Origin of the sequence: Microbacterium sp. (genome assembly GCF_041641055.1) — a bacterium.
GTDB lineage: Bacteria > Actinomycetota > Actinomycetes > Actinomycetales > Microbacteriaceae > Microbacterium.
The window spans coordinates 1-50,156 of the sequence record NZ_JBEPZB010000022.1; the positions used below are offsets into that span (position 1 = coordinate 1).

The 50,156-nt window shown below is 69.3% G+C and carries 45 protein-coding genes; 25 read left to right on the forward strand and 20 right to left on the reverse strand.

Annotation, left to right across the window (positions count from 1 at the left end; genetic code table 11):
- The 5 genes from ACESK8_RS13205 to ACESK8_RS13225 form a co-directional block, all read right to left on the reverse strand.
- Positions 1-1,467: sugar ABC transporter ATP-binding protein (locus ACESK8_RS13205; protein ID WP_372969027.1), on the reverse strand; the 1,467-nt coding region annotated here is incomplete at its 3' end.
- Between the two features lie 94 nt (positions 1,468-1,561).
- The gene (locus ACESK8_RS13210; RefSeq protein ID WP_372969028.1) at positions 1,562-2,563 is read right to left on the reverse strand and encodes a substrate-binding domain-containing protein; all 1,002 of its coding nucleotides are present in this window, start codon (positions 2,561-2,563) and stop codon (positions 1,562-1,564) included.
- Positions 2,564-2,742: 179 nt separating this feature from the next.
- The gene (locus ACESK8_RS13215) at positions 2,743-4,290 is read right to left on the reverse strand and encodes a sugar ABC transporter ATP-binding protein (RefSeq protein WP_372969029.1); all 1,548 of its coding nucleotides are present in this window, start codon (positions 4,288-4,290) and stop codon (positions 2,743-2,745) included.
- A complete protein-coding gene (locus ACESK8_RS13220) occupies positions 4,287-5,306 on the reverse strand; it encodes a LacI family DNA-binding transcriptional regulator (protein WP_372969030.1) in 1,020 nt (339 codons plus the stop codon). Before ACESK8_RS13220 ends, ACESK8_RS13215 begins: the two co-directional genes overlap by 4 nt.
- A 69-nt stretch (positions 5,307-5,375) precedes the next feature.
- Complete coding sequence (locus tag ACESK8_RS13225; protein ID WP_372969031.1) at positions 5,376-6,635, reverse strand: FAD-binding protein; 1,260 nt, start codon at positions 6,633-6,635, stop codon at positions 5,376-5,378.
- Positions 6,636-6,679: 44 nt separating this feature from the next.
- On the opposite strand from ACESK8_RS13225, the gene ACESK8_RS13230 reads away from it, so the two are divergent.
- The 5 genes from ACESK8_RS13230 (at position 6,680) to ACESK8_RS13250 (ending at position 12,646) form a co-directional block, all read left to right on the forward strand.
- Complete coding sequence (locus ACESK8_RS13230; protein ID WP_372969032.1) at positions 6,680-7,726, forward strand: LacI family DNA-binding transcriptional regulator; 1,047 nt, start codon at positions 6,680-6,682, stop codon at positions 7,724-7,726.
- A 137-nt stretch (positions 7,727-7,863) separates the two neighbouring features.
- Positions 7,864-9,201 (forward strand): extracellular solute-binding protein, encoded by a 1,338-nt coding sequence (locus tag ACESK8_RS13235; protein WP_372969033.1) that lies wholly within the window; start codon positions 7,864-7,866, stop codon positions 9,199-9,201.
- Positions 9,198-10,154 carry a carbohydrate ABC transporter permease gene (locus ACESK8_RS13240; protein WP_372969034.1) on the forward strand — a complete coding sequence of 319 codons (957 nt, stop codon included), beginning with the start codon at positions 9,198-9,200 and terminating at the stop codon, positions 10,152-10,154. The genes ACESK8_RS13235 and ACESK8_RS13240 overlap by 4 nt, the downstream gene beginning before the upstream one ends.
- A complete protein-coding gene (locus tag ACESK8_RS13245; RefSeq protein WP_372969035.1) occupies positions 10,154-11,065 on the forward strand; it encodes a carbohydrate ABC transporter permease in 912 nt (303 codons plus the stop codon). The genes ACESK8_RS13240 and ACESK8_RS13245 overlap by 1 nt, the downstream gene beginning before the upstream one ends.
- Positions 11,066-11,122: 57 nt before the next feature.
- Complete coding sequence (locus tag ACESK8_RS13250; RefSeq protein WP_372969036.1) at positions 11,123-12,646, forward strand: alpha-N-arabinofuranosidase; 1,524 nt, start codon at positions 11,123-11,125, stop codon at positions 12,644-12,646.
- 65 nt (positions 12,647-12,711) lie between these two features.
- Here the strand turns inward: ACESK8_RS13250 and ACESK8_RS13255 are convergent, their stop codons facing one another.
- From ACESK8_RS13255 to ACESK8_RS13280, 6 genes are all read right to left on the reverse strand, one after another.
- On the reverse strand, positions 12,712-14,199 hold the full coding sequence (locus tag ACESK8_RS13255; RefSeq protein WP_372969037.1) for an MFS transporter: 1,488 nt from the start codon (positions 14,197-14,199) through the stop codon (positions 12,712-12,714).
- Positions 14,200-14,332: 133 nt separating this feature from the next.
- A complete protein-coding gene (locus ACESK8_RS13260) occupies positions 14,333-15,466 on the reverse strand; it encodes a bifunctional 2-methylcitrate synthase/citrate synthase (RefSeq protein ID WP_372969038.1) in 1,134 nt (377 codons plus the stop codon).
- A gap of 2 nt (positions 15,467-15,468) precedes the next feature.
- On the reverse strand, positions 15,469-16,371 hold the full coding sequence (prpB, locus tag ACESK8_RS13265; protein WP_372969039.1) for a methylisocitrate lyase: 903 nt from the start codon (positions 16,369-16,371) through the stop codon (positions 15,469-15,471).
- A gap of 115 nt (positions 16,372-16,486) precedes the next feature.
- Positions 16,487-18,013, reverse strand: a complete 1,527-nt coding sequence (locus tag ACESK8_RS13270) for an MmgE/PrpD family protein (protein WP_372969040.1) — start codon at positions 18,011-18,013, stop codon at positions 16,487-16,489.
- Positions 18,010-18,678: a GntR family transcriptional regulator gene (locus ACESK8_RS13275; RefSeq protein ID WP_372969041.1), complete on the reverse strand. Its 669-nt coding sequence runs from the start codon at positions 18,676-18,678 to the stop codon at positions 18,010-18,012. The genes ACESK8_RS13270 and ACESK8_RS13275 overlap by 4 nt, the downstream gene beginning before the upstream one ends.
- Before the next feature lie 349 nt (positions 18,679-19,027).
- The gene (locus ACESK8_RS13280; protein WP_372969042.1) at positions 19,028-20,008 is read right to left on the reverse strand and encodes a DMT family transporter; all 981 of its coding nucleotides are present in this window, start codon (positions 20,006-20,008) and stop codon (positions 19,028-19,030) included.
- Between the two features lie 39 nt (positions 20,009-20,047).
- On the opposite strand from ACESK8_RS13280, the gene ACESK8_RS13285 reads away from it, so the two are divergent.
- The 8 genes from ACESK8_RS13285 to ACESK8_RS13320 all read left to right on the forward strand — a co-directional run bounded on the left by ACESK8_RS13285 (position 20,048) and on the right by ACESK8_RS13320 (position 27,803).
- Positions 20,048-20,584: a CGNR zinc finger domain-containing protein gene (locus ACESK8_RS13285; protein WP_372969043.1), complete on the forward strand. Its 537-nt coding sequence runs from the start codon at positions 20,048-20,050 to the stop codon at positions 20,582-20,584.
- A 422-nt stretch (positions 20,585-21,006) separates the two neighbouring features.
- Positions 21,007-21,990 carry an acetylxylan esterase gene (locus tag ACESK8_RS13290; RefSeq protein WP_372969044.1) on the forward strand — a complete coding sequence of 328 codons (984 nt, stop codon included), beginning with the start codon at positions 21,007-21,009 and terminating at the stop codon, positions 21,988-21,990.
- Between the two features lie 233 nt (positions 21,991-22,223).
- On the forward strand, positions 22,224-22,814 hold the full coding sequence (locus ACESK8_RS13295) for a glucose-6-phosphate isomerase family protein (protein WP_372969045.1): 591 nt from the start codon (positions 22,224-22,226) through the stop codon (positions 22,812-22,814).
- An 8-nt stretch (positions 22,815-22,822) separates the two neighbouring features.
- Positions 22,823-24,385 carry a xylulokinase gene (gene xylB, locus ACESK8_RS13300; protein WP_372969046.1) on the forward strand — a complete coding sequence of 521 codons (1,563 nt, stop codon included), beginning with the start codon at positions 22,823-22,825 and terminating at the stop codon, positions 24,383-24,385.
- Positions 24,385-25,431 carry an NAD(P)-dependent oxidoreductase gene (locus tag ACESK8_RS13305; RefSeq protein ID WP_372969047.1) on the forward strand — a complete coding sequence of 349 codons (1,047 nt, stop codon included), beginning with the start codon at positions 24,385-24,387 and terminating at the stop codon, positions 25,429-25,431. Before xylB ends, ACESK8_RS13305 begins: the two co-directional genes overlap by 1 nt.
- A 10-nt stretch (positions 25,432-25,441) precedes the next feature.
- On the forward strand, positions 25,442-26,404 hold the full coding sequence (locus ACESK8_RS13310; RefSeq protein WP_372969048.1) for a shikimate dehydrogenase: 963 nt from the start codon (positions 25,442-25,444) through the stop codon (positions 26,402-26,404).
- The gene (locus tag ACESK8_RS13315) at positions 26,404-27,372 is read left to right on the forward strand and encodes a phosphotriesterase (RefSeq protein WP_372969049.1); all 969 of its coding nucleotides are present in this window, start codon (positions 26,404-26,406) and stop codon (positions 27,370-27,372) included. The genes ACESK8_RS13310 and ACESK8_RS13315 overlap by 1 nt, the downstream gene beginning before the upstream one ends.
- A 134-nt stretch (positions 27,373-27,506) precedes the next feature.
- Entirely contained in the window at positions 27,507-27,803 is a 297-nt protein-coding gene (locus ACESK8_RS13320) for a putative quinol monooxygenase (protein ID WP_372969050.1), read from the forward strand.
- Between the two features lie 306 nt (positions 27,804-28,109).
- Here the strand turns inward: ACESK8_RS13320 and ACESK8_RS13325 are convergent, their stop codons facing one another.
- The 4 genes from ACESK8_RS13325 to ACESK8_RS13340 form a co-directional block, all read right to left on the reverse strand.
- The gene (locus ACESK8_RS13325) at positions 28,110-29,108 is read right to left on the reverse strand and encodes an ABC transporter substrate-binding protein (RefSeq protein WP_060926300.1); all 999 of its coding nucleotides are present in this window, start codon (positions 29,106-29,108) and stop codon (positions 28,110-28,112) included.
- A gap of 46 nt (positions 29,109-29,154) precedes the next feature.
- Positions 29,155-30,189, reverse strand: coding sequence for an ABC transporter permease (locus tag ACESK8_RS13330; protein WP_372969051.1), 1,035 nt, complete (start codon positions 30,187-30,189; stop codon positions 29,155-29,157).
- Positions 30,189-31,691: a sugar ABC transporter ATP-binding protein gene (locus ACESK8_RS13335; RefSeq protein WP_060926345.1), complete on the reverse strand. Its 1,503-nt coding sequence runs from the start codon at positions 31,689-31,691 to the stop codon at positions 30,189-30,191. Before ACESK8_RS13335 ends, ACESK8_RS13330 begins: the two co-directional genes overlap by 1 nt.
- 176 nt (positions 31,692-31,867) lie before the next feature.
- Positions 31,868-32,737: a sugar phosphate isomerase/epimerase family protein gene (locus ACESK8_RS13340; RefSeq protein WP_372969052.1), complete on the reverse strand. Its 870-nt coding sequence runs from the start codon at positions 32,735-32,737 to the stop codon at positions 31,868-31,870.
- A 180-nt stretch (positions 32,738-32,917) separates the two neighbouring features.
- Here ACESK8_RS13340 and ACESK8_RS13345 point away from each other — a divergent pair, with 180 nt between their 5' ends.
- A complete protein-coding gene (locus tag ACESK8_RS13345; protein WP_372969053.1) occupies positions 32,918-33,919 on the forward strand; it encodes a LacI family DNA-binding transcriptional regulator in 1,002 nt (333 codons plus the stop codon).
- Between the two features lie 420 nt (positions 33,920-34,339).
- On the opposite strand, the gene ACESK8_RS13350 is transcribed toward ACESK8_RS13345, so the two are convergent.
- Both ACESK8_RS13350 and ACESK8_RS13355 read right to left on the reverse strand, forming a co-directional pair.
- Entirely contained in the window at positions 34,340-35,305 is a 966-nt protein-coding gene (locus ACESK8_RS13350; protein ID WP_372969054.1) for an aldo/keto reductase, read from the reverse strand.
- Positions 35,292-36,587, reverse strand: coding sequence for an L-fuconate dehydratase (locus ACESK8_RS13355; protein WP_372969055.1), 1,296 nt, complete (start codon positions 36,585-36,587; stop codon positions 35,292-35,294). The genes ACESK8_RS13350 and ACESK8_RS13355 overlap by 14 nt, the downstream gene beginning before the upstream one ends.
- A gap of 134 nt (positions 36,588-36,721) precedes the next feature.
- On the opposite strand from ACESK8_RS13355, the gene ACESK8_RS13360 reads away from it, so the two are divergent.
- The gene (locus ACESK8_RS13360; protein ID WP_372969056.1) at positions 36,722-37,582 is read left to right on the forward strand and encodes a fumarylacetoacetate hydrolase family protein; all 861 of its coding nucleotides are present in this window, start codon (positions 36,722-36,724) and stop codon (positions 37,580-37,582) included.
- Entirely contained in the window at positions 37,564-38,337 is a 774-nt protein-coding gene (locus tag ACESK8_RS13365) for an SDR family NAD(P)-dependent oxidoreductase (RefSeq protein WP_372969057.1), read from the forward strand. Before ACESK8_RS13360 ends, ACESK8_RS13365 begins: the two co-directional genes overlap by 19 nt.
- Before the next feature lie 496 nt (positions 38,338-38,833).
- Here ACESK8_RS13365 and ACESK8_RS13370 read toward each other — a convergent pair whose 3' ends face one another.
- The gene (locus ACESK8_RS13370; RefSeq protein ID WP_372969058.1) at positions 38,834-39,814 is read right to left on the reverse strand and encodes an amidohydrolase; all 981 of its coding nucleotides are present in this window, start codon (positions 39,812-39,814) and stop codon (positions 38,834-38,836) included.
- Between the two features lie 47 nt (positions 39,815-39,861).
- Here ACESK8_RS13370 and ACESK8_RS13375 point away from each other — a divergent pair, with 47 nt between their 5' ends.
- Positions 39,862-40,539 carry a FadR/GntR family transcriptional regulator gene (locus tag ACESK8_RS13375; RefSeq protein WP_060926306.1) on the forward strand — a complete coding sequence of 226 codons (678 nt, stop codon included), beginning with the start codon at positions 39,862-39,864 and terminating at the stop codon, positions 40,537-40,539.
- Between the two features lie 116 nt (positions 40,540-40,655).
- Here ACESK8_RS13375 and ACESK8_RS13380 read toward each other — a convergent pair whose 3' ends face one another.
- Complete coding sequence (locus tag ACESK8_RS13380) at positions 40,656-41,318, reverse strand: transaldolase family protein (protein WP_372969059.1); 663 nt, start codon at positions 41,316-41,318, stop codon at positions 40,656-40,658.
- A gap of 107 nt (positions 41,319-41,425) precedes the next feature.
- On the opposite strand from ACESK8_RS13380, the gene ACESK8_RS13385 reads away from it, so the two are divergent.
- The 6 genes from ACESK8_RS13385 to ACESK8_RS13410 all read left to right on the forward strand — a co-directional run bounded on the left by ACESK8_RS13385 (position 41,426) and on the right by ACESK8_RS13410 (position 46,354).
- A complete protein-coding gene (locus ACESK8_RS13385) occupies positions 41,426-42,376 on the forward strand; it encodes a ribokinase (protein WP_372969060.1) in 951 nt (316 codons plus the stop codon).
- A gap of 17 nt (positions 42,377-42,393) precedes the next feature.
- A complete protein-coding gene (rbsD, locus tag ACESK8_RS13390; RefSeq protein ID WP_372969061.1) occupies positions 42,394-42,798 on the forward strand; it encodes a D-ribose pyranase in 405 nt (134 codons plus the stop codon).
- A 1-nt stretch (position 42,799) separates the two neighbouring features.
- Positions 42,800-43,603 carry a GntR family transcriptional regulator gene (locus tag ACESK8_RS13395; RefSeq protein ID WP_372969062.1) on the forward strand — a complete coding sequence of 268 codons (804 nt, stop codon included), beginning with the start codon at positions 42,800-42,802 and terminating at the stop codon, positions 43,601-43,603.
- A 42-nt stretch (positions 43,604-43,645) separates the two neighbouring features.
- Positions 43,646-44,626, forward strand: coding sequence for a hypothetical protein (locus tag ACESK8_RS13400; protein WP_372969063.1), 981 nt, complete (start codon positions 43,646-43,648; stop codon positions 44,624-44,626).
- 22 nt (positions 44,627-44,648) lie between these two features.
- The gene (locus ACESK8_RS13405) at positions 44,649-45,707 is read left to right on the forward strand and encodes a PLP-dependent cysteine synthase family protein (protein WP_372969064.1); all 1,059 of its coding nucleotides are present in this window, start codon (positions 44,649-44,651) and stop codon (positions 45,705-45,707) included.
- A gap of 134 nt (positions 45,708-45,841) precedes the next feature.
- Positions 45,842-46,354 carry a glycine cleavage system protein R gene (locus tag ACESK8_RS13410; RefSeq protein ID WP_372969065.1) on the forward strand — a complete coding sequence of 171 codons (513 nt, stop codon included), beginning with the start codon at positions 45,842-45,844 and terminating at the stop codon, positions 46,352-46,354.
- Positions 46,355-46,531: 177 nt separating this feature from the next.
- Here ACESK8_RS13410 and ACESK8_RS13415 read toward each other — a convergent pair whose 3' ends face one another.
- Positions 46,532-47,251 (reverse strand): FadR/GntR family transcriptional regulator, encoded by a 720-nt coding sequence (locus tag ACESK8_RS13415; RefSeq protein WP_372969066.1) that lies wholly within the window; start codon positions 47,249-47,251, stop codon positions 46,532-46,534.
- A gap of 164 nt (positions 47,252-47,415) precedes the next feature.
- Here ACESK8_RS13415 and ACESK8_RS13420 point away from each other — a divergent pair, with 164 nt between their 5' ends.
- Positions 47,416-48,651: an aminotransferase class V-fold PLP-dependent enzyme gene (locus ACESK8_RS13420; protein WP_372969067.1), complete on the forward strand. Its 1,236-nt coding sequence runs from the start codon at positions 47,416-47,418 to the stop codon at positions 48,649-48,651.
- Positions 48,652-48,731: 80 nt separating this feature from the next.
- The gene (locus tag ACESK8_RS13425) at positions 48,732-50,045 is read left to right on the forward strand and encodes a sugar ABC transporter substrate-binding protein (RefSeq protein WP_372969068.1); all 1,314 of its coding nucleotides are present in this window, start codon (positions 48,732-48,734) and stop codon (positions 50,043-50,045) included.
- Positions 50,046-50,156 lie beyond the last annotated feature (111 nt).

Consider the following 50,156-nt stretch of genomic DNA (forward strand, 5'->3'; position numbering starts at 1 on the left):
GTTCTGGATCTCGCCGATCTTCCGGTGGTCCTTCAGCACGACGATCCGCTCGGAGAGGCGCACGACCTCTTCGAGCTCGGAAGAGATGAACACCACGGCGACGCCGTCTTCGGCGAGCTCGGCCACGGCCTCCTGGATCTCGGCCTTCGCTCCCACGTCGATGCCGCGGGTCGGCTCGTCGAGGATCAGCAGCTCGGGCTGCGTGGCGAGCCAGCGGCCGAGCAGCACCTTCTGCTGGTTGCCGCCGGAGAGGTTCTTGATCATCCGGTCGGGGTCGGCGGGGCGGACGGCGAACTGCTCGATGTAGCGGTCGACGATCGCATCCTGCTCCTTGCGGCTCATCGGCCGCGCCCAGCCCCGCTCGGCCTGGACGGCGAGGATGATGTTCTCGCGCACGGTGAGGTCGCCGATGATCCCCTCCTCGCGTCGGTTCTCGGTGGAGAACGCGAGTCGGCGCGGGAGCGCGTCGGCGGGAGAGCGCAGGTCGATCCGCTCGCCGTGCAGCTCGATGCTGCCCTCGTCGGCGCGGTCGGCGCCGTACAGCAGGCGGGCGAGCTCTGTGCGCCCCGAGCCGAGCAGACCGGCGAAGCCGACCACCTCGCCGGGACGGATGTCGAGGTCGGTCGCCTCGACGGCGCCGCGCCGGGCGATCCCGGTGGCGGAGAGCAGCGGCTGCTCGTCCGCGTCCCGCGGGTCCCGCCGGCGGTTGCCGCCCAGGGACTTCAGGGTGTCGAGGTCCTTGCCGATCATGGTCGAGATGAGCGCGTGCCTGTCGAGGTCGCGCGTGAGGTACTCGCCCTCGTACCGGCCGTTGCGCAGCACCGTGAGCCGGTCGCTGATCGCGTAGACCTGGTCGAGGAAGTGCGAGACGAACAGGATCGCGACGCCCTGGTCGCGCAGCGAGCGGATGACGGCGAAGAGTCCCTCCACCTCCGCGGCATCCAGACTCGAGGTCGGCTCGTCGAGGATCAGCACGGTGGCCTTGATCGCCATGGCGCGGCTGATGGCGACCAGCTGCTGCAGGGCGATCGAGAGCGTCGAGAGGGGCTTGCGGGTGTCGAGGTGGCCGAGGCCGAGGCGGTGCAGGGCGTCTGTGGCGGCGCGGTGCGTCGCGGTCCAGTTGATGCCGAACACGCCTCGCACCTCGTGCCCGAGCATGACGTTCTCGCCGATCGACAGGTTGGGCGCCAGGTTGACCTCCTGGTAGACCGTCGAGATCCCGGCCTCCTGGGCATCGCCCGCTCCTCCGAAGTGGCGTTCGCTGCCGGCGACGACGATCGAGCCGGAGTCGATCTGATAGACACCCGTCAGCGCCTTGATGAGCGTCGACTTGCCGGCGCCGTTCTCGCCCATGAGGGCGTGCACCTCACCGGGGAAGAGGCGGAAGTCGACGGCGTCGAGGGCCTTCACGCCGGGGAACTCGATCGAGATCCCGCGCATCTCGACGAGGGGCAGTTCTTCGTTCATGGGTGTCTCTCCGTCCGGGAGGACCCGGGTGGCGCAGCGAGTGCACCACCCGGGTCCCCTGCCGGATCGCTCCGGCGTCTGCTTCGGTGCGCGGTCAGTACTTGCGGTCGGCGAGCACGGCCTTGGCCGCCTCTGCGGAGTCGAACGCCTCGCTCGGCACGACGATGTACGAGTCGACATCGTCACCGGCGAGCGCCTTCTCGACGACCTCGAGGGCCGTCTCACCGAACAGCGGGTTGTACTCGTGCACGTAGCTGAGCTGACCGTCGGCAAGCGCCTGCATGGCGTTCTTCGTGCCGTCGATCGTGGCGATCTTGACGTCCTCGCCCACGACGAGTCCAGCTTCCTCGGCCGCCTGCGCCGCGCCCAGACCCATCTCGTCGTTCTGCGCGAACACGAGCTGGATGTCGTTGTTCGAGGCCTTGAGCATGGTCTCGAACACGCTCTTGCCCTCTTCAGCCGACCAGTTCGCGGTCTGCGCGTCCAGCTTCTCGAGCGCCGAATCGCCGAGTCCCTCGTCGAACCCGGTGTTGCGCTCGTTGACGACGCCGACACCGGCCGGGCCCTCGAGCACGACGTAGTTGCCGCCGTCGGGGAAGGTGGCTGCCGCCCACGTGCCGACCTCCTTCGCGACCTCGACGTTGTCGGGAGCGATGCGGGTCACGTACAGGCTGTCGTCGTCGGGCTCGATGCCGCGGTCGAGCAGGATGACGGGGATCTCCGCCTCCTGTGCGCGCTTGAGCGAGTCCTCCCAGCCGGAGGCCTCGGTGGCCGACAGCAGGATGACGTCGACGCCCTCGTCGACGAACGACGTGAACGCGTCGATCTGCGACTTCTGGTCGAGGTTGGTGGCGGGGGCGTACTTGAGCTCGTATCCGGCATCCTCCGTGAAGGTGTCCTGGATGTTCTGCTCGTTGGCCTCGCGCCACGCGCCCTCGGGACCGACAGCGACGAATCCGACGGTGGTGAGCTCGTCCGAGCCTCCTCCGTCGCCGCCGTCGCCGGAGTCGCCGGTCGAGCAGGCCGCAAGGCCGATGGTGAGTGCGCCGACTGCTGCCAGGCCGAACGCGATGCGGATGCGCTTCTTCGCGGACATTTCTTCTCCTCTTCGAGAGCCGGTGATCGCTCCGGCAACGATGGACCGCCGTGGTCCGTGTCGTGATTGCAGGGCACCAGCATCGCGTGCCCTGCGGTGATGTTACCGGGAACAATTTCTGTAACACAAGACTTCGCGGCAAATTCGGTCGATTCAGCCGGTGGCCGTCTTGTTACCGATCACAGTTCCGCACTGTGACCGAGTTCCGCGGCGATCATCTCGACCACGGTGTCGACCGTGACGCCCGGTCCGTTGCTGAGCTCGCCGATCTTCTCGCGATCCTTCAGCACGACGATGCGATCGCTCAGCCGCACCACCTCCTCCAGCTCCGAGGAGATGAACACGACGGCGACCCCGTCGCCGGCCAACTGGCTGATGCGTCTCTGGACGTCGACCTTCGCGGCGATGTCGATGCCGCGGGTGGGCTCGTCGAGGATCAGCACGTGCGGGCGGACGGCCAGCGCCCGTGCGAGCAGCACCTTCTGCTGCGTGCCGCCGGAGAGCATCCCGACGGGACGGTCGAGGTCGGCGGGATCCAGATGGAGCGCCTCGACATAGGTCTCCACGAGCGCCTTCGCCTCCGCGTGCGAGAGCGGGCGCGACCACCCGCGCAGCGCCTGCAGCGACAGGATCATGTTCTCCCGCGCGGTGAGCTCGGCGATGATGCCCTGCGTCCCGCGATTCTCCGCCGACAGTGCGATCCGGTGCCGCAGCGCCACCGAGGGGTTGCGCAGCTGCACACGCTCGCCGTCGACCCAGAGCACCCCGCTGTCCGCCCGGACCGTGCCGCTCAGCAGGGAGGCGACCTCGGTGCGCCCCGACCCGCGCAGTCCCGCCAGGCCGACGATCTCGCCGCGCTGGATCTCGATGTCCATCTGCTCGAGCTCGCCCCGGCGCCCGAGGTCGGAGGCCTGCAGCGCGGGCTCGCCCTCCGACGAGTAGTGGTGCGCCTTGCGCTCGGATCCGAGCGCCCTGAGGCTGTCGATGTCCTTGCCCAGCATCTGCGAGATCAGGTCGGCCCGCTCCAGATCGCGGGTCGCGAACTCTCCCACCCGCCGGCCACCGCGCAGCACCGTCATCCGGTCGCTGATCGCGAACGCCTGCTCGAGGAAGTGCGAGATGAACAGGATCGCGACCCCGCGCTGCCGGAGGCCCCGGATCACGCGCATGAGAGTGGCGACCTCCGCGACGTCGAGACTCGAGGTGGGCTCGTCGAGCACGAGCACCCGCGGCTCGTCGACGACCGCCCTCGCGAGCGCGACGAGCTGCTTCTGGGCGGGCGTGAGCATCGACAGCGGCGTCTTCGGATCGAGGTCGTCGAGCCCCAGGCGCGCGAGGGCCTCGCCGGCATCCGCCCTCGTCCGCCTCCAGTCGATGCCGAAGCGTCCGCGGCGCTCTCGGCCGAGCATGACGTTCTCGGCGACGCTGAGGTTCGGGCTCAGCTGCGCCTCCTGGAACACGGTCGCGATCCCGGCCGCCCGGCTGTCTGCGACGCCCGAGAAGCGACGCGGCTCCCCGTCGACGAACACGGTGCCTACCTCGGGGGCATGCGTGCCGGTGATGACGCCGACAAGCGTCGACTTGCCCGCCGCGTTCTCGCCCATCACGGCATGCACCTCGCCGGCGAACAGGCGGAAGTCGACGTCGTCGAGCGCGCGCACGCCGGGGAACTCCACCGTGATGCCCGCGAGCCGGACGACCGGCTCGGGAGCACGGTCGGGGGTCATCGCACCTCCCGCGGTGCCGCGGACGACGCCCGCGCCACCAGCTCGGTCGGGATGCGGGTGAGCGCCGGGATGTCTCGTCCTTCGATCGCCGCGCGCAGCATCTCGACCACCGAGACGCCCAGAGCACCGAAGTCCTGGCGGACCGTCGTGAGCGGCGGGAGAAAGTGGCGGGCGAGCGGGATGTCGTCGAAGCCGACGACGCTCAGGTCGGTGGGCACCTCGAAGCCGCGGTCGTGCAGACCATGGATCAGCCCGATCGCCATGTCGTCGTTCGCCGCGAAGATCGCGGTGTACTCGGGCAGGCGGGTGAGGCCCTTCGCGAAGTCGTAGGCGAAGTCGGCCGACCAGTCGCCGACCACGATCGGCCGCTCCCGGATGCCCCATGACTTGGCCCTGGTGTGGAAGGCACGCTCGCGCGCTCTCGCGTCGAGCCAGTCCAGGGGCCCGGACAGATGCAGGATGTCGCGGTGGCCGAGTGCCACGAGGTGGTCGACCACGAGGGTCGTGCCGGCGTGCTGATCGATCGACACCGTCAGGAACGTCGGGTCGGCATCAGCCTTGACGACCAGCATCGGCACCGTGATGGCGATGCGGCGGAGCGCCGCCACGGACGACGACCGCGGGGCGATCACGCAGAGCGCGTCCACTCCCTGCGTCACGAGATTGTCGACCGCCTCCTGGGGAGACAGGGCGTCCCCTTCATGGAGGGCGATGGGGGTCACCGAGTATCCGGCCGCACGCGCGGACAGCTCGACGGCACGGAGGATGCTCGTCGGCCCATGCGCCACCGCGCTCTCGACGATCACGCCGATGCGGCGGGTGCGCTGGGTGGCGAGCGCACGAGCGACGAGGTTCGGCCGGTAGTCCAGCTCCTCGATCGCCTCGAGAACCCGTCGCCGGGTGTCCGGCTTGATGTTGGGGTGGTCGTTGAGCACCCGGGACACGGTCATGTGCGACACACCCGCGATGGTCGCGACCTGGCGGATGTTGGGCTTGTCGGAGCCGACGTTCACCATGCGCACCTCCGTCGGCCGGGCCTCGGTGAATGTTACCGAGAACAACGACGCTGGTGCAATGAACCCGGCCTACAGCCCGAGGCGCTCCAGGTGGGCGTTGACCAGTCGGCGCTCGGGGTCGAATCGGGCGGCGAGCGCGGCGAAGTCGTCCCAGTGCGAGTAGCGCGAGCGCACCTCGGCGGGGTCCAGCGTCGACACCTTCCCCCAGTGCGGGCGGGCGCTCGACGGGAGCGCCGCCTCGAGCGTCGGGAGGAAGTCACGCACCGCCGCCTCGTCCGGCTTCCACGTGAAGTGGATGCCGACGGCATCCGTGCCCTGCGACGAGCTGAGCCACAGCTCGTCGGCGGCGACCGTGCGGATCTCGTTCACCAGCAGCAGCGGTGCGATCTGCCCGGCGAGCGTGCGGACGGCCTGGATCGCCGCGACCGCGTCGGCCCGCGGCACGAGGTACTCGCTCTGGATCTCGGCGCCGGCCGAGGGGGTGAACTCGAGCTTGAAGTGCGCGAGCCGCTCGAACCACGGCCCCGGCTCGCCGAGCTGCTCGGTGCAGGCGACCGGGTCGACGCCGAGGATCGGATGCCGCTTGCTCTCGGCGGGCTCCGCACCGAGCCGGGCGAAGAGGTCGGCGCGGGTGTTCTCGCGCGCCTCGGGCTGTCGCTGCTTGACCCAGATCTGGTCGGCGATGTCGGTGCGCTCCCACCGCGAGAAGATGCTGACGCTGGTGCCGATGCTCGTGACCTCGTCGAAGTCCGCGAGGATCGCATCCCAGGACGGATGCTCGAACACGTGCTGGGCGACGTCGTAGGTCGGCTCGACGTCGAGGGTGAGGTCGACGACCGCGCCGAGCGCGCCGAGGCTGACCACCGCACCGTCGAAGTCCGCGTCACCGCGGGCGAGTGTGCGGGTCTCACCGGCGGGGGTGATGATGGTCAGCGCGCGCACCGCGGAGGCGAGCGAGCCGATGCCGTCGCCCGAGCCGTGCGTGCCCGTCGCGACGGCGCCGGCCACGGAGATGTGCGGCAGGGAAGCGAGGTTCGCGAGAGCCAGCCCCTCCTCCGCGAGGAGAGGCGCGATGTCTCCGTAGCGGAGACCGCCCGAGACGCGGACGGCATCCCTGGCAGCATTCACCTCGAACACCCGCGGCATCCGGTCGAGGGCGATGAGCACCCCGTCGGTGTCGGCGATGTCGCTGAAGCAGTGCCGCGAGCCGAGCAGCCGCACGGCCCCGCCCCGGGCGAGCAGTCCCTGCAGCTCGTCCGTCGAGGCGGGGTGCTCGATCGAGGATGCGCGGTAGGTGACGTTGCCTGCCCAGTTGCGTTCGGTGGTCATCGGGCCATAGTAGCTAGCGGGTGCGCCATCGATAGGCTGACCGGATGACTGCGATGCCGCCGCCCCGCGCGACCATGAAGGACGTGGCGGCGCTCGCGGGCGTCTCGCCCAAGACCGTCTCGAACGTCGTCACCGGCACGACCGCGGTGAGCGAGGACACGCGCCGCAAGGTCGAGGCGGCCATGGCGGAGCTCGACTTCGTGCCCAACCTCAACGCCAGAGGGCTGCGCAAGGGACGGTCGGGCATCATCGCGGTCGCCCTCCCGGATCTCGCGACCGCGTTCTCGGCCGAGCTCATGCACCGCATCGTCGATGCCGCACACGAGCGAGGGCTCGCCGTGCAGATCGAGGAGACCGCGACAGACCCCGAGCGTGAGCGCGAGCTCGTGTCGCGTGCGCGCGCGCACCTCGTCGACGGGCTGATCCTGAACCCGATCCGCCTCGAGGACAGCGTGCTGAAGTACGCCGACAGACTGCCGCCGCTCGTGGTCCTCGGCGAGGTGGAGCAGAACCGCGCGGACCACGTGCGGATCGACAGCCGGCTGGCCGCGGCCGACGTCACCCGCCATGTGATCGCTCAGGGCGCGACCAGGATCGCCGTGATCGGCGCCGACGACGACCCCTCCGTCGCGACGGCCACCAGCAGGCTCCGGCTCGCCGGCGTGCACGATGCGCTGCGCGACGCCGGCATCCCCCGCGACGCGGCCCTCGAGATCAACCCGATGCCCTGGTCGATGACCGGCGGCGCGCGAGGGGTGCAGACGCTGCTGCGACGGGGTGTGCCCTTCGACGCGATCATCGCGTTCACCGACACGCTGGCGCTCGGCGCCCTGCATGCACTGCACGATCACGGCGTGAGCGTGCCGGACGACGTGATCGTGACGGGCTTCGACGATGTCGAGTTCTCGCGCTACACCGCGCCCTCCCTCACGACCATCGCGTTCGATCGCCGTGCCTTCGCGGACGCCGCGCTGAGCCTGCTCGAGTCGCGGATGGACGACCGCGCCACCGCGCCTCGGTCGCTGACCCTCTCGCACCACCTCCTCGAGCGCGACAGCACGCGAGGCCGCCCGCGCGGCTACCGCCCCTGACCGGCATCCGCCCGCCGCTCCCCTGCCTCAGCGGGCGCCGATCGCGCCTCCGAGCGCGGTCGCCAGTTCCTCTTGCGCGGACGATTACATCGATGTAATGATGGGGCGACCCCGCCCGCTGTCACGAAGGAGTGACGATGACGCCCCCGCTCGATATGTCCAGACGGCAGTTCCTCACAGCCGCCTCCGTGACCGCCGCAGCAGCTCTGCTCGCCGGCTGCGCTCCCGGCACCGTCCCCGGCTCGAACACCACCACCCTGCAGTTCTGGCATCTGCTGTCCGGCGGCGACGGCGTGACCATGTCACAGCTGCTCGACACCGCGAACTCCGCGCAGAGCGCGTACCGCATCCGCCCCACCGTCCTCGCCTGGGGCACCCCGTACTACACCAAGCTCGCGATGGCCGGTGCCGGCGGCCGCGCCCCCGACGTCGCGATCATGCACGCCACCCGCACCGTCGGCTGGGCGCCCGGCGGCCTGCTCGACCGGTGGGACACCGACCGTCTCGCCGAGCTCGGCATCGACAGCTCGACGTTCCCGAAGCCCATCTGGGAGAAGGGCTTCGTCGGCAAGGACATGTACAGCATCGCGCTGGACGCGCATCCGTTCGTCGCGATGTTCAACACCGACATCTGCGACGCGGCCGGCGTGCTCGACAGCGACGGGCGCCTGACCGAGACCTCCTCCCCCGAGGAGTTCCTCGACCAGCTGCGCACGATCGGCGGCCAGGCCGAAGGACACGCCCTCTCGTACGGCTACCTGGGCGACGGCGCGCAGATGTGGCGCCTCTTCTACACCTTCTATTCGCAGCACGGCGGCGCGATGGAGCTGCCGGAGGGCGGCACGGCCGTGATCGACAAGGATGCGGCGGTCGAGTCACTCACCCTCATGCGCACGCTGCTCGACGGCGAGATCGCTCTCGCGCAGGCCGACTACGGCAGCGCGGTCGCCGAGTTCGCGACCGGCAAGAGCGGGATGCTCTTCACCGGCGTGTGGGAGCTGCGCACCATGCAGAACGCGAAGATCCCCTTCGACGCCACCATGATCCCCACGCTGTACGGCACCCCGGCCGTGTACGCCGACTCGCACTCGTTCGTGCTGCCCCACCAGACGAACGCCGACGAGAAGAAGCGCGACCTGACCTATCGGTTCGTCGCCGACATGCTCAAGGGCTCGTTCGGATGGGCGGAGGCCGGTCACATCCCCGCGTTCCTCCCGGTGACCGAATCCCCCGAGTACGCGGACCTGGTCCCGCAGGCGAACTACGCCGAGGCCGCCCAGCACGTCGTCTACGACCCGACCGCGTGGTTCACCGGCTCAGGGTCGAACTTCCAGAGCGAGTTCGGCGCCGCCGTGCAGGGAGTCCTGCTCTCCGGCGACGACCCCGCCGCCGCGATCGACCGCTTCGAGGCCAGGGTCAACACGCTGCTGCGTCAGCCCAACCCGGCCGATCCCGAGGGGACGTTCGCATCATGAGCACGACCACCGCCACCGACTCCACCCGCACCATCGTCACCGGCTCGAAGTCGGGCGCTCCGATCCGTCGCGCCGGCTCCCGCAACCGGGAGCAGCTGATCAGCTGGGCGTTCCTCGCGCCGTTCCTGATCGCCTTCGCCCTGTTCCTCGTCTGGCCGATCGTCCACGGCATCATCCTCAGCTTCACCGACCAGTCGCTCACCGGCGCCGGCGGGGCCTTCGTCGGCTTCGCGAACTACGCCGAAGCGCTCACCGACCCCAAGATGTGGCAGTCGATGGGCAACACCGTCTGGTTCACGCTGCTCTCGACCGTCCCGCTCGTCGTGATCGCACTGCTCATGGCGGCCCTCGTCGACCGCGGTCTTCCCGGGCAGTGGCTCTGGCGCCTGTCGTTCTTCATGCCGTACCTGCTCGCCTCGACCGTGATCTCGCAGATCTGGGTCTGGATCTTCAACCCGCAGATCGGTGCGGCCAACAACATCCTCGAGTTCTTCGGCCTCGAGCCGCTGGCCTGGCTGCAGAACCCCGACACCAACATGCTGTCGATCGTGATCGCCACCGTCTGGTGGACGGTCGGATTCAACTTCCTGCTCTACCTCGCCGCGATGCAGAACATCCCGCCGCAGCAGTACGAGGCCGCCTCCCTCGACGGGGCCGGACCGTGGCGGCAGTTCTGGTCGATCACGCTCCCGCAGCTGGGACCGGCGACCGTGCTGATCCTGATCCTGCAGATCCTCGCCTCGCTGAAGCTGTTCGACCAGGCGTACCAGATGCTCGGCGGTGTCGCGAGCGACACCACGCGCTCGATCGTCCAGTACATCTACGAGGCCGGCTTCGTCAGCTACCGATTCGGCTACTCGGCCGCGATCTCCTATGTGTTCTTCGCTCTCATCGTCATCATCGGCGTCGCGCAGGCTCTGATCATGCGCCGCCGGAAGGAGCCGCAGCTGTGATGTCCACCGCCACCCTCACCCGCACCGAAGCCGTCACGACCACGAAGGCCCGCGGCCCGAGGCGCTCGCGCCTCCCCGGCCAGAAGCCGTTCGGCCTCCTCCGCATCAGCGCGCTCGTGGTGCTGATCCTGCTCGCGCTCGGCTGGCTGCTCCCGTTCCTCTGGGCGGTCGCGACCGCCTTCAAGACCGAGACGGATGCCGCCTCCGGCGACCCCTCGTGGATCGGCGCCTCCGGGCCGACGGTCGAGGCGTTCACCGCCATCCTGTCGCAGGGCAACGTCTACACCTGGGCGTTCAACAGCCTGTGGACCTCGATCGCGGTCACGCTCATCACCCTGACGATCTCAGCGCTGGCCGCCTACGCGTTCTCCCGACTCGACTTCACCGGCCGCAAGTGGCTGTTCGTCGCGATCATCGCCTCGATCGTGGTGCCTCCGCAGGTGCTCATCATCCCGCTCTTCTACGAGATGCTCGCGTTCAACATGATCGACACCTACTGGGGCCTCATCCTCCCCCAGGTCGTGGCGCCGGCGATGGTCTTCATCCTGAAGCGCTTCTTCGACGCGATCCCGATCGAGCTCGAAGACGCCGCGAGGGTGGACGGCGCCGGTCGACTGCGCATCTTCTGGTCGATCGTGCTGCCGCTCTCCCGACCGATCCTGGCCTCCGTCGCGATCTTCGTCTTCATCGGAGCGTGGAACAACTTCCTCTGGCCGTTCCTCGTCATCAACGACACCACGCTGATGACGCTGCCGGTCGGACTCCAGACGGTGATCAGCGCCTACGGCGTGCAGTACGCGCAGGTCATGGCTCAGGCCGTGCTCGCCGCGCTCCCCCTGATCGTCGTGTTCATCATCTTCCAGAAGCAGATCGTCAAGGGCGTCGCGACCAGCGGCTTCGGCGGTCAGTAGTCCCCCACCCGGCCGCAGCGCCGGATCCCGGCTCGAGAGCCAGAACCAAGGAGAGCAATGTCTCAGGCCCGCATCACCATCGACCGCGACTTCACCATCGCCGACGTCCCCCGGAGGCTCTTCGGGTCATTCGTCGAGCACATGGGACGCTGCGTGTACACCGGCATCTACGAGCCGGGGCACCCGCAGGCAGACGAGCGCGGCTTCCGTCAGGACGTGCTCGCCCTCGTGAAGGAGATGGGTCCGACCGTCATCCGGTACCCCGGCGGCAACTTCGTCTCGGGATACCGCTGGGAGGACGGCGTGGGTCCGGTCGAGGATCGGCCGGTGCGCATCGACGGTGCGTGGCACACGATCGAGACGAACGCCTTCGGTCTGCACGAGTTCATGGACTGGGCGAAGGAGGCCGACGTCGAGGTCATGGAGGCCATCAACCTCGGCACCCGCGGCGTCGAGGAGGCGCGCGCACTGGTGGAGTACGCGAACCACCCGAGCGGCACCTACTGGTCGGACCTGCGGCGCAGCAACGGCGCCGAGCAGCCCTTCGACATCAAGCTGTGGTGCCTGGGCAACGAGCTCGACGGCCCCTGGCAGATCGGCGGCAAGACCGCGACCGAGTACGGACGCCTCGCTCAGGAGTCCGCCAAGGCCATGAAGCTCGTCGACCCGTCGATCGAACTCGTCGCGGTCGGGTCGTCCGGGCGCTCGATGCCGACGTTCGGCGCCTGGGAGCACACCGTGCTCACGCACGCGTACGACGAGGTCGACTTCGTCTCGATGCACGCGTACTACCAGGAGCACGACGGCGACGCCGAGTCGTTCCTCGCGGAGTCGGTCGACATGGATGCGTTCATCGACGGCGTCATCGCGACGATCGACGCGGTGAAGGCCGCGGGCAAGCACACCAAGCAGGTCGACATCTCGTTCGACGAGTGGAACGTGTGGGACCAGGTCAAGTACAACGACGTCGAGGCGGGCGAGATCGCCAAGGCGGGGTGGCGGGAGCATCCGCGTCTGATCGAGGACACCTACAACGTCACGGATGCCGTGGTCGTGGGCACGCTGCTCAACAGCCTGCTGCGTCACGGCGACCGCGTGAAGATCGCCAACCAGGCGCAGCTGGTCAACGTGATCGCGCCGATCCGCTCCGAGGAGGGCGGACCGGCCTGGCGGCAGACGAGCTTCTGGCCGTTCGAGCGCATGGCCCGCCTCGCGAAGGGCCGCATCCTGCGCCTCGCGGTGTCGGCGCCGCAGATCGAGACGAAGCGCTACGGCGGGGTCGACGCGGTGGATGCCGCGGCCACCTGGGACGAGGAGACCGGACGGGTCGTGGTCTTCGTCGCGAACCGCTCGCTGGATGAGGAGAGCGATCTGACGGTGGAGCTGCGCGGCCTGACCGGCCTGCGCGTCGTGAACGCCGAGACGCTCACGATCCCCGAGGGCGGCGACCGCCACACCTCGAACCTCGAGACCACCCCCGACACCGTGCACATGGTTCCGCTGGGTGCGGCCGAGGTCGTCGACGGCGCCGTGCGGGCCACGCTCCCGCCGCTGTCGTGGTCGGTGATCGAGCTGGCGTAGTCCCCGACAGGCAGATGCCCGGGTCCTCCGCGGACCCGGGCATCGCTGTGCGTGGCGCTCGACGGCTAGGTCCGCCGCGCGTTGTCCGGCGTGACGGGCTTCTCTCCCGGCTCCACCAACGAGAGAGGCTCCGCGATGTCCTCCAGCGACTTGCCCGCCGCGCTGACCCCGAAGATGCCGCAGACGACACCTCCGAACATCATGATGGCGGCCCCCAGGACATAGCCCCAGAAGAGCGGACCCCGGTCGCCGGTCTCCGCGCTCTGGCCGATGAGCGATCCGTACAGCACCGGCGCGATGGCGCCGACGAGCTGGCCGATGGAGAAGACGTAGGAGATCACCTGACTGCGCAGCTCGAGCGGGAAGATCTCGCTCACGGTGAGGTAGGCCGCCGAGGCGCCGGCCGAGGCGAAGAAGAACGACGCGCACCAGAACGCCGTGTGGCTGCCGGCGTTGAGTACGCCCGCGTTGAACAGGAACGCGCTGACCAGCAGGATGCCGCCGGCGAGCACGTACGTTGCGAACAGCATCCGCCGCCGTCCCCAGGTGTCGAAGAAGTGGCCGAGCACCAGCGCGCCCGCGAGGTTGCCCACCGCGAAGACGATGAAGTACTGCGAGGCGGAGGCAGGGGGCGTGTCGTAGAAGTTCTCCAGCACCAGGGCATAGGTGAAGAAAATCGCGTTGTAGAGGAAGGACTGCGTCACCATCATGGTGATGCCGACCAGCGTGCGGCGAGGGTACTTCCGGAACAGCACCTTCGCGATGACGAGGAACGGCACGCGTCCGTACTCCTTCACCGTGATCGCCTTGCTCTCGTCGACCGGCGGGATCGTCTTGCCCTCGGCACGGATGCGCTCCTCGATCGCGTCGACGTTGCGCTCGGCTTCGTCCTCGCGTCCGTGGGTCATCTGCCAGCGCGGGCTCTCGGGGATGTGGCGGCGCAGCCAGATGATGAGCAGGCCGAGCACGGGTCCGAGGAAGAAGCTGAGGCGCCACCCGATGTCGGCGGGCAGGATGTCGGTGTTCAGGAAGAACAGGTTCGCCACGGCGCCGAGGGCCGCACCGCCCCAGTAGGTCCCGTTGATGGCGATGTCCACGCGACCGCGGTACTTCGCGGGGATGATCTCGTCGATCGCGGAGTTGATCGCGGCGTACTCACCGCCGATGCCCGCGCCCGCGACGAAGCGCCAGATGTAGAAGAACCACGGCGCGAAAGCGAGACCCGCGACCGCCGACCCGACCAGGTACACCGCGAGGGACACGAGGAACAGGTTCTTGCGCCCGAGCCGATCGGTGAGGCGGCCGAACACCAGTGCACCGAACACCTGTCCGAGCAGATAGCAGGTGCCGGCGAGACCGACCTCGGCCGGACCCATCCCGAGCGTCGCGGCATAGCCGTTCGCCGCGACGATCTGCACCTCGAGCCCGTCGAGGATCCACGAGAACCCGAGTCCGACGACGATCAGCCAATGGAATCGCGACCACGGCAACCGGTCCATCCGCGCGGGGACGAGTGACCGGACCTCCTTGGCGGGGACATCGGTTGCGGACATGGAGCCTCCTTCTCGAACGGCGCACGAGGGCACGCTCGATCAGTGGTACTCCGACTGATCCGCTCGCGCACGGCCTTGACCCCGGTGGGATCGCCGCGCTAAGGGCGCTCCAAGCCCCTGCGATGTGGCGCCGTCAGCCCTCGATGTGACGCTCGTCGACCCCGTCGTAGTGCGACAGCGGACGGATCAGGGCGTTCGCCCCGGCCTGCTCGATCACGTGGGCGGTCCAGCCGGTGACCCGCGCCGCGACGAACAGCGGCGTGAAGGTCACCGTGTCGAACCCGATGAGGTTGTACGCGGGGCCAGAGGGGTAGTCGAGGTTCGGGTAGATGCCCTTGCGCGCGACGAACTCCGACTCGAGGGCGTCGTACAGCTCGGCCACCTCGCGGCGGTCGTAGTGCTCCACGAGGGTGTCGAGGGCGGCCTTCATGGTGGGCACGCGCGAGTCGCCGCTCTTGTAGACGCGGTGCCCGAAACCCATGATCTTGCGCTTCTCTGCCAGAGCCTTGTCGAGCCACGGCACCACGTTCGAGGCCTCGCCGATCTCGTCGAAGATGTGCAGCACGGCCTCGTTGGCGCCGCCGTGCAGCGGGCCCTTGAGCGCGCCGATCGCCCCGACCACTGCCGAGTACAGGTCGCTGAGGGTCGACGTGATCACACGGGCCGTGAACGTCGACGCGTTGAACGAGTGCTCGGCATACAGGATCATCGAGCGGTTGAACGCGTCGACGACGACCGGATCGGGCTCTTCACCGAACGTCATCCAGAGGAAGTTCGCCGAGTAGTCGAGGTCGTCACGCGGTGCGATCGGCTCCTCGCCTCGGCGGCGTCGCTGGCCGTAGGCGACGATCGCGGGAAGAGCGGCGAACAGACGGATGCTGCGCTCGAGGTTCTCCTCGGGGCTGCCGCCGGCATCGAGCACCGAGCCGCCGGCGTTCGTGTCGGAGGCGCCGATCAGGCTGACCGCCGTGCGGACCTCGTCCATCGGGTGCGCCTCGAGCGGGACCAGGTCGATGGCCGTCTTGACGGTGTCGGTCAGCGCGCGGTGCTCGCGCTCGGTCGCGCGGAGGGCCGCCAGCTGTGCGGCATCCGGCAGCTCGCCGTGCCACAGCAGATACGCCACCGCTTCGAAGGACTGGGTCGCCGCCAGCTCCTGCACGGGATAGCCGCGGTACAGCAGGCTGTTCGTCTCGGGGTTGACCTTCGAGATCGCGGTCGTGTCGACGACGACCCCGGCGAGGCCCTTCTTGATGTCCGGCTCGGTCATGCTCACTCCTTCGTGACGGTGAAGCCTGCGACGCCCGAGTCGAACTGCGTGTAGGACTCGTAGTCGATCAGGTCGTAGAGATCTGCACGGTGCTGCATCTCACCGAGCTTCGAGGTGAGGTGCCCCTCCTCGTTCAGCGTATCGAGCGCACGGCCCGCCGCGCCCATCGCGATGCGCAGCAGCGACACCGGCCAGATGACCATGTTCACCCCGGCATCCCGCAGCTGGTCGACGGAGAAGAGGTCGCTCTTGCCGAACTCCGTCATGTTGGCCAGGATCGGCACGTCCAGCGCCTCCGCCATCGTCTCGAACTCGGCGAGCGTGCGCATCGCCTCGGGGAACACGGCATCCGCTCCCGCATCCACGAGTGCCTTCGCTCGATCGACGGCGGCATCGAGCCCGTCGACGGCACGGATGTCGGTGCGGGCCATGATGAGGAAGTTCGGGTCGCGGCGGGCATCGGCGGCCGCGCGGATGCGGCGGATCGCGGTGCGCTCGTCGACGACGCTCTTGCCGTCGAGGTGGCCACAGCGCTTGGGGTTGATCTGGTCCTCGATGTGGGTGCCGGCGAGGCCGGCATCCTCGAGCTCCTGGATGGTGCGGGCGACGTTCATCGGCTCGCCGAAGCCCGTGTCGGCGTCGACGATGGCGGGGATGTCGGTCATCCGGGCGATCTGCTTCGCGCGGCCGGCGACCTCGGTCAGCGTGGTGAGGCCGATGTCGGGCACCCCGAGGTCGGCGGACAGCACCGCGCCCGAGATGTAGACCCCGTCGAACCCCTTCTGCTCGATGAGCCGGGCGCTCAGGGGGTTGAACGCGCCGGGGAACCGCAGCAGCTCGCCGCTCGCGAGCCGCTCACGGAACAGGCGGCGCTTCTCGGCCGGGGTGACGTGGGAGTACAGCATCAGAACCTGTCTTTCTCGGTGCTCGGCTCCATAACTCCGGAGACGCGCGCGGAGTCACGCTCGATCCGGGCCTGCCGGGGCGACAGCCCCCAGATCGCCGGAGTTATGGCGGACATCAGAACAGACCCTTCGGGGCGTCCGCGCCCTCGAGCAGGCCGGGCTTCGCGATGATCGACAGCTCGCCGACCTCCGCGGCCGTCAGCTCGGGCAGGCGCTGCACGAGCTCGAGGAAGCGCTCGATCTCGGCGGGCTCCAGCACGGGCTCGGCCAGCAGGCGGAACTTCGCGATGTAGTCCGCGCGGGCGAACGGGCGGGCGCCGAGCGGATGCGCATCGGCGACGGCGATCTCGTCGACGACGGTCGTGCCGTCGGTCAGGCGGAACTCCACGCGACCGCCGAACGCCTTCACATCGGGGTCTTCGGAGTGGTAGCGGCGCGTCCACTCGGCATCCTCGGCCGTGGTGATCCTGTGCCACAGGGCGACCGTGTCCGCGCGACCGGCACGCTCGGGGGTGTACGAGTCGACGTGGTGCCAGCCGCCGTCCTGCAGCGCGACCGCGAAGATGTACGGGATCGAGTGGTCGAGCGTCTCGCGCGATGCGGTCGGGTCGTACTTCTGAGGATCGTTCGCCCCCGAGCCGATCACGTAGTGGGTGTGGTGGCTGGTGTGCAGCACGATGGACTCGATGTTGGCGGGGTCGCGCAGCGCCGGGTTCTCGGTGCCGAGCTTGCGGGCGAGATCGATCCACGCCTGCGCCTGATACTCGGCCGAATGCTCCTTCGTGTACGAGTCGAGGATCGCGCGCTTCGCCTCGCCTGCGGCTGGCAGCGGCACCTCGTAGGAGGCCTCCTTGCCGTCGAGCATCCAGGCGATCACGCCGTCCTCGCCCTCGTAGATCGGCGCGGGACTCGTCTGACCGCGCATCGCACGGTCGACCGCCTCGACGGCCATCTTGCCCGCGAAGGCGGGGGCGTGCGCCTTCCAGGTGGAGATCTCGCCCTTGCGGCTCTGACGCGTGGCGGTGGTGGTGTGCAGCGCCTGGCCGACCGCCTGGTAGATCGTCTCGACGTCGAGGCCGAGCAGGGTGCCGATGCCGGCGGCCGCCGACGGCCCGAGGTGGGCGACGTGATCGATCTTGTGCTTGTGCAGGCAGATCGCGCGCACGAGGTCCATCTGGATCTCGTAGCCGGTGGCGATACCGCGCAGCAGCGCGCGGCCGTCGGCCTGCACGTGCTGGGCGACCGCGAGGATCGGCGGGATGTTGTCGCCCGGGTGCGAGTACTCCGCCGCGAGGAAGGTGTCGTGGTAATCGAGCTCGCGCACGGCCACGCCGTTCGCCCATGCCGCCCACTCGGGGCTCGTGCGGTGGTCGAGCGCCGCGCCGAACACCGTGGCGCCGATGCCGCCGGTCGAGACGGGGTGGCTGAATGCCTGGGCACGAGCCGCGTTGATGGGCCCGCGCGTGAGGGATGCCGCGGCCACTGACGCGTTGTCGATGAGGCGGTTGATGATCATGTCTGTGACGTCCTGGTCGACCTCGACCCGGTCGGCGGCGACCTCGGCGATCTTCCAGGCGAGCTGGTCGGCGCGCTCGAGGTTCTCGTCGCTGCGGTGGACGCGGACGTGGTGGGTGACGGTCATTTCACACCTTCGGGGTTGGCTGTCAGGGAGTCGAGGATGCCGGTGAGCGCATTGTGCAGGTGCACGTGCGTGGCGTGGGCGGCGAGGTCGCCGTCGCGGGCGGCGAGCGCTTCCGCGATCGTGCGGTGCTCGGCGGCTGAGGCAGCGAGGCGGGTCGGCTTGTCGCGGGCCATGCGCCGCACCCGGACGAGGTGGGTGCGCACCGTGCGCAGCGCCGAGGCGATGTAGTCGTTGTCGACCGCGGCGTCGAGGGCGGCGTCGAAGCGGGCGATGAGGGCGTAGTAGGCGTCGCGACCCTCGACGGCTGTGAGGTCGACGTGCGCGAACTCGTCGGCGAGGGCGGCGAAGCGGGCGGCGTCGCCGCGGTGCGCGGCGAGGCGGGCCGACGTCTCCTCGAGCGCGCGGCGGATCTCGAACAGCGCGCGGATGTCGTCGGCATCCAGGTCCGCCACCACCGTGACACGGGGCGACTGCTGCACGACCAGACCGTCGGCAGCGAGGCGGCGCAGCGCTTCGCGCATCGGAGTGCGACTGATGCCCAGACGGGCGGCCTGCTCGACCTCGGCGAGGACGGACCCCGCCGGAAGGGTGCCGGACTGGATCTCCTCCAGCAGCGTCGCATGCGCGCGCTCACTGGCGGTGCTGCGCTCGGCGACGGAACTCATGTGCTCAGTGTATACATAAGCGGCAATCTATGGGGCTCGTTGCCGTCTTCCTGCGCCGCTCGTATACATAAACGACCGCACGACTCGCCTGGCCTGCCACGCATCCCGCTCGCCCTCTCGCCCTGTCGCCGCGTCGCCACGTCGCCGCCAGGCGGGGTCAAGACAGCATCCCCCGTCCAGGCGGGGCCAAAACAGCATCCCCGTCCAGGCGGGGTCAAGACAGCATCCGAAACGACGCCCAGGGATGCGAAAGTGACCCCGCACCGGCACGGGATGCGAAAGTGACCCCGCACCGGCACGGCATGCGAAAGTGACCCCGCACGTGCGCGGGAGCGGATGCGGGATTGCGCTAGCGCTGCGGCTGCACCACCGCATCCGGCACCGGCTCGACGAACTCCTCCGGACGCGGCTCGCCGAGCTTCACGACCACCACGCCGACGAGCACCAGCGCTCCGCCGAGCGCCTGCAGCAGATCCGGCAGCTGCCCGAGCAGCAGCCAGCCGAACAGCAGAGCCGCAACGACCTCGGCCAGCGCGACGAACGAGGCCAGGCGCGAGCCCAGCATCCGCGTCGAGGCGATCCCGAGCACGTACGCGAGGGCCGTCGCGATCAGGCCGATCGCGAGCACGGGCACGAACCACGGCACGGTGCCGAAGCGATAGGTGATGTCGTCGGTCGTCCACGCGATCGGAAGGATGCCGACGAATCCGGCGATCGTGAGCGCGATGGCGCCGAGCAAGAGTCCGCCTCCCGCGAGCGCGATCGGCGGCAACCCCGTGTCCGCTTTGGCCGACAGCAGGAAGTATGTCGCGGCGCCGACCATCGCGGCGAGCGCCCAGAGGATGCCGGCGACGTTCACCTCCGCGCCGGTGACGATGTCGAGCATCAGCACGAGCCCGACGAAGGCGATGGCCGCGCCGATCACGCTGCGCCGACTCGGGCGCTCACCCCGACGGAGCCACAGCCAGAGGATGACGGCGATCGGCGCGGTGTACTCGATGAGCAGTGCGAGGCCGACATCCATCACGGCGACGGCCTGGAAGTAGCAGAGCTGCGTGGCGGTGACGGCGAGCAGGCCATAGGCGGCGACCATTCCGGCGTTCTTCCGGAGTGCGCCCCACCGCCCGCGCAGCGAGATGACGGTCGGTACGAGCAGTACGAGCGCAGCGACCCAGACCCGCGCGGTCACGGCGGCACCCGGCGTCCAGCCCGCGTCGATGAGCCCGCGGGCCCAGGCTCCCGACATCCCGAACGCGAAGGCCGCGCCGATCGCCAGGGGCAGACCGAACCGCACGCCGTGCGTCGAGATGTCATTCGCAACCTTGCTCATGACAGGTGACGCTACTCGTGCAGGATGTAAGGTGTCAACATGAACTTCACCGATGACACCGAAGAGGCCCTCCGCTCGGCCGTGTGGTTGGTGAACTCGGCGGAGGATCCCGAGACGCTGGCGACCCTCGACGACTACGCGGTGTTCCTGGCCGACTTCCCGTACTCCGGGCGACTCGACCGCGACGAGGCAGAGCTCGCCTCGCTGCGCGGGATCCGACCGCGGCTGCGCAGCATGCTCATCGCGCCCCGCGACGAGATGGCCGAGCACGTCAACGCCGCGCTGGCGGAAGCACACCTCGCTCCTCGGCTCGTGCGTCACGACGGGGTCGACTGGCACCTGCACACCGTCGCCGACGAACGGCCGCTCGCCGAGCGCGTGCTCATCGAGACCGCCATGGCGCTGATCGACGTCATCCGCTCGGACGAGGGCTCCCGCATTTCGATCTGCGCCGACGACACCTGCGAGGCACTCGCTCTCGACCTCTCCCGCAACCGGTCGAAGCGCTACTGCTCGACCGCCTGCACCAACCGCAACGCGGTGGCGGCGTATCGCGCCCGGCGCGCGAAAGTGTGAGCCTGCCCGCCTCGAACAGGACGGCCGCGCCCTTCCGCCCGCCCCGAAACAGGACGACCGCGCCCTTCCGCCCGCCCCGAAACAGGTCGACCGCGCCCTTCTACCCGCCCCGAAACAGGTCGACCGCTCGACATCAGGAAGATCTCGAACAGATGCTCCTGATCTCGGCCCATCGTCCTGTTCTCGACGAGGCGCACACGGGACGGGCCACACACGGGACGGAACACGGATACAGCGCACCCCGAAACAGGACGACCGCTCGACATCAGGAGGATCTCGCACGGATGCTCCTGACCTCGGCCCATCGTCCTGTTCTCGGGCGGGGCACACGCGGAACGCGACCCGGATACCGCGCACCCCGGCGTAGCAGGACCGCGGCAACACGGCCGGCCCGGAGTCGCGGCGCGGTAGCCTCATGGCCGATGGCATCCTTCCGCTCTCCCTACGACACCTGGTTCCCCGACGCCGAGTTCGACGCCGCCTACGGACACACGCTCGCCACGCTCCGCGAGATCGCACCGGTCCCGCCGCCGGACGGCTTCAGCGCGCGATGGCAGGCGTGGCGCGCACAGGCGAAGACGGTGGATGCCGCACCCTCCGCGCTGTCCACCGAGAGCATCCACGGACGGCGGGTGTCGATCATCGAGCACGCCGGGGCCGACGGCATCCGACTGCGCGCCTGGCTCGTCGAGCCCGTCTCGTCGTCCGCGCGGGTGGGCGTCGTGCACAGCCACGGATACGGCGGGCGGGATGCGGTCGACCTGGCTCGGGTTCCCGACGACGCGGCGGCGATCTTCCCCGTCGCCCGCGGACTGCCCACGCTGAACACGGGCATCGGCGCTCCCGCGATCCAGGCTGAGCATGTGCTGGCCGGGATCGAGAACCCAGACGATTACATACTGGGACTCTGCGCCCGCGACCTCTGGCTCGCGGCGGATGCCCTGACTGCGCTCGTCGGGCGCCTGCCCCTCTACTACGTCGGCGAGAGCTTCGGCGGCGGCATCGGCACGCTCGCCCTGCCGTGGGACGACCGGTATATCGGGGCGACGCTCATCGTCCCGAGCTTCGGGCAGTACGACCAGCGCCTGGCCGTCCACTGCCTCGGCAGCGGCGAGACCGTGCGCGATCACGTCGCCGCACATCCGGACGCGCGCGAGGTGCTGCGCTGGTTCGACGCCTCGACAGCCCTCGGCTTCGCCCGCGTTCCGGTGCGTGTGGAGGCGGCGCTGTGGGATCCGTATGTGCCGCCGCCCGGACAGTTCGGCGTCGCGAATGCGGCCAGGATGCTCGAGCTCGCCGTGCTGCCGGCAGGCCATGCCGACTATCCAGGGGCTGGAGAGGTGCAGGCCGAGGCGATCAGCGACGGCCGGGCTCACCTCGCGCGGGCGCTGCGCGAAGCATCCTGAGATCAGGAGAATGCGTCGAGATCAGGATGATTCCCGCCTTTCTCTCCTGATTCGGGTCGATCCTCCTGAATTCGCGTCCCATCGGCAGCGGCCCGCAACCCCACGCCCACATCCCCGCGCACCCGCGCCCAGTCCCCCGCGCACGCGAGCACTGGACGCCACCTGTCATCACAGGTACACTCAACTTGTCATTACAGGTTGCGCAGCGCCGCAGCATCCGATGAGGAGCACCGATGCCCCCGTTCCACACGCCCCCGATCTCGCCGATGGCGATCGCCTTCGACGCCGAGAACCTGACGCTCTCCCCCGCGGGTCCCACGCTGACGCGGCGGATGTCCGACCTCGAGGGCCTGTTCCTCGACACGGATGCCTGGTCAGCCGCGGCGCACGGCGACGATCCGGTCGTCTACACGGTGACGAGCTCTCCCGTGCCCGAGATCGACCGCGAGCTGCCGCAGTCGATCACCACGATCATGCCGGGCGACACCGGGGGTGAGCTCTGGATGACGAAAGGCCATCAGCATCCGGACCACCAGGGCGAGATCTATCTGGCGTTGAAGGGCCGCGGCGGGCTGCTCATGTTCGACGGCGAGCGCACCGAGTGGCTCGACATGCTGCCCGGCACGATCGGCTACATCCCGCCGGGCTGGGCGCACCGCTCCGTCAACACGGGCGACGAGCCGTACGCGTTCCTCGCGGTGTACCCGGGCGGTGCCGGCCACGACTACGGCTGGGTGCTCGAACACGGGATGGGTTCGCGTGCGTACCGCGCCACCGAGGGCGTGGATCTGCGCCCCTACTCCCCGACCTCGTCCGCGGACTAGGCCCCGCCATGCTCATCGCGCACGACCTGGGGACCACCGGCGACAAGGCGTCCCTGCACCATGACGACGGCCGCCTCGTCACCTCGGTCACCGTGCCCTACCCCGCGCGGTTCGCGGCCGGCGGCATCGCCGAGCAGGACCCCGCGCACTGGTGGGATGCCGTCGTCTCGGCGACCAGAGAGCTGATCGACCGCGCGGCGGTCGACCCGACGACCGTCGCCGGCCTCGTCGTGAGCGGTCAGATGATGGGCACCGTGCTGCTCGACGCGCACGGCGAGCCCGTGCGTCCCGCGATCATCTGGGCGGACACGCGCTCGGGAGCGGAGACCCGCGCCCTCGAGAAGCACCTCGGCGCCGACCACGCCTACCGCCTGCTCGGCCACCGCCTCAATCCCACGTACTCGGTCGAGAAGATCATGTGGGTGCGTGACCACGAGCCGGACGTCTGGGCGCGGGTGCGCCACTTCTGCGTCGCCAAGGACTTCATCGTCCACCGCCTCACCGGACGCCTCGCCACCGACCGCTCCGACGCCTCGGGCACCAACGCCTACGACCAGCTGAGCGGCACCTGGTCGGCCGAGGTGCTGGCGGCCGCCGGCCTCGAGGCAGCGCTCTTCCCTGAGATCCTCGATTCGACGACGGTCGCCGGCACGCTCACGGCCGATGCGGCGGATGCGCTGGGGCTCCCGGCATCCGTCCGTGTCGTCATGGGCGGCGGAGACGGCCCGCTCGCCGCGGTCGGCTCGGGCATCGTCGCCCCCGAGGATGGCGCGTACGTGTGCCTGGGCACCTCGTCGTGGATCTCGTTCGCGAGCCTCGCACCACTGCACGACCCGCAGATGCGCACGATGACGTTCGACAACGTCGTGCCCGGATCCTTCGTCCCGACCGCGACGATGCAGGCGGGCGGCGCATCGGTGCAGTGGATCGCGGAGGCGCTCTCCCCAGACCCCACCCACCCCGACACCGCCCGGCTCACAGCCGAGGCGGCCGGCGACCTCGACACCGAGGACCTCTACTTCCTCCCCTACCTCCTCGGCGAGCGCTCCCCGCTGTGGGATCCGGATGCGCGCGGCGCCTTCGTCGGCCTCGGGCGTCACCACACGAGGGCGCACCTGACCCGAGCGGTGCTCGAGGGCGTCGCCTACAACCTCCTCACCTGCATCCAGGCGTTCCGCGAGTCCGGCGCGACGATCGACCGCATCGACGCAGTCGGCGGCGGCGCGCAGAGCGACGCCTGGCTCGGCATCCTCGCCGATGTCTGGGGCGTGCCGATCCGCCGTCGCACGATCGTCGAGGAGGCCAACAGCCTCGGAGCGGCGGTCACCGGTGCCGTCGGCCTCGGCCTCGCCGACTTCTCGGCGGCGCGGGCGCTCAGCGAGGTCACGGCGGAGTTCGCACCGGATGCCGGTCGCCACGCCGTGCACGCGCAACGGCATTCGCGCTTCGTCGATGCGTACGCGGCCCTGGCGCCGTGGTTCGCCGCCGCACCGACCTCCTCCGCACCGACATCCGCACCGAAATCCCCCGCACCGAAATCCCCCGCACCGACGGCGACCGAGGGCCGCTGATGGGCGTCATCCTCGCCACCAGCCGCTCGTTCTCGGACGGCGATCTCGACCTCGTCGGGCGCGCACGTGCCGCAGGTCACGAGATCATCCGCGGACCCGCGCACCACGGACTCACCGAACTCGCGCCGCTGCTCGCCGCGGCAGAAGGGTGGATCGCGGGCACGGGACCGGTGACCGACGCGCACCTCGCGGCGGCCCCGAACCTTCGGATCGTCGCCCGCTACGGCGTCGGCACCGAGGCGGTCGATCTCCCCGCGGCGGAGCGACGCGGCATCCCCGTCACGAACACGCCGGGTGCGAACGCGGATGCCGTCGCCGACCACACCGTGGGGCTCATGCTCGCGGCTCTGCGATCCATCTCCGACGGAGACCGCCGGGTGCGCGCGGGCGACTGGGCCGTGCGCCGCGGACGCGAACTCGGCGCGGCGACCGTGGGCATCGTCGGCTTCGGCCGCATCGGCCAGGGCGTGGCCCGGCGGCTCAGCGGCTTCGGCTCGCGGATCCTCGCCACCGACCCGTACCTGCCGCGAGGCGTCATCGCCGAGCGCGGCGCAGAGCCGGTCGCTCTCGACGCGCTGTTCCACGCCGCCGACGTCATCACCCTGCACGCCCCCGGCGGTCAGACGCTCGTCGATGCCGCCCGGCTCGACGGCATCCGACCCGGAACGATCCTGGTGAACACCGCTCGACCCGACCTCGTCGACGAGGCCGCCCTCGCCACCGCCCTGCGCGAGGGACGACTCGGCGCGTATGCGGCCGACACCCTCGACGGCGACACCGCAGGGAGCGCGAGCGCGCTGCTCGCGCCCGACCTCTCGCCCCGCGTGACCGTCACTCCGCACCTCGGCGCCCAGACGACGCAGGCCGTCGACAACATGGGCTCGATGTCGCTCGACGACGTGCTCGCGGTGCTCGACGGCCACGCTCCCGCCCACCCCGTGTTCTCCAGTCCCGACTCCTCCCGCATCGCCGGGCCCTCCGACTCCTCCCGCATCGCCGGGCCCTCCGTCGCCCGCTCTGCCGGGCCCTCCGTCGCCCGTTCCTGAAGGACACCGCATGACCAGCACCGAGAACCCGACTCCGACCCCCGCGAGCGTCGCCCCGACCGCCGGCTACATGGGCTTCATCGGCGTCAGCACGGGCTCCTCGTCGATCATGAGCGTCTTCCCGAAATGGGCGGAACTGCTGGAGCTGCCGACCGGGAACCTCATCGGACACGACCTGCCGATGGATGCGACCCCGGCGCAGTACCGCGCGATGGTCGAGCAGATCCGCGACGACCTGAACCACCGTGGCGCCCTCGTCACGACCCACAAGATGAACGTGTTCGCCGCGGCATCCGACCTGTTCGACGAGCTCGATCCGTTCGCCGTCTCGTGCTCCGAGATCTCGAGCATCTCGAAGCGGGGTGACCGCCTGATCGGGCGCGCGAAAGACCCCCTCACGGTCGACCTCGCCCTGAACGACTTCCTCCCCGGCGACCACTTCGCCCGCACCGGGGCCGAGGTCGTGATCCTCGGCGCCGGCGGCTCGGGCACGGCCCTCAGCTGGGCGCTGGCGGAGAGAGCGGATGCTCCGTCGAAGATCACCGTCACGGCCCTCGACGACGCGCAGCTCGACCACCTGCGCGAGGTGCACCGCCAGCACGGCACCCCGGACGGGCTGATCACGTACGTGCGCACCGACACGGTGCAGGATGCCGCGGCCCTCGTCGCGGCATCCCCCGCGGGCTCGCTCATCGTGAACGCGACCGGGCTCGGCAAGGACCGCCCGGGCTCGCCGCTGCCCGACGACGTCGTCTTCCCGGCGGACGCATGGGTGTGGGAGTTCAACTACCGCGGCTCGCTCGAGTTCCTGCACCAGGCACGAGCGCAGGAGGCCGCGCGCGGTCTGCACGTCGTCGACGGCTGGCGGTACTTCATCCACGGCTGGTCACAGGTCGTCGCCGACGTCTTCGAGATCGATCTCACGCCCGCGATCGTCGAACGGCTCGCCGAGGCCGCCGAGTCGGTGCGCTGATGCCTGTCGTGCGGACGGTCCTCGGCGACATCGACCCTGCGCTGCTCGGCGCGACGGACTATCACGAGCACCTGTTCCAGGTCTCGCCGCTACTCGTGGGCGATGAGCTCGACGACGAGGACCTCTCGGGCCAGGAAGCCGCGTTGCTGAAGGCCAGCGGCCTCGCGACGATGGTGGATGCCACGCCCTTCGGCCTCGGCCGCGACCCCGAAGCGGTGGCGCGGATCAGTGCGGGCACGGGCCTGCAGGTCGTCGCGGCGACCGGCCGCCATCGCGAGGCGCACTACGGCGACGACCATCCGCTGCGGGTGTGGGATGACGAGCGCCTGGCGGAGCTGTTCATCGCCGAGGTGGTGCGCGGGATGCCGGTCGACGACGCGCTGGTGTTCGAGGCCCCCGACGTCCCTCGAGCGGCTGCGCCCGATGGATCGGCCGTGCGCGCGGGGATGTTGAAAGCCGGCGTGGGCTACTGGAGCATCAGTGACTTCGAGCACACGACGCTGCTCGCGGTCGCCGCAGCGCACCGCCGGACCGGGGCGGCCGTGATGGTGCACCTGGAATTCTGCACCGCCGCGCACGAGGTGCTCGATCTGCTCGACGGCGAAGGCGTGGCATCCGATCGGGTCGTGCTCGCGCATGCGGACCGCGATCCGGACGCGGGCCTGCACGCCTCACTCGCCGAGCGCGGCGCCTATCTGGGATACGACGGTGTCGCGCGTCCGCGCACACGGTCGGATGCCGAGCTGCTCGCCCTGACCGAGAAGGCCGTCGCCCTCGGATGCGGAGACCGCATCCTGCTCGGCGGCGATGTCGCCCGCCGCACCCGCTACCTCGCGTATGGCGGCATGCCGGGCCTCGCCTATCTCGGCGAGCGCTACCTGCCGCGATTGCGCTCCGCCGTCGGCGATGACGTGGTCGAACGGATGCTCGTCGCGAATCCCGCCCGCCTGCTCACCCTGTCGACCTGACCGGTCGTCGCCCCGCCTGCCGCCTGCCGCCCCACCGCCGACGCCCGACACCCGACGCCCCGTGCCCGCCACCCGACACCGCCGTTCTGACCCCGGCACCTGATACCCGCTGTCCCACATCCCGAGGAGCCCCCGTGACCGAGCCGACCATCCTGCATGCCGTGTTCACCGCACTTCCCGAGAAGGGTGAAGAGGTCGCTGCGCTGCTGCGTGACTTCGCCGAGGTGGTGCGCGCCGAAGAGGGCAACGTCCTGTTCGACGCGACGCGCCTCGTCGACGACCCCGACCGCTTCTTCGCCTACGAGGTCTATCGCGACGACGCGGCCTTCCAGGCGCACATCTCGGCCCCGGCCGGCATCCCGTTCAATGAGGCCCTGCAGCAGTTGATCGTCGAACCGGCATCCGTCCTGACCTTCCTCCGCCGCATCTGACGGGGCCTCGGCCTCTCCCCTGCCTGCCACCTGCATGCCGAGAACACACCTGCATGCCGATCCTGCCCCTCTGAGCATGCATCCGTGATCTGAGCATGGATCCGTGATCTGAGCCGTCCCCCTGCCTCACCCCGCCCCCTGCCTGTTACCTGCATGCCGAGAACACACCTGCATGCCGATCCCGCCCCTCTGAGCATGCATCCGTGATCTGAGCATGCATCCGTAATCGCCCCCCGCACACGAATGACGCCCGGACACGAAGGAGCCCCCCGCCCGAAGGCGAGGGGCTCCCGTGAACTCCGCAGGTCACTCGTAGAGGACTGCGGCGATCTTCTCGTCCTCGAGGTTCGTGCTGTCGTACCAGTACGAACCGGTGTCGTAGAACTCCTCGACGTCCTTGCCGTTGGCGGCGTCGTATGCCGCCTGGACGACCTGGGCGCCGATGCCGATCGGGTCCTGCGTGATGGCGCCGGCCATCGTGCCGTCCTTGATCGCGTTGATCTGCGCGGCTCCCGAGTCGAAGCCGACGATCGTGATCTTGCCCTTCTCCAGGCCGAGCTCGTTCACGGCGTTCACGACGCCGATGGCCGAACCCTCGTTGGTGCCGTAGATGCCCTTGAGGTCGGGGTGGGCGGCGATCAGCGTCTTGGCGATGTCGGCCGACTTCAGGTGGTCGCCGTCGCCGTACTGGATGTCGACGATCTCGATGTCGGGGAAGTCGGCTTCGATCTTCTCGACGAATCCGTCACGACGCTCGACACCGGTGGAGTTGATGTTCGAGTGACCGACGATGGCGACCTCGCCCTCGCCTCCGATCAGCTCGGCCATGTGCTCCGCGGCGAGCGCACCGGCGACCTTGCTGTCGGTCGCCGAGAGGCTCAGGCCGACCTCGCCGTTGCAGGGGGCGTCGAAGTAGACGACCGGGATGTCCTTCGACTTGGCCTGCTCGAGCGGGGCCACGCAGGCCTCGGGGTCGAGTGCGGCGTACGCGATGGCATCCGGGTTCTTGTCGATCGCGGTCGTCAGCATCTCGAGCTGCTGGGCGATCTCGGTCTCGGCGGCCGGGCCCTCGAACGTGATCTTCACGCCGAGCTCGTCCGCCTTCTCCTGGGCGCCCTGCTTGACGGCCTGCCAGAACTGGTGCTGGAAGCCCTTCGAGACGAGCGCGATGTACATCTCTCCGTCGCCGCCTGCGTCGCCGCCGCCTTCTTCGATGACGTCACCGCCGCCGCCGGCACAGCCGGCGAACACGAGGGCGGATGCGGCCACGAGCGCCGCGAATGCGGTCTTCTTGCCGAATTTCATGGAAACTCCATTGTTCTCTGTGGTGGGTGGTGGGGGGTGAGGTGTGTCAGGTGCGCTCGCGGTTGCGCAGCGAGTCGAGGAAGACGGCGAGCAGCACGACGACGCCGACGACGATGTTCTGCCATTCGGGCTGGATGGACATGATGCGGAGTCCGTTGACGAGCACGCTCATGATGAGCGCGCCGATCACGGTGCCGAGGATGGATCCGCGACCGCCGAGCAGCGAGGTGCCGCCGATGATCACCGCGGCGATGGCCTGCAGCTCGTATCCGGTGCCGATCTGCGGCTGCGCGGAGTCGAGGCGGGCGGCGATCACGATGCCCGCGATTCCGGTGAACGCTCCGGCGAACATGTAGATGAGGATCGTCCAGCGGCGGGTGTTCACACCCGACAGGCGCGTGGCCTCCTCGTTCGAGCCGATCGCGAACGTGTATCGCCCGAGCAGCGTCTTCGACAGCACCAGGAAGGCGACGATCGCGAGAGCCGCCGTGATGAGCACGGCGTTCGGGATGCCGGGGATGATCACGCCGAGGGCGATCTTCTTGAAGTCGGGGGCCGAGGTCGAGAAGTAGATCGGAGCGACGTTCGAGATCACGAGGGCGAGGCCACCCGCGATCATCATCATGGCGAGCGTCGCGATGAAGGGGGGCAGGCGGAGGAACGTGATGTTCACACCGTTCACCAGCCCCATCAGCACGCCGGTCAGGATGCCGCCGATCACGCCGACCCACACCGGCAGACCCATGTTGGTGACGATCACGCCGGTCATCACGGCGCACAGCGCCATGCCGGTCCCGATCGACAGGTCGATTCCGCCGGTGATGATGACGAAGGTCGTGCCGAGGGCGAGGATGCCGATGACCGCCGTCGACAGCAGCACGGTCGCGATGTTGCTGAAGGTGAAGAAGTTCGGGCTGGCGATCGAGAAGAACAGCACCAGCACGATCAACGTGCCGAACGCGAGCGACTGCTGAAGCTGTCGCTTCAGGAAGGCGCCGACGTCGCGCTTGTCGGTGTTCTCATCGAGCGCGGTCTGGATGATCGTCGTCGTCGACGATCCGGGCTGCTGCGGAGCGCTCATCAGTCTTCCTCTCCGTGGGCTGCGAGTTGCATGATCTTCTCCTGGCTGGCGTCCTCGTTGCGGAGGGTGCCGGTGACGCGTCCGTTCGCGAAGACCGCGATGCGGTTCGCGACGCGGAGGATCTCCGGCAGTTCCGACGAGATGACGATGATGGACTTGCCCTGGTCGGCGAGCTGCTGCATGAGGCGGTAGATCTCCTCCTTGGCACCGACGTCGATGCCACGTGTCGGCTCGTCGAAGATGAGGATGTCGCAGTCGCGCATCAGCCACCGGGCGATGACGACCTTCTGCTGGTTGCCTCCGGAGAGCAGCTTCACGACCTGGTTCACCGAGGGGGTCTTGACCCTCAGCTGCTCGACGTACTCCTTGGTGCGGTTCTTCGCCTTGCTGTCGCCCATCCAGCCGATGCCGTTGGCATACGAGCCGAGGGAGGCGAGCACGGTGTTGAAGGTCACGTCCTGCTCGAGCATCAGCCCCAGGAGTTTGCGGTCCTCGGAGAGGTAGCCGACGCCGTGCTTCACGGCATCCGCCGGCTGCGCGATGCGCACCGGACGCCCGCCGATCGAGATCGTCCCCTCTTCGCGGTGGTCGGCGCCGATGATGGCGCGGGCGGTCTCGGTACGACCGGCGCCCATGAGCCCCGCGAAGCCGAGGATCTCGCCCTTGTGCAGCTGGAACGACACGTCTTTGAGGAGGCTCTTGGTCGAGAGACCCTGCACGTCGAGGACGATCGGGTCGTTGACGTGCTCGCGGGCCTGCGGGCGGGTCCCCTCGTCGATCACCCGGCCGACCATCATCTCGATGATCTTCGGGATGCTGACCTCGGACTTCTCCAGTGATCCGATGTATGTGCCGTCTCGGAGCACGGTCACCCGGTCGGCGAGCCGTCGCAGCTCGTCCATGCGGTGCGAGATGTAGACGATGCCGGTGCCGGACGCGCGCAGCTGCTCGATGAGCACGAACAGGGTCTCGGTCTCGGAGTCGGTGAGCGCAGAGGTGGGCTCGTCCATGATGAGCACCTTGGCGTTGAACGAGAGCGCCTTGGCGATCTCGACCATCTGCTGCTCGGCCACCGTGAGCTCGCCCACGAGCTGCCGCGGATTCATCCTGATGCCCAGCCGCTGCAGCAGTTCGGCGGTCTGCGCGTTGAGCTTGCGCTCCGAGAGGAACGGCCCTGTGGTGGGCTCACGACCGACGAAGATGTTCTGCGCGACGGTGAGATCCGGCATCAGGTTCAGCTCCTGATGGATGATCGTGATGCCGAGCTGCTGCGCCTGGAGGGGGCTCGTGAGCTCGACCTCCTGCCCCTCGAACGTGATCGTCCCCTCGTCCTTGGTGTAGATGCCGGAGAGGATCTTCATGAGCGTCGACTTGCCTGCGCCGTTCTCGCCGACGAGCACGAGCACTTCCCCTGCACGCACCTCGAGGTGCACATCCTTGAGAGCCTGCACACCGGGGAATCCCTTGCTGATCCCCTCGACTCTGAGAATGGGGTCACTCATGTGCTCACCTGCTTCCTTGAAGGTCATCGCGATGTCATCCGGTCGGGTCCGGAAACATCGGATCAATTGTGCGTCCTGCGCGTGCGTTGCGCAAGTTGTATCTAAATGTAACTAACCGCGTTCCGGATGGAAAGACCTGTAATAACAAGTCGATCACGACTGGGACGTCTGCCCGGTCAGTGCAGTCGGATCGACTCCACGGCGACGAGCTTGTCGCGGATGTAGGCGTTGGCGTGCGCACCGAGTTCGGCGTTGTCGGTCCAGAGGTTGCGCCAGATGCCGAGCATCCTGCTCAGATCCGGAGCGACCACGGCCGACGAGAACGACTCGAACACGATCGGCCCGTCGTAGCCGATGCGCCCGAGCGCCTTGAAGAAGGTGTCGAAGTCGACGGTTCCGGTGCCGAGGTAACCGCGATGGCTCTCTCCGATGTGCACGTACCGCAGGGCCGGCGCGGCGTCGAGGACCGGCGCGAACATATCCGACTCCTCGATGTTCATGTGGTACGTGTCGAGATGGATGCCGAGGTTCGGCCGCTGCACGTCATCGAGGTACGCGACCGCCTGCCGCGCGGTGTTCAGCACGTTGGTCTCGTAGCGGTTGACCACCTCGAGTGAGACCGAGATCCCGCGCTCGGCGGCATGATCGGCGACGCGGGCGATCGTGCGGCGGCTGCTGGCGAGCCCCTCCGGGGTGGCGGGGTCCATGTACTTCTTCATGGCGCTGTAGATGACGCCGCAGAAGTGCTGCCCTCCGAGGTCGGCGAGCACGTCGACGGCCTGGAGCAGTAGCGCCTCCCCCGCCGCGACGACCGCCGGGTCCGAGCTCGTGACGTCCGTCGCCTCGGACAGTCCCAGTGAGGCGCTGACGGCGAGATCGTGCTCTTCGAGAGCGTCTCGCGCGGCCGCCACGTCGAACGAGAAGGGGTCCATGAGGGGGAACTCGATCAGGTCGAACCCCGCCTGCTTGGTCTTCTCGACGGCGAGGCGGATGCCGTCGGCATCGAAGTGTCCGGTCCAGACGAGCCCATGGCATCCGATGTTCATGAGACCTCTCGGAGGCGGGTGATCGGCACCGTCGCCTCTGCGGTTGCAACGTGCCAACCGTGTGTGCAGGTCACGCTACGGGTGCCACCCGCAACCTGTCAAGAACTTTCTTGGCACGTTGCAATCCCTCGACTACTCTGGACACGCCGTCGCCACGCACGGCCAGCCGACGGAGGATCCATGCCAGCCAGCGTCAAGGACGTCGCCGCTCTTGCAGGAGTCTCGTCCTCCACCGTCTCCAACTACCTCAACCACCCGCACGTGCTGGGCGAGTCGAGCGCGGCGAAGGTCAGGGCGGCGATCGAGCAGCTCGGCTACGTACCCAACGAATCGGCACGGCAGCTGCGGGCGGGATCGAGCAAGGCACTCGCCCTGATCCTGCTCGACGCCTGGCTGCCGTACTTCCACGAGCTGTCGCGCGGCGTCGAGGACGTCGCCCGTGAAGAGGGATGGTCGCTGTTCTTCAGCAACAGCAACCGCGACGCCGACACCGAGCGCCGCAACATCGACATGTTCGAGGCGCATCGCGTGCAGGGCATCGTGATCTATCCGCTCCAGGACGTGGTGCCTCGGCTCGAACAGCTCGCCGACCGCGGCATCCGCTCGGTCGTCGTCGGTCCGATCCCCGATTCGGCGATGGTCGGGTCGGTGCGGTTCGACGACCGCGGCGGCGGACGCCTCGCCGGTGCCCACCTGCTCTCGATCGGGCGCCGCCGCATCCTGTTCCTCGGGGCGCCGAGCGTCAGCCAATCCAACGATCGCCTGCAGGGGCTGCGGGACGCCGTCGACGGCTCAGATGCTGAGGTCACGGTGGTCGACGTGCCGCACCTCACCACCGAGGACGGACTCGACATCGGCGCTCGCATCGTCGAGATGCCCACCGCCGAACGACCCGATGCGATCTTCGCCGCGAACGACATGGTCGCGATCGGCGTGCTGACACAGCTGCTGCGGCACGGCATCCGGGTGCCGGAGGACATCGCGCTCATCGGCTTCGACGACGTCGCGCAGGCGCACCAGAGCGTCGTGCCGCTGACGAGCGTGCGGCAGCCGGGGTACGAGATCGGGCGCGCGGCGGGGGCGGCGCTGATCCGGCAGCTCGCCGACCCCACCGCCGACCTGCCAGCGCCGACGCCGTTCGCCGCTGAGCTCGTCGTCCGCGAGTCCACCGTCGGCCGCTGACCCTCGTCTCCGCCGTCGCGTCGCCGGTGCGGCTCCATAACTCCGGAGAAGCGCCCACCCAGTCCGAGCCCTGGCATCTGGCGCTGCCATTCCGTCCCGGCTATCCGGAGTTATGGCGCAGGCTCGGTTCACAACTCAGCACGAACCCGCACTGATGGCGCCACCGAGGCCCCAGACCGCCCACCAGCGCAGACCTGTGCTGAGTTGTGTACGCGCGCCGTCCGGCTTCCACAACTCCGGAGAAGCACACGTCGAACTCACGCCCGGGCGTCTCAGTCCACCATTCCGCCCCGGCTATCCGGAGTTATGGCGCAGGCTCGGTTCACAACTCAGCACGAACCCGCACTGATGGCGCCACCGAGGCCCCAGACCGCCCACCAGCGCAGACCTGTGCTGAGTTGTGTACGCGCGCCGTCCGGCTCAGGCCGGAATCAGGCCCTCCGCCGCGAGCTCGGCCCACAGCGCGTCGGGAATCTCGAGCGCCGCATATCCTGCATTCTGCGTGAGCTGCGCCGGCCGACTGCCCCCGACCACCACCGACCGCACCACATCCGACTGCAGCGGGAACTGGATCGCCGCCGCAGGCAGCGGCACGTCATGCGCGGCGCAGACCGCGGCGATCCGCACCAGCCGCTCCCAGAGCTCATCGGGCAGCTGACCGTACTCGTACCGCCCGTCGCGCTTCGGCTCGCTCGACGCGAGCAGTCCGGAGTTGAAGACGGATGCCGCCACGATCCCGGTGCCTGTCCCCCGACAGGCGGGCAGCACGTCGACCGCGGCCGGCTGCTCGAGCAGCGTGTACCGTCCCGCGACCATGATCAGGTCGAGGTCGGCCGAGCGCACCGCGGCGGCGAGCGCCTCCGACACCATCGAGCCGACACCGACCGCAGTCACCTCGCCATCGCGACGCAGCTGCTCGAGTGCCGGCAGCGCCTCGGCGAGCGCCAGGTCGAGATCGTGACGTTCCGGGTCGTGCAGGTAGACGAGGTCGATGCGCTCGAGGCCCAGCCGTTCGCGCGACTCGTCGAGGCTGGCACGGATCCCCGAAGCAGAGAAGTCCCACACGCGCTGGAGGTCATCCGGGACGTGGAAGTCATTCGCGGTGTCGAGTCCGCCTGCGTGCTCGGGGTTCGGCCGCAGCAGTCGACCGACCTTGGTCGAGAGTACGTACTCCTCGCGCGGCTTGGTCTGCAGGAATGCGCCGAGACGCCGCTCCGACAGGCCGAGCCCGTAGTGCGGTGCCGTGTCGAAGAAGCGGATGCCGCTGTCCCAGGCCGCGTCGAGCACGGCCCAGGCCTCGTCGTCGCTGAGCGCGCGGAACAGGTTGCCCACGTTGGCCGCCCCGTACCCGAGGCGCGGGACCGTCAGCCGATCAGATGCCGACATGCTGCCCCGTCCACGTGTACGCGGCGATGCTCTCCGCCTTCATCTCCATGCCCGAGCCGGGAGCGACGGGGGCCATGTACGAGCCGTCCCGGATGTCGGTGGGGATCACGAAGTGCTCGTGCAGGTGGTCGACGAACTCGATCATCCTGCCCTCGCGGGTGCCGGTGACGGCGACGAAGTCGAACATCGACAGGTGCTGCACCGCCTCGCAGAGGCCGACGCCACCGGCGTGCGGGCACACCGGCACGCCGAACTTCGCGGCGAGCAGCAGGTTGGCGATGTTCTCGTTGACGCCGGCGACCCGCACCGCGTCGATCTGCATCACCGAGATCGCCTCGGCCTGCAGCAGCTGCTTGAAGATGACGCGGTTCTGCGCGTGCTCGCCAGTGGCGACGCGGATCGGCGCGATCCCCCTGGCGATCTCGGCGTGGCCGAGCACGTCGTCGGGGCTGGTGGGCTCCTCGATCCAGGCGGGGTGGAACTCGGCGAGCGCGTTCACCCACTCGATCGCCTCCGAGACCTCCCAGCGCTGGTTGGCGTCGATCGCGATGGGGAAGTCGGGGCCGCACACCTCGCGGGCCGTGCGGAAACGGCGGATGTCGTCGTCGAGGTCGGCACCGACTTTGAGCTTGATCTGGGTGAAGCCGTCGGCCATCGCCTCGCGGGCGAGCCGCTCGAGCTTCTCGTCGGAGTATCCGAGCCACCCCGGGCTGGTCGTGTAGCCGGGGTATCCGGTCGCGAGCAGCTCCCGCTCGCGATCGGCGCGCCCCGGCTCGGCTGCCCGCAGGATCTCGAGCGCGTCCTCCCGGGTCAGGGCGTTGGTCAGGTAGCGGAAGTCGACGAGATCGACGATCTCCTCCGGCGTCATCCTGGCGAGGAGCTGCCACAGCGGCAGGCCGGCGCGCTTCGCCTTGATATCCCACAGCGCGTTGATGACCGCGCCGATCGCCATGTGCATGACGCCCTTCTCGGGGCCGAGCCAGCGCAGCTGCGAGTCGCCGATGATGTCGCGGAACGTCGTGCCCATGTCGTCGAGCAGCGGTTCGAGCTCGCGCCCCACCAGGTGTCCGGCGAGGGCGTCGATCGCTGCGACCTGTACGTCGTTGCCGCGGCCGATGGTGAAGACGAAGGCGTGACCTGTGATGCCGTCCTCGGCATCCGTGCGCACGATGACGTACGCCGCCGAGTAGTCGGGGTCGGGGTTCATGGCGTCCGACCCGTCCAGGCTCAACGATGTCGGGAAGCGGATGTCGGTCGTGTCGAGGGCGACGATGCGGCTCACGGGGTCCTCTCGTGCACGGGGTGGGGATTCGTGCAGATCTCTTGGAGTGTAAACATCGGATGTCTATACTGTCAACGAGACGGGCCGCGCTGACGCGCCCGCGCCCCATGAACACCGCACTGATCAGGAGAGACATGAAGTTCGCACGCCTAGGCCCGTCCGGCGCCGAGATCCCGGTGCTCATCGAGGGCGAGCAGTACCTCGATCTGCGTCCCGTGACATCCGATGTGCACGGCGACTTCCTGGCCGGAGACTTCCGCGTCCGCGTCGAGGCCGCCCGCGCCGCCGGTGAGCTCCCGGAGCTCGAGGGCGCAGCGGGGATGCGTATCGGAGCGCCGATCGCCCGCCCCAGCGCCGTCATCTGCATCGGCCAGAACTACGCGGCCCACGCTCGCGAATCCGGGGCGGAGCCGCCGACCGTGCCGATCATGTTCCTGAAGACGCCGAACACGGTCGTCGGCCCTGACGATGCGGTCACGATCCCGCGCGGCAGCGAGAAGACCGATTGGGAGGTGGAGCTGGGCATCGTGATCGGCGCCCGCGCCTCGTACCTCGACTCTCCGGACGAGGCCGACGCCCACATCGCCGGTTACGTCGCCACCAACGACGTCTCGGAGCGCGCCTTCCAGATGGAGGTCTCCGGCGGACAGTGGTCGAAGGGCAAGATCGCGCCCGGCTTCAACCCGACCGGCCCGTGGCTGGTCACCCCCGACGAGGTCGACGTCGACGACCTGCAGCTGCGCAGCTGGGTCAACGGCGAGCCGCGACAGGACTCGAACACGAACGACATGATCTTCGACGTGCGCGCGATCGTGCACCACCTGTCGCAGTACGTCGCCCTGGAGCCCGGCGACCTCATCCTCACGGGCACGCCGCAGGGCGTCGCCTTCGGCGGGAAGTTCCCGTACCTCAAGGCGGGTGACGTCGTGGACATCGAGATCGAAGGACTCGGGCATCAGCGCCAGGAGTTCGTGGCATGGGAGGCACAGAAGTGAGCAGCGCACTCGACGGACTCGTCGCGATCGTCACCGGCGGGGCATCCGGCATCGGCGCGGCCATCGCCGCACGCCTGCACGCCGACGGCGCGCAGATCGCGGTGCTCGACCGCGACACCTCGGGAGCGGATGCCGCCTTCGCGGCGTTCACGGCCGACGTGTCGAACCGCGCGTCGGTGGATGCCGCCGTGACCGCCGTCGCCGAGAGGTTCGGCCGCATCGACATCGTGGTCAACAACGCCGGCGTCGGCGCGCAGGGCGACATCAGCGCGAACGACGACGACGAGTGGGCGCGGGTCCTCTCGATCAACGTCACCGGCATCGCCCGCGTCACCGCGGCGGCGCTGCCCTGGCTCAAGAAGTCCCCGAGCGCGGCGGTCTGCAACACGGCATCCATCGCCTCCACCACGGGCCTTCCGCAGCGCGCGCTGTACAGCGCGTCGAAGGGTGCGGTCTCGGCGCTGACCCGCGCCATGGCGGCGGACCACCTGCGCGAAGGCATCCGCGTCAACGCCGTGAACCCCGGCACCGCCGACACTCCCTGGGTCGGGAGGCTGCTCGACTCGGCCGACGACCCGGCTGCCGAGCGCGCCGCGCTCGAGGCTCGCCAGCCGCACGGCCGATTGGTGTCGCCGGACGAGGTCGCGGCAGCCGTCGCCTACCTCGTCAGCCCGGATGCCGGATCCACCACCGGCACGTTCATCGAGGTCGACGGCGGCATGGCGCAGCTGCGGCTGCGCCCCGTCGGCAGCTGAGTTCCGGGCCGGGCCCAGTCCGGGTTCGGCACCGACTCCAGACCCGCTTCCGGTCCGTTTCCGGTCCCGACCCAGTCCCGATCTGGTCCCAGTCCCCGGCCCGGGCCCATTTCCGGTCCCGATCCGGTCCCGATCCGGTCCCGATCCGGTCCCAGTCCCCGATCCGGGCCCATTTCCGGTCCCGTTTCCGGTCCCGCTCCCCGACCCCGGTCCGGTCCCGATTCCGGTCTCGATCCGGTCCCGATCCGGTCCGGATCCGGTCCCAGTCCCCGGCCCGGGCCCATTTCCGGTCCCGAACAGCACAGTGGGCCCCGATTCGCACACGATCCCCGACGGGGGCTGTGCGATTCGGGGCCCACTGTGCAATCCGGGACGGGCGATCCGGGACGTGCAATTCGGGACGGACGATTCGGGACGAACGACGACCGACGAACGACGACCGACGAACGACGACCGACGAACGACGAACGACGAACGACGACCGCCGAACGACGGCCTACGAGCGGTCGCCCCGCAGCCACCCGAAGATGCCGCGACGGGGCCGTTCCTCCCGCGCATCCGCGTGCGTCCGGCGTTCCCCTACCCGGTAGAACTCCTCGGCGTTGCGCCACAGGATCGCGTCGACGTCGTGTCCCCGGCGGTCGGCCCAGGCGATCACGGTATCCGCCCACCGGCTGCGCGCCGTCGGCTGATACATCGGTGACCCGTCTTCGTTCGCGTACGGGTCGCCCGCCTCGGGCGGGCCGATCACCGACACCGGCCAGTCGCTGCCCCAGAGCAGTCGCTCCGCTCCGAAGGCGTCGGCGGCGGCGTCGAGGAACGGCTCCAGCTGCGCGGGCGACCAGTCCCCTCCGGCTTCGGCCGGCAGCCCCGAGAGCTTGCAGCAGACGTTCGGATGCCGCGCGAGGTCGTCGAGGTCGCGCACCCACTCCATCGTCGGCGCGGCCGGAGCGCCTGCCGTTCCCACCTCGGGCTTGCCGAGGTGGTCGAGCACCATCCGCAGCTCGGGCACCGCTCCGGCGAGGCGCGAGATCTCGGGCAGCTGCGACGCACGGACGCAGGCGTCGAAGGTCCAGCCGCGTGCGGCGACCTCCCTGGCCCCGGTCACGAAGCCCGCGGAGACCGCCAGCCCGTCTGCTTCCCCCTGCAGGTTGTGCCGCACGCCGACGACGAGCGGCTCGGCTGCGAGTCCTTCGAGATGCGCGGTCGTATCGGTGCCGCGGTCCAGCCGTGCACCGGCGACGATGCCGACGACGCCGATCGCGGGCGCGAGACCAGCCACCCAGCGCACCTCGTCGAGGAAGTCGTCTTCGATCGTCTCGGCCTGCACGAAGATCGAGTGCTCCGTGGTGGCCCGTTCGAGCCGGGCGTGCTCGATCTCGGTCCGACCGAACAGCCAGGCCAGCGGCCCCTCGAGCCAGGTGTAGTGCAGGATCTCGGGATCCCAGAGGTGCAGGTGCGAATCGAGTACGCGCATGTCCACCATCCTGCCCCAGACATCCGATGAATGGCTAGGATGACGCCATGGCAGTGACAGACGATGCGATCGAGAAGATCAAAGCGATGATCGTGTCGGGCGAACTCGCCCCCGGCGATCGGCTGCCCCCGGAGAAGGAGCTCTCCGAACGGCTGGGACTCTCCCGCAACTCGATGCGCGAGGCGGTCAAGGCGCTCGAGGTGATCCGCGTCCTCGATGTGCGCCGCGGCGACGGCACCTATGTGACCAGCCTGGAGCCGCACCTGCTGCTGGAGGCGATCTCGTTCGTCGTCGACATGCACGACGACGATTCGATGCTCGAGATCTTCGCGGTCAGGCGGATGCTGGAGTCCCAGGCCACCGGCCTCGCGGCGACCCTCGGCAGCGACGATGCGATCGGGGAGCTCGAGCGCGAGGTCGACTCCATCGACCCGACCGTCAGCATCGAGGCGCTGGTCGAGCACGACATCCGCTTCCACCGGGAGATCGTCGCGATGGCGGGCAACGCCTACCTCGCGAGCCTCATCGAGCACTTGAGCAGCCAGACCGTCCGCGCGCGCGTCTGGCGGGGTCTCACCGAGGGCGGCGCCGTGGAGCGCACCCTGTCGGAGCATCGGGCGATCGCGGACGCCATCGCCCGGCGGGATTCCGGTCTCGCGACCTCGCTCGCGACCGCGCACATCGCCGGTGTCGAGCGGTGGCTGCGCCAAGCGGCATCCGCCTGAGTCGTTCACTTCTCAGCACAGACGCATCCTCGACGACCGCGGAACCGCGGAAACGCGCGGAGCCAGTCCGCCGACGGCCGCACCCATGCTGAGTCGTGAACGAGGCGGCCCGAGCATCAGGCCCCGAGACGCCCCATCGCCGCGTCGAACTCCGCGGCCGAGCTGTCGCTGACCTCGTGGAACAGCAGCTGCTCGATCACATCGGGCGCGGCCGTGAAGTACGGCACTCCGGCCAGGCGCAGTCCGGTGATGTCGTCAGGCGAGCGCAGGCTCGCGGCGAGCACGTTCGACGAGCTGCCCGCGCAGACCTCCTGCATCCGGGCGATCACCGCGTCGCCGTCGATCCCGGCATCCCGCATCCGCCCGAGGTACGGGGCGATGTACTGCACGCCGATCGAAGCGCAGGCCAGCGCCTGCCCCACCGTGTACACCGCCGTCACCAGCACTGTCGCGCCGTCGCGCACCAGAGCGGATGCCGCGGCGAACCCGTCGCGCGTCGCGGGCACCTTCACGACGACCCGCTCCCCCAGCGCCCGGATGCCCTCGGCGTTGCGGAGGAAGGCGGCGGTGTCGCCGCCCCAGGTCTGGAAGAAGATCTCGCGCGCGCCCTCTTCGGTCCACCGGGCGTAGAGGTCGGGGATCTCGGCGGCGGTGCGACCACCGCGTTCGAGGATGGTCGGGTTGGTCGTGACGCCGTGCACCACTCCCGCGGCGAGGAGCGAGGAGACTCGGTCGGTGTCCGCGCTGTCGACGTAGAGGCGGGGGGCGAGCGCGGTCATCGGGTCTCCTCGGGCACAACCTGTCGTTACAGGTTGGGTTTCGGCTAATGTAATGACAGCCGCGGAGGATGTCAAAGCGCCCCGCATCGACGACGATCAGGAGTGCCATGACAGCCGCCGCCTCGCCCGATCGCACCGGGGTGGTCATCGTCGGCAGCGTGACCGCTGATGTGACGACCTTCTCGACCCGGCTTCCCGCACGCGGTGAGACGATCCTCGGCGACGAGTTCACCCTGATGCTCGGCGGCAAGGGCGCCAACCAGGCGGTCGCGGCCGGACGCTCCGGCGCCCGCACGAGCTTCGTCGGATGCGTCGGCGACGACCTCTTCCACGACCTGGTCGTCGACGGGCTGAGCGAGGCCGGGGTCGACCTGACCCACCTGCGCACCGTGCCCGGCCCGACGGGCATCGCTCACATCCGCGTCGACGCGTCGGCGCAGAACGACATCGTGATGGTGCCCTTGGCCAATGCAGCTCTCAGTACCGAGCAGATCGATGCCGCACTGGCCGCGCTCGCCCCCGCGACCTCGGTGCTGCTCACCCAGCTCGAGACGCCGTCGGCCCTGACCGCGCACATCACCGCACGGGGGCGCGAGCACGGGATGACGGTCATCCTGGATCCCGCTCCCGCAGCTCCTCTCGACGACGCGGTCTGGGCGAACATCGACATCGTCACTCCCAACGAGACCGAGGCCTCGGTGCTGAGCGGCATCGAGGTGACGGATGCCGCCACGGCCGCCGTCGCGGGCCGCTGGTTCCTCGACCGCGGTGTCGGTGCGGCCGTGATCACCCTCGCCGGCCAGGGCTCGTGCGTGGTGACGGCGGAGGGGGCATCCGTCGTCCCGCCATTCCCGGTCGAGGCGGTCGACACCACTGCGGCAGGCGACGCCTACGCCGGATACCTCGGCGCCGCCCTCGCGAACGGCCGGGACCTCACGGAGGCCGTACGGCTCGCGACCGCCGCCGGTGCCCTCGCCGTGACGAAGCAGGGCGCGTCGCCCAGCCTTCCGCTCCGCGCCGAGGTCGAGGCGTTCCTGGCCGCCCGAGAAGCACACTGACATCCCGAGGAGACACCATGCGCAAGACCGCGACGACCATCAACCCCGCCCTGTCCCGCGTGATCAGCGAGACCGGCCACACCGATCTGCTGGTCGTGACGGATGCCGGGCTGCCCATCCCCCCGGGTTCCGAGCGCATCGACCTGGCCTATCGCCCCGGTGCTCCGGCCTTCTTCGACGTGCTGGATACGGTCCTCGCCGAGCTCGTCGTCGAGGGCGCCACCGTCTCGGAGGAGGTCGCCGAGAAGAGCCCCGAAGTGCTGGCCGCCCTGCGCGAGCGCTTCGCCGACGAGGACTTCGAGATCGAGCTCATCCCGCACGTCGAGTTCAAGGAGCTCACCCACTCCGCCCGCGCGTTCGTGCGCTCCGGCGAGTTCACCCCCTACGCGAACGTGATCCTGCATGCGGGAGTGGCGTACTGAGATGAAGGACTCGATCGACCGCCACTCCGCGGCGCCCATGTACGACCAGCTCCGGCAGCTGATCATCGACGGCATCACCCGCGACGGTCTGCAGCCGGGCGACCCGCTGCCAGGGGAGCACCGCCTGTGCGAGCGCTACGGCATCTCCCGCACGGTGGTGCGTCAGGCGCTCGCGCAGCTCGAGCACGAAGGACTCGTCGAGCGCGTGAAGGGCAAAGGCACGTTCGTGTCGCGGCCCCGCACCAGCGAGAGCCTCGTGCACACGCTGATCGGACTCTACGACGACGTCGAACGTCGAGGAGGTCACGTGCACAGCGACGTGCTGCGGCACGAGGAGACCCTCGCCGACGACGAGATCGCCGCAGCGCTCGAGGTCGAGGTCGGTGCGCCCGTGGTCGTGCTCGAACGTCTGCGCCACGTCGACGGCGAACCCTGGTCGCTGTCCACGACCTGGATGCCCGAGCCGGTCGGCCGGGTCACACTCGGCGTCGATCTGTCGGAGGCGTCGCTGTACCGACTGCTCGCCGACGACGGAATCGTGGCGACGAGCGGCGTGCGCTCGGCCGAGGCGACCGTCGCGACGCACGAGCAGGCGCAGCATCTGGGCGTGAGCGCAGGATCGGCGCTGCTGCGGCTGCGGAGCGTCAGCCGGGCGGCCGACGGCATCCCGATGGAGTACTTCGTGGCGCACCACCGCGGTGATCGGTCGCGCTTCGAGTTCCAGCTGCAGCAGGAGCAGTCCCAGGCATCCCTCCTGCACGTGGACGGCGACGGGAGCACCTCTCGCGCGGGCACCGTGCGGTAGGCGAGCGAGCTGACCTCACCTGGGCAGTGCCCGCTAGCCTGAATGCGGAGCACGCGTCGCATCGGGTGGCGTGAGCAGGGGGGCAACACCATGGTCGACGACGCGCACTCGAACGGTTCGGATCCGGATGCTGTCATCCCGCCGCCTCCGGCTGCACCCCCTGGCGGCCTGGCATCCTCCGTTCCGCTGGCGCCGCCACTGAGCGGACCGCCCGCCCCGCCCGCGCCGCACCCGCCGGCACCGGGTGGCCCGTTCGGACCGCCCGCCCCGCCGCTGCCGCCCTATGGCTCGGCTCCGCAGGCCGGGCAGTACCCGCCGCAGCATCCGGCAGGGCAGTACCCACCGCAGCATCCTTCAGGGCAGCCGGGCCAGTATCCGGCGCAGCCAGGGCAATACCCGGTCGGGCAGCAGCCGTCGGCCCCCTACGGTTCCGAGCATCCGTACCCCGCGGCGCCTCCGAGCCGCCCTTCGCGCTCCGGCAGGACGGTCGCCATCGTCATCGCGGCCGTCGCGGCTTTCGTGGTGCTCGTCGTCGTCGGCATCGCCGTCGCAGTGGGGCTGCTGCTGAACAGCGCGCCCGATCCGATCTCCGCTCCGGTGCCGACAGTCGTTCCGACCGCTCCTGGCGGCTCCGACGGCGACTCCGACGAACCGCCTGCGGAGGATCCGCCGTCCGATGACCCCGGTGACGCAGATGCGTCGGGGATCGCCGATGTGCTGCAGTCGAAGATCGACGAGTACAAGCAGCTTCGAGACAGTGAGGCGTTGTGGGAGAAGATCCCCGACAACGAGTTCAACCGCACCGCCGTGTCGGCCTTCCTGTACTTTCTCGTCGACATGAAGTCGGCGACCCTGTGGGCCGTCGACGAGGCACAGGCGCAGGAGTATCAGGAGCGGATGACGATGCTCGAGGAGCGCCTGCTCGCTCAGCAGCCGCTCGGCGACGACATCAAGATCACTCTCGAAGACAAGGTCTTCACGTACGACGGCACCACCGGCGAGGGCGGATACGTCGAGGAGTGACGCTCGCGTTACGCTCGAGAGCATGAGCGACTGGACCAGCACCGCGATCGCCCTGCTGGAGGCCGACGCGAATCGCAGCGCGGACACGCACCTGCACCTCTTCCCCCTGCCGCCCGAGTGGGGCATCGACCTGTACCTCAAGGACGAGTCGGTGCATCCGACCGGATCACTCAAGCACCGTCTCGCGCGCTCGCTGATCCTGTACGGCCTGGTCAACGGACGCATCACCGAGGATTCGACCCTCGTGGAGTCCTCGAGCGGGTCGACCGCGGTGTCCGAGGCGTACTTCGCGCGGATGCTGGGGCTGCCGTTCGTCACGGTGGTGCCCCGGTCGACGAGTCAGGAGAAGGTCGACCTCATCGAGTTCTACGGCGGACGCTGTCACTTCGTCGACCGTGCAGAGGACATGTCTCCCGAGGCGCAGCGCCTGGCATCCGAGTGCCACGGGCACTACCTCGACCAGTTCACGTTCGCGGAGCGGGCGACCGACTGGCGCGGCAACAACAACATCGCCGAGAGCGTGTTCAGCCAGTTGTCGCAGGAGCGGCATCCGATCCCGCGCTGGATCGTGGTGGGCGCCGGCACCGGCGGGACGAGCGCGACCTTCGGCCGATATGTGAAGTACCGGCGCCACCAGACGCAGATCGCCGTCGTCGACCCCGAGGGCTCGGCGTTCTACGACGGCTGGGCCGGCACCGTCGATGCGCCGGCCGGACGTCCCAGCCGCATCGAGGGCATCGGCCGCCCACGGGTCGAGGCCTCGTTCGTGCCGACGGTGATCGACGAGATGATCCGGGTGCCCGATGCGGGCTCGATCGCCGCGATCCGCATGCTCCGCGAGCGCACCCTGCACCTCGCCGGCGGCTCGACGGGCACCAACCTGTACGGGGCGTTCCAGCTGATCGCACGCATGCGCGCCGCCGGGGAGACCGGCAGCATCGTCACGCTGATCTGCGACAGCGGCATCCGCTACGCCGGCACCTACTTCAACGACGAGTGGGTCGCCGAGCAGGGCTGGGACCTCGCTCCGCACCGCGCCCGCCTCGATCACTTCCTCGACACCGGCGTCTGGGTCGACTGACCCGCGTTCAGATTCCAGAACTCCGGAGATGCCGGCGAGTGTCCGCCGAGAACACGGTTTCTGCCGCTCCCGCGACGCCGATCTCCGGAGTTGTGGCACCGCCGCCGAGAGGACCGTACGGCTACGCTGGCCGCATGACTACTCTCATCCTCACTGTCGCGGGTGCCGATCGCCCCGGACTCGTCGCAGCCGTCGCCGATGTCGTCGATGCCCACGGCGGGAACTGGGAGAACAGCTCGCTGGCCGAGCTCGCCGGAACCTTCGCCGGCGTGATCGAGGTGTCCGTCGCCCCTGAGCGCGCCGAGGAACTCGAGCGCGCGCTGCGCGGCCTGCAGGGTCAGGGACTGCTGACGCTCGCCGTCCTCACCGGCACACCGTCTGAGGATGCGCCCGATCAGGTGCTCGAGATCCAGGTGCTCGGCAACGACCGCCCCGGCATCGTCCGCGAGGTCTCCGGAGTGCTCAGCGCCCACGACCTCAGCATCGAGGAGCTGGCGACCGAGACCCGCGATGCCGCGATGGCCGGCGGACGACTGTTCGAGGCGTCGGTGGTGGCCAGGGTGCCGGCGTCGGTCGACCTCGACGCGCTGCGCCGCGACCTCGAGCGCATCGCCACCGAGGTCCAGGTCGACATCACCCTCGCCTGACCCGCACTCCACTCGCCCCACTCGCGCCCGATCTGCACAGCACTCGCGCCCGATCTGCACCGACCTCGCGCCCGATCTGCACAGGTTGCCCCGCCCCGCACACGAAACGACCGCACACCTGTGCAGTCTGGGGCGATCTGTGCATCCCGGCACAGCCGCCCACGGAAGGGTACGAGCTCAGTCGGTCTCGACCGCCGGCCCCTCGGTGCCCACGTGCGTGTCCGCCTCGGTGTACCGCCGCACCCAGTACTCGGTCTGAGCCACATGAGCGGATGCGGCAGCGGACGCCGCGACGGGATCGGCAGCGGCGAGTCCGCGGAGGATCGCGCGGTGCCCGGCATCCGAATGCAGCTTGAGCTCGGCCGCGTCGCCGGCATCCGGGATCCGATAGGCCCGCGAGCGTGAGCGCAGCACGTCGATCAGGCTCGTGAGCGCGTCGTTGCCCGCCACCTCCGAGATCGTCATGTGGAAGGCGTGGTCGAGTCGCGAGTGGTCCTCGAAGTCGTCGCTGCCCTCGATCTCGTCGAGCACGCCGCTGAGCGTCTCGATCGTGTCGGCGTCGATGCGGGCGGCGGCGAGCGCCGCGGCATGCGGTTCGAGCACCCTGCGCAGCTCGGTCAGCTCCAGCACCCCGGCCATCGGCAGCAGCCCGACCGTGAGCGACAGGCTGCCGATCAGGTCGGCGGCCCGCAGCTCGCTCACATAGCTGCCCGAGCCGTGCCGGGTCTCGAGCACGCCGAGTGCGGCCAGCATGCGGATGGCTTCACGCAACGACCCTCGCGAGACGCCGAGCGTCTCGCACAATTCGCCCTCGCTCGGCAGGCGATCCCCGGGGCGGAGCGCGCCGTCGGCGATCAGCGCGCGCAGTCCGTGCAGCGCTGTGTCCAGTGCGCTCATCGTCATCCTCCTGACACCGCCGATCCCCCTGCCGAGTCTGTCGGATGCAGACCCTTCCTCAAATTCGTATGACAACTATGTTTCATCATCACGTTTTCGTAGCCATTTCGGAAGCCGTGTGGCAAAGTTGTGCAACAACTCCCCCGACGCACCGACGAGGACCGATGCCCGCACCACTCTTCCCCGCACCGCTCACGCTGAACTCCGGCATGCGAGCCCGTGATGCGTGGCCCCTCGACCCTGGGGTGATCCACCTGAACCACGGATCCTTCGGCGCGGTTCCCACAGCCGTCGTCGAGCAGCAGGATGCCCTGCGCCGCCGCGCCGACCTCAGCCCGGTCGAGTGGTTCCCGCGCATCGCCGAGCGAGTGCGCGACGCGCGCGAGCGCACCGCTCCGTTCCTCGGCGCCCACGCCGAGGACAGTGTCTTCGTGCCGAACGCCTCGGCCGCCGCGACCGTCGTCTACAACGCCCTGCGCCTCGAGCGCGGCGACGAGATCCTCGTCACCGACCAGGGTTACGGCGCGATCACGATGGGCGCGCAGCGCCTGGCCCGCCGCTTCGGCGCATCCGTCCGCGCGGTCGAGCTGCCGCTGCTCGCCTCCGACGACGAGGTCGTGCAGCGCTTCGCCGATGCGCTCACCCCGACCACCCGCCTGATCGTCGTCGACCAGATCACCTCCCCCACCGCTCGCGTGCTGCCGACCCGGCGCATCGCCGAACTCGCGGCGCAGCGCGGCATTCGCACGCTCGTCGACGGAGCGCACGCCCCCGGTCTCATTCCGGATGCCGCGGCTATCGCCGGCGGCGACTGGTGGTTCGGGAACCTTCACAAGTGGCCGTGCGCCCCGCGCGGCTCGGCCCTGCTCGTGACGACCGCTCCCGACCGCGACGACCTCTGGCCGCTGATCGACTCGTGGGCGGCGAACGAGGCCTACCCTGAGCGCTTCGACACCCAGGGCACGATCGATGCGACGACCTACCTCGCCACCCCCGCCTCGATCGAGTTCATCGAGGCCGAGTTCGGCTGGCACAACGCCCGCCAGGCGATGGCGCAGATGGCGGATGCCGGAGCCGAGATCATCGCCGAGGGTCTGCGGCCCTACGGTGACGAAGACCCACTCACGCCACTGCCGTCCCCCGTGCCGTCGATGCGACTGGTCCGGCTGCCCCTCGGTCTCGGCTCCACCCGTGAGGAGGCCGACGCCCTGCGCATGGACCTGCTCGACGAGACCGGCGTCGAGACGGCGTTCACGAGCTTCCGCGGAGTCGGCTACTTCCGCCTCTCGGCGCACCTGTACACCGAAGCGTCGGACTTCGAGGCGTTCGTCGAGCGCTGCATCCCGCAGATCCTGCGCCGCGCCGGCATCCGCACCGCCGACTCGATCATCGTCTCCTGACCCGCCTGACCCGACCGCACCACCCGATCCACCCCACCACCTACCCGACCCCCACCACCACACCAATTGAGAGGCACCTCGTGAAGAAGAACAGAATCTTGACGACCGCCGCGGGACTCGGCACCGTCGCCGCGCTCGCGCTCACCGGCTGCTCTGCAGGCGGCGGCGAATCCGCCGACGGCACCGTCACCCTGCAGATGGTCGAGAGCCTGACCAACCCTGCTCGCACCGACCTGATCCGCGGCCTCCTCGACGAGTTCGAGAAGGAGAACCCCGAGATCAAGGTCAACCTGGTCTCGCCGCCCACCGAGCAGGCCGACCAGAAGATCCAGCAGATGCTGCAGTCCGGCAAGGGCGTCGACGTCCTCGAGGTCCGCGACATCACCGTCGGCCCGTTCGCCAACAACGGCTGGCTGCACGACCTCTCGGGCGACCTCGAGAAGTGGGACGGCTGGGATGCTCTGACCGACAACGCGCAGTCCGCATCGGTGGCCGCGGACGGCAAGAGCTACTTCGTGCCGTACGGCTTCTACGGACTCTCGCTGTTCTACCGCACCGACCTCGTCGAGGCGGCGGGCTTCGACGGTCCTCCGCACAGCTGGAAGGATCTGCTCGAGCAGGCCAGCGCCATCCAGGACCCCTCGAACAACATCTACGGGTACGCGTTCCGCGGCGGTCAGAACGCCAACAGCAACGTCGTCGCCGCGATCGAGGCGTACACGATCGACGACCTCGACGTCGACGACGCGTTCCTGATGGAGGACGGGTCGACCATCTTCGCCGCCCCCGAGGCGCAGGATGCCGTCGACGACTACTTCGACCTCTTCAAGAAGGCCTCCCCGCCGTCCGCCGTCTCGTGGGGCTACCCCGAGATGGTCGCGGGCTTCACGAACGGCACCACCGCGTTCCTGCTGCAGGACCCCGAGGTGATCGCCACGGTTCAGGACTCGTCGCTGACCGAGGACCAGTGGGACACCGCTCCGCTGCTCGTCGGCCCCTCTGGCAAGGCCGCGCAGCCGCTGGCCGTCGCCGGTTGGGGTGTCGCGGAGAAGAGCGAGCACCAGGATGCCGCGGTCAAGCTCGTCGAGTTCCTCTCGTCCGCCGAGCCCGCGACCGAGTTCGCCCAGGCCAACAGCCTCGTCCCGATCATCTCGGAGGCCGCTGACGACGAGTTCTACTCCTCGGGCCCGTGGACGAGCTACGTCACGATGACCGAGGACCCGGAGACGTACGTCAACGTGCGTCAGCCGCGCGGTGTCAGCTGGTGGACCGAGTGGATCCAGAAGTCCGACCAGGACGTGCAGAACGTGCTGCTCGGCAACATGTCGACGAGCGAGCTGCTCGAGTCGTGGGACACCTTCTGGACCGAGAAGTACGCGGCGGAAAAGGGCTGATCCGTGACCCGGACCACTCTCGAAGGGGGCTCCGTCGGCACCGCCGGCGGGGCCTCCCCGGCATCCCGCCGGCGCCGCCCCTTCCGTGGCCGCCACGCGCTGACGCTGCTG

Excerpts from the sequence above, each read along its gene's own strand:
- ACESK8_RS13365 (WP_372969057.1), top strand. The coding sequence starts at position 37,564 with ATGGGAGGCACAGAAGTGAGCAGCGCACTCGACGGACTCGTCGCGATC.
- ACESK8_RS13415 (WP_372969066.1), bottom strand. The coding sequence starts at position 47,251 with ATGAGCGCACTGGACACAGCGCTGCACGGACTGCGCGCGCTGATCGCC.
- ACESK8_RS13215 (WP_372969029.1), bottom strand. The coding sequence starts at position 4,290 with ATGACCCCCGACCGTGCTCCCGAGCCGGTCGTCCGGCTCGCGGGCATC.
- ACESK8_RS13395 (WP_372969062.1), top strand. The coding sequence starts at position 42,800 with ATGAAGGACTCGATCGACCGCCACTCCGCGGCGCCCATGTACGACCAG.
- prpB (WP_372969039.1), bottom strand. The coding sequence starts at position 16,371 with ATGCTGTACTCCCACGTCACCCCGGCCGAGAAGCGCCGCCTGTTCCGT.
- ACESK8_RS13210 (WP_372969028.1), bottom strand. The coding sequence starts at position 2,563 with ATGTCCGCGAAGAAGCGCATCCGCATCGCGTTCGGCCTGGCAGCAGTC.
- ACESK8_RS13325 (WP_060926300.1), bottom strand. The coding sequence starts at position 29,108 with ATGAAATTCGGCAAGAAGACCGCATTCGCGGCGCTCGTGGCCGCATCC.
- ACESK8_RS13400 (WP_372969063.1), top strand. The coding sequence starts at position 43,646 with ATGCGGAGCACGCGTCGCATCGGGTGGCGTGAGCAGGGGGGCAACACC.
- ACESK8_RS13380 (WP_372969059.1), bottom strand. The coding sequence starts at position 41,318 with ATGACCGCGCTCGCCCCCCGCCTCTACGTCGACAGCGCGGACACCGAC.
- ACESK8_RS13285 (WP_372969043.1), top strand. The coding sequence starts at position 20,048 with ATGAACTTCACCGATGACACCGAAGAGGCCCTCCGCTCGGCCGTGTGG.
- ACESK8_RS13255 (WP_372969037.1), bottom strand. The coding sequence starts at position 14,199 with ATGTCCGCAACCGATGTCCCCGCCAAGGAGGTCCGGTCACTCGTCCCC.
- xylB (WP_372969046.1), top strand. The coding sequence starts at position 22,823 with ATGCTCATCGCGCACGACCTGGGGACCACCGGCGACAAGGCGTCCCTG.
- ACESK8_RS13225 (WP_372969031.1), bottom strand. The coding sequence starts at position 6,635 with ATGACCACCGAACGCAACTGGGCAGGCAACGTCACCTACCGCGCATCC.
- ACESK8_RS13340 (WP_372969052.1), bottom strand. The coding sequence starts at position 32,737 with ATGAACATCGGATGCCATGGGCTCGTCTGGACCGGACACTTCGATGCC.
- ACESK8_RS13220 (WP_372969030.1), bottom strand. The coding sequence starts at position 5,306 with ATGGTGAACGTCGGCTCCGACAAGCCCAACATCCGCCAGGTCGCGACC.
- ACESK8_RS13405 (WP_372969064.1), top strand. The coding sequence starts at position 44,649 with ATGAGCGACTGGACCAGCACCGCGATCGCCCTGCTGGAGGCCGACGCG.
- ACESK8_RS13230 (WP_372969032.1), top strand. The coding sequence starts at position 6,680 with ATGACTGCGATGCCGCCGCCCCGCGCGACCATGAAGGACGTGGCGGCG.
- ACESK8_RS13280 (WP_372969042.1), bottom strand. The coding sequence starts at position 20,008 with ATGAGCAAGGTTGCGAATGACATCTCGACGCACGGCGTGCGGTTCGGT.
- ACESK8_RS13420 (WP_372969067.1), top strand. The coding sequence starts at position 47,416 with ATGCCCGCACCACTCTTCCCCGCACCGCTCACGCTGAACTCCGGCATG.
- rbsD (WP_372969061.1), top strand. The coding sequence starts at position 42,394 with ATGCGCAAGACCGCGACGACCATCAACCCCGCCCTGTCCCGCGTGATC.
- ACESK8_RS13295 (WP_372969045.1), top strand. The coding sequence starts at position 22,224 with ATGCCCCCGTTCCACACGCCCCCGATCTCGCCGATGGCGATCGCCTTC.
- ACESK8_RS13290 (WP_372969044.1), top strand. The coding sequence starts at position 21,007 with ATGGCATCCTTCCGCTCTCCCTACGACACCTGGTTCCCCGACGCCGAG.
- ACESK8_RS13350 (WP_372969054.1), bottom strand. The coding sequence starts at position 35,305 with ATGTCGGCATCTGATCGGCTGACGGTCCCGCGCCTCGGGTACGGGGCG.
- ACESK8_RS13335 (WP_060926345.1), bottom strand. The coding sequence starts at position 31,691 with ATGAGTGACCCCATTCTCAGAGTCGAGGGGATCAGCAAGGGATTCCCC.
- ACESK8_RS13310 (WP_372969048.1), top strand. The coding sequence starts at position 25,442 with ATGACCAGCACCGAGAACCCGACTCCGACCCCCGCGAGCGTCGCCCCG.
- ACESK8_RS13345 (WP_372969053.1), top strand. The coding sequence starts at position 32,918 with ATGCCAGCCAGCGTCAAGGACGTCGCCGCTCTTGCAGGAGTCTCGTCC.
- ACESK8_RS13410 (WP_372969065.1), top strand. The coding sequence starts at position 45,842 with ATGACTACTCTCATCCTCACTGTCGCGGGTGCCGATCGCCCCGGACTC.
- ACESK8_RS13275 (WP_372969041.1), bottom strand. The coding sequence starts at position 18,678 with ATGAGTTCCGTCGCCGAGCGCAGCACCGCCAGTGAGCGCGCGCATGCG.
- ACESK8_RS13250 (WP_372969036.1), top strand. The coding sequence starts at position 11,123 with ATGTCTCAGGCCCGCATCACCATCGACCGCGACTTCACCATCGCCGAC.
- ACESK8_RS13385 (WP_372969060.1), top strand. The coding sequence starts at position 41,426 with ATGACAGCCGCCGCCTCGCCCGATCGCACCGGGGTGGTCATCGTCGGC.
- ACESK8_RS13235 (WP_372969033.1), top strand. The coding sequence starts at position 7,864 with ATGACGCCCCCGCTCGATATGTCCAGACGGCAGTTCCTCACAGCCGCC.
- ACESK8_RS13260 (WP_372969038.1), bottom strand. The coding sequence starts at position 15,466 with ATGACCGAGCCGGACATCAAGAAGGGCCTCGCCGGGGTCGTCGTCGAC.
- ACESK8_RS13305 (WP_372969047.1), top strand. The coding sequence starts at position 24,385 with ATGGGCGTCATCCTCGCCACCAGCCGCTCGTTCTCGGACGGCGATCTC.
- ACESK8_RS13245 (WP_372969035.1), top strand. The coding sequence starts at position 10,154 with ATGTCCACCGCCACCCTCACCCGCACCGAAGCCGTCACGACCACGAAG.
- ACESK8_RS13360 (WP_372969056.1), top strand. The coding sequence starts at position 36,722 with ATGAAGTTCGCACGCCTAGGCCCGTCCGGCGCCGAGATCCCGGTGCTC.
- ACESK8_RS13375 (WP_060926306.1), top strand. The coding sequence starts at position 39,862 with ATGGCAGTGACAGACGATGCGATCGAGAAGATCAAAGCGATGATCGTG.
- ACESK8_RS13370 (WP_372969058.1), bottom strand. The coding sequence starts at position 39,814 with ATGCGCGTACTCGATTCGCACCTGCACCTCTGGGATCCCGAGATCCTG.
- ACESK8_RS13315 (WP_372969049.1), top strand. The coding sequence starts at position 26,404 with ATGCCTGTCGTGCGGACGGTCCTCGGCGACATCGACCCTGCGCTGCTC.
- ACESK8_RS13330 (WP_372969051.1), bottom strand. The coding sequence starts at position 30,189 with ATGAGCGCTCCGCAGCAGCCCGGATCGTCGACGACGACGATCATCCAG.
- ACESK8_RS13240 (WP_372969034.1), top strand. The coding sequence starts at position 9,198 with ATGAGCACGACCACCGCCACCGACTCCACCCGCACCATCGTCACCGGC.
- ACESK8_RS13270 (WP_372969040.1), bottom strand. The coding sequence starts at position 18,013 with ATGACCGTCACCCACCACGTCCGCGTCCACCGCAGCGACGAGAACCTC.